The sequence below is a fragment of the Streptomyces sp. cg40 genome (assembly GCF_050320165.1).
Taxonomy (GTDB): Bacteria; Actinomycetota; Actinomycetes; order Streptomycetales; family Streptomycetaceae; genus Streptomyces; species Streptomyces hokutonensis.
Map to the genome: position 1 here is coordinate 5,177,501 of NZ_CP190128.1, position 57,671 is coordinate 5,235,171.

Genomic DNA, 57,671 nt, shown 5'->3' on the forward strand with positions numbered 1-57,671 from the left:
CCTGACTCCCAGTCAGAGTGGGCTGCCATCCCGGCCGTTGGGCCGTTCCGACGTCTCAAACCTTAGCCGATTCCCCCGGCGGAGTTCCAATCGAGGTCCAGTGACCTGATCGAACACAGCCGAGCCCAAATCGAATTGAATTCGGGCACGCCGAAATCAATCCCGTTGGGAGATCGTGCGGATGGTTTGGGTTGCCGCTGTCGCGGCGGAGGTGCCACCGGAGAACCGTTACGGCTCGGCGGCAACCCGAAGAACTTTACGGATCGGCGAGGGGTGTGTCAACTACCCCTGTCAAGATCTTTTCCTGGGCGAGTCGGAGGCAAGTCAGAGGCGGCCCGGAGACCACTCAGTCCAGGTCGCTCAGGCGCCCGCCCGCGTCTGGCTGGGCGTGCTCCACCCTACGCAGCAGCCGGGTGAGGACCTCACCGAGGACGGTGCGCTCGTCCGGCGACAGGTCCTGGAGCAGGTCCTCCTCGAAGACCGTCGCCATGCGCATCGCCTCCAGCCACTTGCCGCGGCCCTCGGGAGTCAGCTCCACGATCACGCGGACTCGGTTGGACTCGTCCCGCTCCCTGGTGACCAGCCCCTCGGAGACCATGCGGTCGATCCGGTGGGTCATCGCGGCCGGCGTGAGGCCGAGGCGCTTGGCGAGGTCGCTGGGGCCCATCCGATAGGGGTCGCCGGCGAGGACGAGGGCCTTGAGGACCTCCCAGTCGGCGCTGCTGATGCCGAGGTTCGCGGTCTGGCGGCCGTAGGCGACGTTCATGCGGCGGTTGAGGCGGCCCAGAGCCGAGACGATCTTCTCGACCTGGGGGTCGAGGTCCCGGAATTCGCGCTGGTAGGCGGCGATCTGTTCATCGAGCGTCGGCTCCGGGACGCCGCTGGTGTCGGCCATGCGCGCAGTATGGCACGGGCTTCCTTTGCCTTGAAGTCCTTGAGTATGTACTCTTTAGGTTCTAAGTCTTCAGATCTAACTAGTTGATTGAGGTGAACGTGACCAGGGCGATGGGCGCAGCGATGCGCCGGATCCACGTGGGCAACGCACTCAGCGCGTTCGGGCTCGGCTTCACGGTCCCGTACCTGTACGTCTATGTGGCGCAGGTGCGGGGCCTTGGAGGTATGACGGCGGGGCTCGTCCTCGCCGTCTTCGCCGTGGCCGCGTTGATCGTGCTGCCGTTCGCCGGGCGGGCCATCGTCCGGCGGGGCCCGCGGCCGGTTCTGCTCGTCGCCCTGGTCCTGGCCGCCGTAGGGGCGATGAGTCTGGGGCTGGCGGGTACGGCGACAGCGGTGCTGGTGTCGGCCGCTGCGCTCGGGGCCGGGCAGGCCGTGATGCAGCCGGCGCTTGCCACGATGATCGTGGAGTGTTCGACGGCCGAGACGCGGTCGCGGGCGTTCGCCATGCAGTTCTTTCTGCAGAACCTCGGGCTCGGTGTCGGTGGGCTCATCGGGGGTCATCTGGTCGACGCGACCAGTGCGTCGTCGTTCACGTTGCTGTTCGGGATCGAAGCGGCGATGTTCCTGGTGCTCGCCGGGGTGATGGCGAGCGTGCGGATGCCGCACTCGCCGGTCATCGGGGACGCTCCCTCGCAGTCGGCCAAGGGTGCGTGGAAGCGTCTGCTCGGGAATCGGGCCATGGTGCAGCTGGGTGTGCTCGGCTTCGTCATGTTCTTCGCCTGCTACGGGCAGTTCGAGTCCGGGCTGAGTGCGTACGGGGTGGAAGCCGCTGGCATTTCTACGTCCGCCCTTGGGACCGCGCTGGCCGCCAACACCGCGATGATCGTGGTCGCACAGTTCGCCGTGCTGAAGTTCGTCGAGCGGCGGCGACGGTCCAGGGTGATCGCCGGGGTCGGGCTGATCTGGGCGCTGGCGTGGGTCACCGCCGGGTATGCCGGGCTCGGGCACGGGAGTCAGGAGATGGCCACGGCCGCCTTCGTGTCGACGTACGCGCTGTTCGGGCTCGGTGAGGCGATGCTGTCGCCGACCGTCGCGCCGCTGGTCGCCGATCTGGCGCCGGAGGGGATGGCCGGGCAGTACAACTCGGCCTTCGCCCTGGTGAAGCAGCTCGCGCTGGCCGTGGGGCCCGCGGTGGGCGGGCCGCTGGGTGCCTCGCTGCCGGGGCCGTACGTCGTGATGTTCTTCGTGTTCTCGCTGGGGATCAGCGTGCTCGCCCTGCGCCTGGGGCGGCAGCTGACCGCCGTACAGGATCAGCCGTGGCGGGCCAAGGGGAGTCTGGTGGTGGCTCGGGGGGCTGCCGAGCCGGTGGGTGTGGACGCGTAGGTCATACCTGGGCCGTCTTGGGGAGTACGAACTCGCACCAGACGGCCTTGCCGCCGCCCGGAGTGCGGCGGGAGCCCCAGGTGGTGGCGATGGTCGCCACGATCGCGATGCCTCGGCCCGACTCGTCCGCCGGTTCCGCGCGGCGGCGGCGCGGGAGGTGGTCGTCGCCGTCCGTGACCTCGACGATCAGGCGGCGGTCGGTGCGGCGGAGCCGTAGGCGCATGGGTGGGGTGCCGTGCTGGAGGCTGTTGGCGACCAGCTCGCTGGCGGCCAGGACGCCCAGGTCGTGCAGTTCGGTGGGGAAGCGCCAGCTGGTGAGGACTCCGGAGGCGAAGGCACGCGCGCGTGGGGCTGCTTCTACCCCGCCGAGAAGCTCCAGGGCCGCGTTGCGGAAGAGGTCGCCGTCGTGGCCGGTGTGGGTCGGGTGCTGGACGACCAGGACGGCCACGTCGTCGTCGTGGTCGGCGGTGACGCCCATCGAGCGGACCAGGCGGTCGCAGACGACCTGGGGAGTGCCGGTGGCGCCGGCCAACGCACGTTCCAGGGAGGCGATTCCCTCGTCGAGGTCCTCGTCCCGGCGTTCCACCAGGCCGTCCGTGTAGAGGACCGCCGTGGAGCCGGGGCTGAGCGGGATCGAGCCCGAGGAGTGGATCCAGCCGCCGGTGCCGAGTGGGGGGCCGGTGGGTTCGTCGGCGCGCTGGACCGTGCCGGTCTCGTCGCGGACGAGGATCGGGAGGTGGCCGGCGGAGGCGTACACCAGGCGGCCCTCGTTCGGGTCGAAGATGGCGTACACGCAGGTGGCGATCTGGTTGGCGTCGATCTCCGTGGCGAGGCCGTCCAGGAGCTGGAGGATCTCGTGCGGGGGCAGGTCGAGGCGGGCGTACGCGCGGACGGCGGTGCGGAGTTGGCCCATGACGGCCGCCGCGCGGACGCCTCGGCCCATGACGTCGCCGATGACGAGGGCGGTGCGGCCGCCGCCGAGGGTGATGACGTCGTACCAGTCGCCGCCGACCGCGGCCTCGGTGCCGCCGGGCTGGTAGGTGGCGGCGATGCGCAGGTCGTCGGGCTCTTCAAGTTCCTGCGGGAGGAGCGAGCGCTGGAGGGTCACCGCCGTCTCGCGCTGGCGGCGCTCGCTCGTGCGCAGGCGCTCGGCGGCCTCGGCATGGTCGGTGACGTCGGTGGCGAAGATCAGGACGCCGCCTTCGCCGCCGTCGGCGCTCTTGGCGACCGGGGTGGAGGTGAACGTGTAGGACCGGCCGCCGGGGGCCTTGCGGGACTTGAGGGTGCGGGGTTTGCCGCTGCGCAGGACCTGGTCGAGGAGCGGGAGCAGGCCGAGTTCGTCGAGCTCGGGGAGGGCCTCGCGGGCCGGTGCGCCCAGGGGGCGGTCGCCGAAGGCGGCCACGTAGGCGTCGTTGACGTACGCGATGCGCTGGTCGGGGCCGTGCACCAGGGCGACGAGGGCCGGGACGCGGTCGAGGACCTCGCGGACGGGCAGGTCGTCGACGGCGGGGGTGGGCGGCGGCTCGTCGGTGAGCTGCTCGGCGCGGGCCGCGGGGACGGAGCCCTCGCCCCGGCGGTCCGGGGTGACCTGGTGGTCGGTCCGCGCTGCGGCGCGGCGCTGCGTTCCGGGGAGCCGGGCGCTCCAGCGCGTGAAGTTCACGAATCCTTGCCTCGTGTAGGTGTCGTCGGCCGGTTGCGGACCCTGCCGGGGGTCCGGGGGCCGCGCGGCGGGGGCCGCACATCGGTCGCCGGGGGATGCAGCACAGTGGGGAGAGCCTCTTGGGTGGGACGGGCGGGCGCGGGCCCGTCCGAAGTCGGGGACCAGTCTGGCAGTGTGGCGGACCGGGCCGATATTCGTCAGACGCCCCGGCCGCCGGTGGAGTTCCTCGGTCCGGTCAGTTCGACCCCTTCGGGTCGTGCGGAGGCTTCCCACCGGCCGCGAGTTCGAACTCGGCTCGCGGGTGTTCGAGTGAACCGAGAGAGACGATCTCCCGTTTGAAGAGCCCCGCCAGGGTCCATTCGGCGAGCACGCGGGCCTTGCGGTTGAAGGTGGGGACCCTGCTGAGGTGGTAGACGCGGTGCATGAACCAGGCAGGGTAGCCCTTCAGCTTCCGTCCGTAGACCTGCGCGACACCTTTGTGGAGTCCCAGGGAGGCGACCGAGCCGACGTACTTGTGGGCGTACGTCTGGAGGGGTTCGCCCCGCAGGGAGTGCGCGATGTTGTCGCCGAGGACCTTGGCCTGGCGGACCGCGTGCTGGGCGTTGGGGGCGGTGTCGGTGCCGGGCGCGTCGGCGGTCACGTCGGGGACGGCTGCCGCGTCTCCCGCTGCCCACGCGTGCGTGGCGCCCTCGATCGTCAGCTCGGCGGTGCATTCGAGGCGGCCGTGCGCGGTGAGCGGGAGGTCGGTGGCGGCGAGGACGGGGTGGGGTTTGACGCCGGCCGTCCACACGAGCGTGCGGGTGGGGAAGCGCTGGCCGTCGTCGAGTACGGCGACGCGGTCGGCGCAGGAGGCGAGGCGGGTCTCCAGGAGGACCTGGATGTTGCGTCTGCGGAGCTGGGTGACGGTGTAGGTGCCCATCTCCTCGCCGACCTCGGGGAGGATGCGGTTCGAGGCCTCCACGAGGATCCACTTCATGTCGTCGGCCTGGACGTTGTGGTAGTAGCGCACGGCGTAGCGGGCCATGTCCTCCAGTTCGCCGAGCGCCTCTACGCCGGCGTAACCGCCCCCTACGAAGACGAAGGTCAGGGCCGCGTCGCGGATCGCGGGGTCGCGGGTGGAGGAGGCGATGTCCAGTTGCTCGATGACGTGGTTGCGCAGGCCGATGGCCTCCTCGACGGTCTTGAAGCCGATGCCGTGCTCGGCGAGACCGGGGATGGGCAGGGTGCGGGAGATGGAGCCGGGGGCCAGGACGAGTTCGTCGTACGGCAGCTCTTCGGTGCCGGTGCCCTCCTCCTCGGTGGCGAGGGTGCTGAGGGTCGCGGTGCGCTTGCCGTGGTCGATGGCGGTGGCCTCGCCGATGACGACCCGGCACTTGTCGAGGACGCGGCGCAGCGGGACGACGACATGGCGGGGGGAGATCGAACCGGCGGCGGCCTCGGGGAGAAACGGCTGATACGTCATGTAAGGGTCGGGGGAGACGACGGTGATCTCGACCTGCCCGCGCCTGATTTCACGTTTCAACTTCTTCTGAAGGCGCAGGGCCGTGTACATCCCGACGTAGCCGCCACCGACAACGAGAATGCGCGCGCGTTCCTTCACCATCCCATGACGCACCCGGCGCTGGAGTTTGTCCACAGGCTCGACAAATTGTGTGACCGGCGGGGGAGGCCGCGCGCGGGCGCCGGAATTGCCGGAGTACGGGGCAGGTGCGCAGGTCAGTGGGGGTGATCGGGGTGACCTTGGGGGGCGCAATCGGGATGTATGCGACCCGTACTCCGATCGGGGGGCGCTCCGTGCGGAACCTGCCCCTTCTGAATTGACCCCCTCTCAACTATGTTCGTGTGTCGACGGGGTGAAGGGGGATGCGCTCAACGAGCCCGCGAGAAGCGTGGTTCGTGAACCGGGCTTGTCTCACGATGCTCCGGCTGCCAATGGCGGGGAGTCTCCGGGGGGAGACGTCATTAACCGGGGGAACGTGTATGCATATTCAGGACTCTCATTGGACATCCGCGTCTGCCGTCGCATCCGGCGCCGCGGTCGGTGCGACGGGAAACGGACGCGGGGACAGCTCGCGGACGACGCCGTTGCGCGTGGACGCACAGCGCAATCTTGAGCACGTGCTGCGGGCGGCGCGTGAGGTCTTCGGCGAGCTGGGCTACGGCGCGCCGATGGAGGACGTGGCGCGGCGCGCGCGGGTCGGTGTCGGCACGGTGTACCGGCGCTTCCCGAGCAAGGACGTCCTGGTGCGCCGGATAGCCGAGGAGGAGACCTCCCGGCTGACCGACCAGGCGCGTTCGGCGCTCGGCCAGGAGGACGAGCCGTGGTCGGCGCTGTCGCGCTTCCTGCGGACGTCGGTGGCCTCGGGTGCCGGGCGGCTGCTGCCGCCGCAGGTGCTGCGGGTGGGCGTCGCCGACGAGGGCGCCGAGGGCTCCCTGCTGGACGAGGCGCGGGTGCCGCAGCAGCGGACCCAGCCGGGCACGGGTGAGCTGCGGCTGGTGCCGGAGGAGTCGGCGGGGTCCCTGGGCTCGGTGGTCGACGACGCCGGGGCGGCGGCACTGCTGGAGGTCGTGGGGCAGCTCGTGGACCGGGCGCGGGCGGCGGGTCAGCTGCGGCCGGACGTCTCGGTGTCGGACGTGCTGCTGGTGATCGCCACGGCGGCGCCCTCGCTGCCGGACGCGGCACAGCAGGCGGCTGCGTCGGCGCGGTTGCTGGACATTCTGCTGGAGGGGCTGCGGTCGCGGCCCCTGTGAGGACGACCCTCCGGGGTCGGCTCTTCGGGGTCGGCTCTTCGGGGTCGGGAGGCCTGTTGGCGGGTGACTCGAATAGGTGACTGTGGTGCGTGGGCGCTGCGCGGCCCGCGCCCCGAGTGATGCCCGGGAGCGTTCCGGGCATTTCGGGCATCGATGCCAACTCCCTTTCCGGAGGCGAGAGTTGAGCCTTCCCCGAAGAGGTGAACGCTAGTACTGCGTTGCGGGAAGTCCCCACGGACGAGTGGAAGGTCCGTACGACGGGGTCCTGAACAAAAGCCAATATGGCTACGCTGACCCGGTGTTCTGGACTGGTTGGGCAGGCGGCGGGGGCTTTCCGCGATGAGCGTTGACGGGCGGGACGAGCCACTGGGTGACGGTGACCCGGAGGCCGGTGGGCTGACCTCACCACAGGTGCCGAGCCAGGGCGGGCCCAGTGGCGTCCCCCAGGACACCGATCCCGGCGAGGGCAGCGTCCCGCCGCAGCGCGAGGGCAGCGTCCTGCCGCCGCCGCTGGAGCGGCCCACGGCCGACGCCTCGCTGATCGAGCGGATGCGCGCCGGTGACGACACGGCGTACGAGGAGCTGTACCGGCGCCACGCGGACGCCGTGCGCCGCTACGCCCGCACCTGCTGCCGGGACGCCCACACCGCCGACGACCTGACCGCCGAGGTCTTCGCCCGCATGCTCCAGGCGGTGCGCGGCGGCTCCGGGCCCGAGCACGCCGTACGCGCCTATCTGCTGACCTCCGTCCGGCGCGTCGCCGCGAACTGGACGAAGTCGGCGAAGCGGGAGCAGCTCGTCGACGACTTCGCGGTGTTCGCCGCGCAGTCCGCGCGGGTGTCGGAAGTGTCGGACGACGACACACTGGACCTCGGCGCCGATGTACGGGCCATGCACGAGGCCGAGCAGTCCATGGCCATGCGGGCGTTCCGGTCGCTGCCCGAGCGGTGGCAGGCCGTGCTGTGGCACACCGAGGTCGAGGACGAGTCGCCGAGCGAGGTCGCCACGCTCTTCGGGCTCGACGCCAACGGCACGCGCGTGCTGGCCAGCCGGGCCCGTGAGGGCCTCAAGCAGGCATACCTCCAGGCCCATGTCAGCGCCACCCTCACCGACGACGAGGAGTGCGCGCGCTACGCCGACCAGCTCGGCACCTACGCCCGCCGCCGGCTGCGCACGCGTGCCGAGCGGGGGCTGCGCAAGCACCTGGAGGAGTGCACCAAGTGCCGGCTGGCCGCGCTGCAGATCGAGGAGGTCGCCAGCGGGATCCCGGCGGTCGTCCCGGTCGCGGTCATCGGCTGGTTCGGCGCCGCCGGGTACGCCAAGGCGGTCGCGCTCATCGCGGGCGGCGCGGGAGCGGGAGCGGCCGGTGCGGCGGGCGCCGCCGCGGCGGCGAGCGGGAGTTCGTCCGGCGGGGCGGGTGCCGCCGGTGCGTCCGCGGCGGCCGGCGGCAGCTCGTCGGGCGGGGCCGGTGCCGGTGGCGCGGCGGCCTCCGAGGGGCTCGGCGCGCCGGTGAAGGCGGGCATCGCGGCCGGTGTGGTCGCGGTGGGGGTGGTCGCGGCGGTGGCGTTCGCGCTGGCCAACCACGACAGTGCGACGAAGCCGCCCGAGGCCAAGCCGGCCCCCTCCTCCTCTCCCGTAGTCAAGCCCGAGCCGCCGACACCGACGCCTCCGAAGAAGCAACCCTCCCAGGAACCGGCGGTGTTGGCCCCCGAGCCGACCCCCACCCCGAGCCCGACGCCTACGCCCACCCCCAAGCCGACGCCGACCCCTAGGGCCACCCCGACTCCGACACCAACTCCTCGGCCCACGCCCACGCCTACACCGACGCACACCCCCACACCGACCCCGACGCCCCCACCCGCGCCGACGATCTTCCAGGTGAGCGAGCTCTCGTACAACGTCAACGGCGACGGCACCGCCCCGGAGATCCGGCTCGGCGACAGCAGTTGGGTGTGGCAGCGCTACGGCGTCTCGATCGGCGGCACGCGCTACACCCACGGGGTCACCGTGCACGGCCGCTCCTCCGTGACGATCGACCTCAACCGGCAGTGCGTCTCCTACGACGCGGAGGTCGGCGTCGACGACATGATGCTCGGGCTCGGCAAGGTCTACTTCTCGGTGTACGCGGACGGGGTCCGGCTGTGGAGCTCCGGGGAGATCGACGGCGGGGACCCGGCCGTGCCGGTCCATGTGGGTCTCGCCGGGCGCAAGACCGTACGGCTGGTGGTCGAGCCGCGCAGTTCCTTCGACGACCTGGCGCTCGCCGACTGGGCGGAGTCGAAGTTCACCTGCCAGTAGGGCCCGGATCCGGTTCCGGATACGGCAGTTCGGTCAGCACCTCGTCCACGGTGAGGGACTCGCCCCGGGCGCGCTCGGCGGCGTAGCGCTCGGCGCCCAGTGCGGCGCGGGCGGTCTCCTCGATGCGCTCGGTCCGGGCGCGCTCGGGCATGGGGCGCGGATGGCCGCCGCGCAACCGGTCGGCCGCCGCGAACAGCCTTACGGCGCCCGGGAGTTCACCGAGTTCGGCGAGGAGCGTCGCCGCGAAGTCCATCAGGGCCGCGGTGACCACCTCGGCGCAGCGCAGCTCCACCGCCTCGCGCAGGGCGCCGGCCATCGCCGCCAACCCGCGCGCGGGGCCGCGCTCGGCGGCCGTGACCAGGGCGTCGACCGCGCCCAGCGCCGCCCGGAACTGGGGCGGCGGTGTGCCGCGACCGCTCTCCTCACGGGCCTGTTCGCAGAGCGCGCGGGCGTGGGCCACGTCCCCGTCCTCCAGGGCGATGTGCGCGCGCAGCAGCTGGATGAACGCGTGGGCGTCCGCGACGCCGTGCCGGTCGGAGGCCTCGGTCGCCTCGTCCAGGCCCGCGATCGCGGCCTCGCGGTCACCCGCGCGGAAGGCCAGTTCGGCGAGCCGGGCGATGAGGAACGGCGTCTCGGTGTGGGCGCCGACCTCGTAGGCGAGCGCGAGCGCCTCCTCGTAGGCCCCCTTGGCCTCCTCGAACCGGCCGCGGCCCATGGCGGCCTCGCCGACCGCGCTGGACACCTGGGCCCGCACCCAGCGGTCGCCGACGCGTCGGCAGAGCGCGCGCAGTTCCGCCAGGTCGTCGTCGACGCCCGCCATCCCGCCCGGGGAGTCGACGACCATGTGCGTGCGGAACATCAGGATGACGGCGACCTCCCAATCCCCGCCGTGGGCACGGGCGTTGGCGACCGCCACGTCCATGACGTCCCGGATGTCCATCGTGTCGCGCAGGAAGTACGCGGTGAACGGCCACGCGAGCCCCGGCATCCGCGCCGCGGCCGGTCCGCCGCCGGCGAAGAATGCCTGCACCGACGAGACGTACCGCCGCAGCCGCTCGTCCCGCAGTCCGTTCGGCAGGTGGTCCAGGGCGCCGGACTCGGCCCCCAGGAAGAGGTGCAGCATCCGGAGGTTCATGCGCTGGGTGCGCAGGGGGTGGTCGGCGTCGGCGTCCGGGGCGGCGAGGTAGGCGCCGAACGGGTCGGGGGCAGCCGTGCCGGGATCCGGGGCGGCGGCGGTCGTGCCGGGGTCCGGCGACGGGATCAGGGCGAGGATGCGCTCGGTCCAGTCGACGCCCTCCCGGCGGTAGTTGCGCAGCCACCAGAACCAGCCGACGGCGAGGGCCAGGGCGCCCGCCTCTTCCTCGTCGCCTGCGGTGATCGTCCGGTCGAGGGCCGCGCGGAAGTTGTCGAGCTCGGTCTCCAGGCGGGCGATCCACGGGAGTTGCTCCCAGGAGCGGAGCAGGGGCTCGGCCTCCTCGACGAGGGCGCGTACCCAGGACCGGTGTCGGCGCTCGGCCGCCGTACGCAGGGCCGGGGTCTCGGCGGCGCGCTCGACGGCGTACTCGTGGATGGTCTCCAGCGTGCGGTAGCGCATGCCCTCGGGTGCCTCCCCCGGGGTGGCCACGATCAGGGACTTGTCGACGAGGGCGCCGATCAGGTCCGCCGCGGGGCCGGTGCACACGCTCTCCGCCGCCGCGAGGTCCCAGCCGCCGGCGAACACGGAGACCTCGCGCAGCAGGGTCCGCTCGTGCTCGTCGAGGAGGTCCCAGGACCAGTCGACGACGGCCCGCAGGGTCTGCTGGCGGGGCAGGACCGTACGGCTGCCGGAGGTGAGCAGACGGAAGCGGTCGTCCAGGCGGTCGGCGATCTGGCGGGGGGTGAGCAACCGCAGCCGGGCGGCGGCGAGTTCGATGGCCAGGGGCAGGCCGTCGAGGCGCCGGCAGATCTCCGTGACCGCTTCGGTGTCCTGGAGCACGGCCGCCGCGTCGGGGCGGACGGCGGCGGCGCGCTCCGCGAAGAGGCGGTGGGCCTGGTCGGGGACGAGGGGTTCGACCGGGCGCACCGACTCGCCGGGGACGCCCAGGGGTTCACGGCTGGTGGCGAGGATCGTGAGCCCCGGGCAGCGGGTCAGGAGGATCTCGGCGAGGTCGGCCGCCGTGCCGATGACATGTTCGCAGTTGTCAAGGATCAGGAGTCGGCTGCGCGCCGCGCAGTACTCGATCAGCAGGGCGACGGGGTCGTCCTGCGGGACCGCCAGCTCGGTGGTCATCAGTACGGTCTCGCGCAGACCGAGGGCACTGACCACCGCGCCCGGCACCGCCTCCGGCCGGTCGAGCCGGGCGAGCTCGACCAGCCACGCCTGCGGGAGCCCGGCGGCGGCTTCCTCGGCGAGACGGGTCTTTCCGGAGCCGCCCGGTCCGGTGAGCGTGACGAGGCGGGCCCTGTGCACTTCGGAACGGATGGCGGCGATCTCGGGTTCCCGCCCCACGAAGGAGGTAAGCCGCGGACGCAGGTTGCCGTCGCGTTCGGACTGCCGGACCGGCTGGGCCGACCGGGCCGGAGCCGGTGACTTGAGCAACTCGCCGTGCAGGGCCCGCAGTTCCGGCCCCGGGTCGGCGCCGAGGCCGTCGGCGAGCGCGCGCCGGGCGGCCTCGTAGGCGGCCAGCGCGTCGGCGCCCCGCCCCGAGTCGCGCAGGGCGCGGATGAGGAGGGCGTGCAGCGGTTCGTCGTACGGGTGCGCCGCGGTCAGTTCCTTCAACTCCGGTACGGCGTCGGCGGCGCGGCCCAGCAGCAGGTCGGCCTCGACCCGCGCGCGGGTGGCCTCCTCGCGCAGCGCGTCCGGGCGGGCGGCGGCGGAGCGGTCCGGGAGGTCGGCGAGGGCGGGCCCGCGCCACAGGGCGAGCGCCTCGCCGAGGTCGCTGGCGGCGGCGGTCGCCTCGCCGCGCTCCAGGGCGGCCGTGCCCTGGCGCACCAGCCGTTCGAAGACGTACAGGTCCACGTCGTCCCGGCTCGCCGCGAGCCGGTAGCCGCCGGGTTCGGAGACGATCGCGTCCTTGCCGACGGTACGGCGCAGCCGGCCGACGAGAGCCTGGAGGGCGGCCGGGGCGTCCTGGGGAGGCTCGTCGGCCCACACCTCGTCGATCAGCGTCCCGAAGGGGACGATCCGCCCCGGGTGCAGGGCGAGCGCGGCGAGCAGCGCGCGCAGCCGCGCACCGCCGAGCGCCACGACGGCGCCCCGCTCGTCCTCCGCCCGGGTACTGCCCAGGATTCCGTACCGCACCGGGCCATTGTCACCGGGCACAAGGGCCGAGGTCACGGCGTTTGTGGGCGGGGCCCGCGGTTGGGGCGGTTTGTGCGGGTGCGCTGCCCGAAGTCGTGGTGGCGGGACGCTCCGGCCGCTCCCACCTGGTGTGCCTCTCGGGCGACTCCCGTTGGCGACCCCCTCAGGCCACTCCCGCTCCCCCGCCCGAAGCCAACGCCCCCCGCTGCGGCCTGATCCCCGCCGGTACCGCACGCGCGCGTGCCGGTGTTCCCGTCCAGCAGGTGCCACGGCGGGCCAGCAGGCGGCCGAGCCACAGCTCCAGGGAGACCAGGTCCGCGAGGCCGTCCAGGGGGAGGGGTTCGCCCTGGGCCGCCGCGCGGAGCGCCTTGCGGACGACGCGGGCCTCGACCAGGCCGGCCTGTGCCAGCAGGGGTGTGTCGAAGAGGGCCATCAGGGAGTCCGCGGCCACCCGGAGTCCCGTGCGGGACGCGGCTGCCGCCGACGCGTGGGAGGGGGCGCCCCAGCCGGGCGGGAGGTCGCCGACACCGGCGCCCTCCAGGACCGTACGGAGGATGGCCGCGCGGGCCCCTGGCTGGACGCGTAGCGCCTCGGGGAGGGTCCGGCAGGCCCGGACGACCTGGTTGTCGAGAAAGGGCATGTGCAGGCGCTGGGAGCGGATCTCGGCGGCCTGTTCCAGGACGCGCAGGTCCCCCGCGTGTCTGGCGAGCGCGGCCCGCGCGCGGAAGTCGCCCGGGCGCTGTCCCGGGCCGACCCCCTGGCCCTGGCGGCTCGGCGCCCCTTGTAGGCGAACCGATACTTCAGCCAGGGCCTCACCGGTCAGCCAACGCGCGGCGGGCCCCGGTCTGGCCCAGGTGAGCGCGGCGAGTGAGGCCCCGACGGCACCGCCCGGCTCGTCGAAACGCTTCTGGAGGAGCCGGTCGGCGAGGACCTCGAGACCCGCGCCGTACGGGGTACGGGCCAGCCGGCGGGCCGCGCCGTACACGCGCCCGGGGACCATCACCGAACCGTCCGCCTTCGCCAACGCGGCCACCGGGCGCACCAGATGACGCCGTTTGCGGTCCATCAGCAGATCCGCGAGACGGGCGGGATGCGCGTCCAGGACCTGGCGGGCGCCGTAGCCGGTGAAGTGGTCGGCGCTGCCGGCGGCGAGCCGGGCGCGGTGGCGGGCGGCGGTGATCAGGGAGGGGCCGGGTTCGTCGGTGAGGGGGCCGTCGAGTTCGGCGTACGGGAGGACGTCCTCGCCGCCGGTGACCACTACGTGGTGCAGGCGCGGGTTGGCCGCGAGGGTGCCCGCGCGCTCCACCTCGGACTCGCGTCCGCGAACGGCGAGATCGTTGAACGTGACGGCCAGAAGCCGTTCGCCCGCGCCCGTGCCGTGTCCGAGGACCGTGCCGGGCGCGCCGGGCAGTCCGGCGGCGAGCAGGGCCAGCGTTCCGGAGGCGGGTCCCCCGGAGAGGTCGGCGCCGATGCCGGGGACGGGCATCCCGCGCGCGGCACGCCGTTCGGCGGGTCCCATGCCGGGCACCGGGCCCGGGTCGATGTCGGGAACGTGCCGGGGCGCGGACAGGCGCGCACGTACCGCGTCGACCAGTGCGTCCCGTACGGCGTCGACCGCACTGTCGGGGTCGACAGGCGCGGCGGCGACGGCGAGGGAGGCGACCGGCTCGTACCCGGCGATCTCACGCGCCCCGGCGCGCAGGATCAGCGCATGCCCCGGCGGAATGCGCCGCACGCCGTCGTACGGCGTGGAGTCGTGCAGCGCGGCGGGCACGTCCGGGGCGGCCAACAGGGCCGCCAGGTGCCCGAAGTCGAGGTTGGCCTCGATGAGGTCGGCCAGCGGGAGCGCGGCGGTCGAGTACGCCGTACCGCCGGCCCAGGGGGTGTAGAACACCGGCTTGGCGCCCGCGAGATCGCCGCAGACCATGGTGCGGCGGCCGACCTTGACGACCGCCGTGTAACTCCCCGACCAGGCCGTCAGATGCCGAAGTGCCCCTCCGCGCGCGGAGAACAGGCTCAGCCGCAGCTCCTCGTCGGAGGCGCCGCAGGTACCGAGGACCGCGATCCGGGTCTCCGCGTCGACCTTCACGACGCGCACCTCGTCGGGCCGCCAGTCGCCGACCGCCCACAGCGGATCCGGGTCTCCCCACAGGAGTTGGGACCCCACCGGATGCACCGTCTCACCGTCGAGTCCGGTCGCTCCCGCCGAACCGATCGCGGCGGCTCCAGCGGCGGTACTGCTCCATCCCACCAACCACCGCATCGACGCCTCCACAGGCTGTGGACAACCAGTGCACCGCACGAACTGGGCACCATGCTGCCATGAAGGACGCCTTCCGGAGGGCCGGAGAAGCCGCTTGAGATCGCGCGAAGACGCCCTGGACGAGGGACAACCGGACAACGACGACCCTACGTCCGCGACGTGAATGCGCCCCCGATACGCTCCCCCAAAACCCCTAACGCGCCCTCAACTCCCGTGGTAGGAGCGGTATTCGGCACCGAGAGGCGGGGGCGATTTTCGGCCAAATCGGTGTTACGAGCACAGGCTCGCGCACGCTCCGTACATGCCGTGCGCACCGCTTCGCACCGCGCACAGTCCGGGAGGCGGAGTACGCCTCCCGGACCGGTCCGCCGCCCGCGGGGATGTAGGCGGCGGTGTCCCCCAGCCCACTGGATCCAGTACAGCGGGCCGACCCACGCACGATCCATCGAAGCGCTCCCGCGATGGCCGGAGAAGAGCGCACGGACGGGCGCACGGCCACACGGCGGGGGCACGTCGCAACCCTCCGTGCAAACCCCGCACTCGCGTACGGACCACAATCCCGCCATCCGGAACAATGCCCCTTAACGCTTGGGATGCGGCGAACTACGCTGGGTTTACGAATGCCGCATGGTTATGCCAGCGCGGCAGCCGTCTGTGTCGAGGGGTGGCGCATGTCCAGGGAGCAACGCGGGCCGAACGAAAAACTCGGCACCGTTCTCGCCCTCGCGGGAATCAGCAACGCAGGACTCGCGCGTCGCGTCAACGATCTTGGCGCTCAACGCGGGTTGACACTTCGCTACGACAAGACGTCGGTGGCGCGCTGGGTGTCGAAGGGAATGGTGCCCCAGGGCGCCGCCCCGCACCTCATCGCGGCCGCCATCGGCCAGAAGCTCGGCCGCCCGGTGCCGCTCCACGAGATCGGCCTGGCGGACGCGGATCCCGCGCCGGAAGTGGGCCTCGCATTCCCCCGGGACGTCGGTCAAGCCGTGCGTTCCGCAACGGAGTTGTACCGCCTCGACCTCGCCGGCCGCCGGGCCGGCTCCGGCGGCATCTGGCAGTCCCTCGCAGGGTCGTTCGCAGTCAGCGCATACGCAACGCCCGCCTCACGGTGGCTGATAACCCCGGCCGACAGTTCGGTGGCACGCGAGGCCAACTCCGCGGAGGGCTCCGGGGCACCGCTGAAAGTCGGCCACAGCGATGTGCAGAAGCTGCGGGAGGCCGCGGAGGACGCCAGGCGGTGGGACTCCAAGTACGGGGGCGGCGACTGGCGTTCGTCCATGGTGCCGGAGTGCCTGCGGGTGGAGGCGGCACCGCTGCTGCTCGGCTCGTACTCCGACGAGGTCGGCAGAGCCCTGTTCGGCGCAAGCGCGGAACTCACCCGGCTCGCCGGGTGGATGGCCTTCGACACCGGGCAGCAGGAAGCTGCGCAGCGGTACTACATCCAGGCGCTGCGGCTCGCCCGCGCGGCGGCGGACGTGCCGCTGGGGGGCTATGTCCTGGCCTCGATGTCGCTCCAGGCGACCTACCGGGGCTTCGGCGACGAGGGTGTCGACCTCGCGCAGGCGGCACTTGAGCGCAACCGGGGGCTCGCCACCGCCCGCACCATGAGCTTCTTCCGGCTCGTCGAGGCGCGGTCCCACGCGAAGGCGGGGGACGCACAGGCGGCCGGGGCGGCGCTGAAGGCCGCCGAGGGGTGGCTGGAGCGGTCGCGGGAGGGTGACAACGATCCGTCCTGGCTGGGCTTCTACGGCTACGACCGCTTCGCCGCCGATGCGGCCGAGTGCTATCGGGATCTGAAGGCGCCCCGGCAGGTGCGGCGGTTCACCGAGCAGGCGTTGTCGAAGCCGACGGAGGAGTTCGTGCGCTCGCATGGTCTCCGGCTTGTTGTTTCCGCGGTCGCCGAGTTGGAGTCGGGGAATCTCGACGCGGCCTGTGAGCAGGGGGTGCGGGCGGTGGAGGTTGCCGGGCGCATCTCGTCTGCGCGGACGACGGAGTATGTGAAGGATCTTCTGCATCGGCTGGAGCCGTATGGGGATGAGCCTCGGGTTGTCGAGCTGCGGGAGCGGGCTCGGCCGTTGTTGATGGCGCCCGCCTAGGGATCTGCCTGGTTTGTGTTGTCTTGCGAGTGCGGGTGCACTGTGGCTGGTCGCGCCCGCGCGGCGGAGCCGCAAATGTCACAGCCTCGCGCCCCTAAGCGGGCTGCCCTTCCCCGGGTTTGAAGGCACTGTCAGTGGTGCAGTGCACTATCGGATGCGGGAGGTGGTGCGCGGTGGTCGGGTACGACTGTGATGTGCTCGTGGTCGGGGGTGGGATCGTCGGGCTGTCGGTCGCGTATGCGATCGGGCGGGCCGCGCCGGGGACGCGGGTGACCGTGCTGGAGAAGGAGGCGGGGCCCGCCCGCCACCAGACGGGCCGCAACAGCGGGGTGATCCACAGCGGGATCTACTACCGGCCCGGCTCGCTCAAGGCGCGGTACGCGGTGGGCGGGGCCGCCGAGATGGTCAAGTTCTGCGCGGAGTACGGCATTCCGCACGCCGTCACCGGCAAGCTGATCGTCGCCACGGAGCGCGCCGAGCTGCCCCGCCTGCACGCGCTCGTGCAGCGCGGCCGGGAGAACGGCATTCCGGTGCGGGAGCTCGGCGGGTCCCAGATCCCCGAGTACGAACCGGAGGTGCGGGGCCTGGCCGCCATAGAGGTCGCCACGACCGGGATCTGCGACTACGTCGCGGTCGCCCGGCACCTGGCCGAGGCCTCCGGCGCCGAGATCCGCTACGGCGCGCGCGTCGCGCATGTCGACCGGCGCCCGGAGCGCGGGGTCGCCGTCCGGACGACGGACGGTGCCGGGGGCGGAGACATCGTCCGCGCGCGCGTGCTGGTGAACTGCGCCGGGCTCCAGTGCGACGAGGTGGCCCGGCTGACCGGTGACGACCCCGGGATGCGGATCGTGCCGTTCCGCGGCGAGTACTACACGCTGACGCGGCCCGAGCTGGTGCGCGGCCTGGTGTATCCGGTGCCGGACCCGGCGTTCCCGTTCCTCGGTGTGCACCTCACGCGCGGCATCGACGGCAGCGTGCACGTGGGGCCGAACGCGGTGCCTGCGCTGGCCCGCGAGGGCTACGGCTGGGGTGTCGTACGCCCCCGCGAGATCGCGACCACGGCGGCCTGGCCCGGGGTGTGGCGGATGGCCCGGCAGCACTGGAAGTACGGGGCGGGGGAACTGCGCCGGTCACTCTCCAAGAGCGCGTTCACCAGTGCCGTACAGCGGCTGCTCCCCGCAGTGACGCCCGACGACCTCACGCCCTCGTCGGCCGGGGTGCGGGCGCAGGCCGTTCTCCGGGACGGCACCCTCGTGGACGACTTCCTGATCAAGGAGGGCCCCCGCGCGGTGCACGTCCTCAACGCCCCGAGCCCGGCGGCCACGGCGTCGCTGCCGATCGGGAGAGAGGTGGCCCGGCGGGCACTGGCCGTGCTGGAGCAGGAGGACGGCGTCCGGCTCCCGGTGCGGCCGGCGGCTCCCCGTTCCCCGTAAAATCGACCCATTGTGTCTGACTCCCCCAACACCCCCAACGCCCCCGCCCAGCCCGCGCAGCGCACCCGCAGGGGCGAACCCCGTTTCCCCGACGGCCCCAAGCCCGATCCTGCGGGCTCCCACTACGAGCGCCGCATCCGGAGTTTCCAGCCGCGCCGCAGTCGCGTGACGACGGCGCAGGCCGATGCGCTGGAGCGGCTGTGGCCCAAGTGGGGGCTGGACATCGACGGGCGGCGGGTCATCGACTTCGGGGAGCTGTTCGGGAACGACAACCCCGTCGTGCTGGAGATCGGCTTCGGGATGGGCGAGGCGACCGCGCAGATGGCCGCCGCCGACCCGGCGACGAACATCCTCGCCGCCGACGTGCACACCCCGGGCCAGGGCAATCTGCTGGGCCTCGCCGACCACCACGGGCTCTCCAACATCCGGGTCGCCAACGGGGACGCGATCATCCTGCTGCGCGAGATGCTCGCCCCGGACTCGCTCGACGGGCTGCGGGTCTACTTCCCGGACCCCTGGCCGAAGAAGCGGCACCACAAACGGCGGCTGATCCAGGAGGAGTTCCTGACGCTGGCCGCGACCCGGCTCAGGCCCGGCGCGACCGTGCACTGCGCGACGGACTGGGAGCCGTACGCGGAGCAGATGCTCGAAGTGCTCGGCGCGCACCCGGACTTCGAGAACAGCCAACCCGACGGTGATTTCGCGCCTCGTCCGGACTTCCGGCCGCTGACCCGTTTCGAGGGGCAGGGACTGGACAAGGGTCATGTCGTGAACGATCTGCTGTTCCGTCGCGTACCCCACGACGACCAGCGCTGAAGCCAGGCTCCCTCGCGGGCCGTGCCCTTACCTCGTTAGGGTCGATGCCGTGGCCACGTACTCGCCGTACCCACCGCACCCCGGCCACCCGGCCGGTGGTGTGCCCGGGCACGTGCCGCGCGGGCGCTGGTGGCACCGGACGGGGGTCCGTTACGGCGCGCTGATCACGCTGCTCGCGCTCTCCGGGCTCGTCATCCTCGCCCTCGTTCGCCAACAGACCGGCACGGAAGGGTTCTTGGTGGGTCTCGGGCTCGCCGTGCTGCCCGTGCCGCTGCTGGTCGCCGCGTTCCGCTGGCTGGACCGGGTCGATCCCGGCCCCTGGCGGAATCTCCTGTTCTCCTTCGCCTGGGGCGCCTGCGCCGCCGCGCTGATAGCGATCGTCGCGAACAGTTTCGCCACGAGATGGATAGCCACGGCGACCGCCGACCCCACCGGCGCGGACACGCTCGGCGCGACGGTGATAGCCCCGATCGTGGAGGAGTCGGCGAAGGCGGCGGCCGTCCTGCTCGTCTTCCTGTTCCGCAGACGGGACTTCACCGGGATCGTCGACGGGGTGGTGATAGCCGGGGTCACCGCCACCGGCTTCGCGTTCACCGAGAACATCCTCTACCTCGGCACCGCCTTCGGCACCGACCAGCTCACCGGTGACCGCGGTTTCACCTCAGTGACGGCGGCGACCTTCTTCGTGCGCATCGTCATGTCCCCGTTCGCGCACCCCCTGTTCACCGTCCTCACCGGCATCGGCTTCGGCATCGCCGCGCTCTCCCCCGACCGCCGGCCCGTCCGCCGCGTCCTGGTCCCGCTGACCGGCCTGCTCCTCGCGATGGGCATGCACGCGGTCTGGAACGGCTCCTCGACCTTCGGCCAGTACGGCTTCTTCGAGGTCTACGGCCTGTTCATGGTGCCCGCGTTCGGCCTGCTGACCTGGCTCGCGGTCTGGACCCGGCAACGCGAACTGCGCGCCGTGCGCGAGGAGTTGCCGGTGTATGTCCTGGCGGGCTGGCTGACGCCCGTCGAACCGTTCGTGCTCGGCTCGATGAGGGCCCGCAGCCTGGCCCGCGACTACGCCGGCCACCACCTCGGCCGTCCCGGGGCCCGCTCGGTGACCCGCTACGAGGCCTGCGCGACCTCCCTGGCGTTCCTGCGCCACCGGGCCGCGCGGGGCCGCGCCGGCGCCGACTTCGCCGTACGGGAAAGGGAGTTGCTGCACGAGCTGTGGCAGCGGCGGGAGGTGGCGCGGCCCGCGCTGGAGTACGCGGCGCGGCGGATCGCGCCGCCGGTGCCGGTGGTGGTGCCGCCGTGGCCGGTGTACGGGTTGTACGGGAACACGGCGGCGCCGTATCCCTCGTACAACCCGTACCGGTCCTGACGACCCTCAGGCCGATGCCTGGGTCAGCTGCTCGATCTCGGCGTCCGTGAGGGACAGTTCGGCCGCGGCGAGCAGGTGGGGGAGCTGCTCGACGCTCCGGGCGGAGGCGATCGGGGCGGCGACCGTGGGCTGGGCGGCGAGCCAGGCGAGGGCGACCGTCGCGACGGAGGCGTCGTGGGCTCCCGCGACCTCGTCCAGGGCGGTCAGGACCTGCTGGCCGCGCTCGGACGCGAGGTAGCCTGCGGCCCGTCCGGCGCGCGGGCTGTCCACGGTCGTGCCGGGCCGGTACTTGCCGGTGAGGAAACCGGCCGCGAGGGCGAAGTACGGGAGGGCCGCGAGGCCGTTGCGCTCGGCCACGTCCCGGAGTTCGCCCTCGTAGGTGTCGCGCGAGACCAGGTTGTAGTGGGGCTGGATCGCGACATAGCGGGCCAGGCCCTCGCGGTCGGAGAAGTCGAGGGAGGCCTGGAGGCGCTCGGGCGTGATGTTGGAGGCGGCGATGTACCGGACCTTGCCCGCCTTCACCAGCTCGTCCAGCGCGCCGACGATCTCCTCGACCGGCACGTCGACCTGGTCGAAGTGGGTGTAGTAGAGGTCGATGTGGTCGGTGTCGAGGCGGCGCAGGGAGGCCTCTGCGGCGGCCTTGATGTTGGCCGCGGACAGGCCCGGGAAGTCGGGGTGCTGGCTGACCTTGGTGGCGATGACGACGTCGGAGCGGTTGCCGCGGGCCTTGACCCACTTGCCGATGACGGTCTCGGACTCGCCGCCCTGGTTGCCCGGGGCGAACGCCGAGTAGGAGTCGGCCGTGTCGACGAAGTTGCCGCCCGCGGCGGCGTAGGCGTCGAGCACGGCGAAGGAGGTCGCCTCGTCGGCGGTCCAGCCGAACACGTTGCCGCCGAGGTTGAGCGGGAAGATCTCCAGGTCGGACCGGCCCAGCTTGCGAAGAGAAGTCATGCCTCACTTCAACCGCCGGACCGGAACCGGATATTCCAGACCCTTGAGCCAAGCCCCTTAAGACCCTTAGGGGTTGAGGCCCTTGCTGCGCAGCCAGGGCGCCGGGTCGCTCGCGGTGGCGGCGCCGTTGATGTGGACCTCGAGGTGCAGGTGCGGCCCGGTCACGTTGCCGGTCGCGCCCACGCGGCCGATGACGTCACCGGTGGCGACCTTCTGGCCGACGCTGACGTTGATCGAGGACTGGTGGCAGAACCACAGCTCGGTGCCGTCGTCGAGGGTGAGGATCGTGCGGTAGCCGTAGGACCCGGCCCAGCCCGCCTCGGTGACCGTGCCGCTGTGGATGGCCTTGATCAGCGTGCCGGTGGGGGCGGCGAAGTCGAGGCCCGTGTGGTACCCGGAGGACCACATGGAGCCGGCCTGGCCGAAGGTGCCGGTGATCGTGTACGAGACGACCGGCAGCGTGTACTGCTTCGCCAGCGCGGCGAGCTTCACGGCCTCGGCCTTCTTCTTGGCGGCGGCCTCCGCGGCCTTCTTCGCGTCGGCGGCCTTCTTCGCGGCGTCCTGCTCGGCCTTCGCGGCGGCGGCGTCGACCTGCTTGGCGACGGCGGCCTCGGCGGCGGCCTGGGACTTGCCGTCGACCTGGAGCTGCTGGAGCTCGGCCTGTTCCATGATCCGGTTGCGCAGCAGCTCACCGGCGTCCGAGGTGCCCTTGGCGGTCTCGGTGGTGGTCACGCCGACGCTGCTGAGAGCGGTCGCGGAACCCTTGGGAGTGCTGGGGGAGTCGTCGAGCAGGTGACCCACGCTGGGCAGGTCCGGCATGGAGATCGAGACCGGCGGCTTGCCCGTGTTGGCGCTGGCCATCCCGCCGGCGCTGACGGCGGCTATGACACCGACGCCCAGGACGGTGGAGCTGCGGGCGAATCCTCCGCCACCACGCTGCTTGGCGACACGGTGCTTGCCGCGGTTGGGAGGAACGGTCTCCGCGCTGGGGTTCCACTCCTCCCAGGGTCCCTCGTCGGGGCGGTAACCGCCGTAGACGAACGGGGCTTCTGGGGCAGCCTGGTTGGACGCCACGTGGGCGTGCTCCTTTCCTTCCTTCTCGCCTACCGGGTTAGCTGACGGGTTCGGAGCAGGAAGGTCTCCTACGCGCGTAAACCGGTCGTGTTCCCACGACTGTCGACGTGCGATTCACCCCAAGTGGTGGTTCCCCGGTTCCCTTGCGGAATTCGGCGCGTGCGCACGGAGCTGTCTCTTGTGACGGCTGGGACGACCGTGCTGCGTTATCGAACGTTAATAGACACGGGCGTCCGTTTCCAAGCCCGTTCGCTTGATCATTAACCTTTCCTTGCTGGACGAAGGGCCCACGACCGGCGAAAAACGGGTGAGTTGACCAGTCGTCGACCCGGTCATGGATGGCGTACGGCGATCATCGCCATGTCGTCCGTCATCCCGCCCCCGGCATAGCGGCGCACCTCCTTGGCGAGGAGACCGAGCAGCGCCTCCGGGCTGCGGAAGGTCCGCCCGGTCAGCCGCTCCCCGGGGTCGTAGAACACGCCATGGCCGTCGCGGGCCTCGGACAGGCCGTCGGTGTAGAGGAGCAGGGTGGCGCCGCCGGGGAACGCGAACTCCTCCGCCCGGTCGGGCCAGAAGCCCAACTCGCCCATTCCCAGCGGCAGTGCGGGCTCCTTGACGAGCAGGGTGTCCACGGTGCCGTCCGCGTGCAGGAGCAGCGGCGGCGGGTGGCCCCGGTCGACGATCCTCAAGACGCCGTCGCCGTGCGGGAGTTCGGCGAGGACGGCCGTGGTGAACCCCTCGAACGCGTCGAGCCCGTCGCGCCGGGTGCCCTCGCGCGCCAGGGCCCGCTCCAGCCGCTGCGCGACCGCCTCCAGCGTGCTCTCCTGCTCGGCGGCCTCCCGGAACGCCCCGATCACCACGGCCACGGCGGCGACCGCGCCCATGCCCTTCCCGCGTACGTCGCCGACGACGAGCCGTACGCCGTGCGGGGTGTCCTGCACCGCGTACAGGTCGCCGCCGATGAACGCGCCCTCCTGCGCGGCCTCGTAGCGCGCCGCGATCTCGAACCCGCCGATCCGCTCGGCCGGTTCGGGCAGTACGGCGCGCTGGGCGGCCTCGGCGATCTCGCGTACGGAGGCGAGTTGTTCGCGGCTGCGGCGGACCAGGAGGTTGATCAGGACCGCGAGGACGGCGACCGTCGCCACGGTGACCGCCTCCGTGACCGCGTCCATGTGGAAGACGATGCCGAGCCTGAGGTGGACCACGAGGCCGACGAGGAACGCGGCCAGACCGGTGAGCACGGTGCCGCGCCGCGAGTACAGCGGGGCCGCGACGAGCGGGGCGGCGGTGAAGAACGGGGCCGCCGTGAAGTTCTGCGGGGTGAAGTAGTCGTAGCAGACGCCGACGATCAGCAGCAGCGGGGGCAGGCGGCGGACGAAGGCGAGAGCGCGCCCGCCGGCTCGCACATACGTACCCTCCTCCACGCGTCCAGTTTTTCCTGGCGGGGGGAGGACTGCGAGCGGGGTGGGCCGACCGGGGTGGAGAAAACTGCGGGAATACACCGAGGGCCGGAACCCATTTCTGGATTCCGGCCCTCGGCCTTAGTAGCGGGGACAGGATTTGAACCTGCGACCTCTGGGTTATGAGCCCAGCGAGCTACCGAGCTGCTCCACCCCGCGCCGTTGTGTTCCCAACTATACGCCATTCGCGGGGCCCGATGTCACACACGTTTCAGTCGGCGGGGTTACCGGCGTGCGTGAGGGTCTCCCAGGAGACGAAGAGGTCGTCGCTGCCGGCCGGCCGGGTGGTCTCGGCGAGCTTGTGCGCGGCGGGCAGCTTCATGCCGAGCCGGTCCTCCAGGTGGTTGAGCGGAACCTCCAGGTCGGGCCCCATGTTCCGGTCGACCTTGCCGCCGCACAACCAGGCCGGCGCGGCCTCGCCCAGCTGGTAGCGGGCGTGGAGGTCGAGGGCGGCGGCGAGCCGGTCCTTGACGTCCTTGTAGAGGTCGACGCCCTGGTGCCAGGCGGTCTCGGCGATGTGCCCGGTGGCGGCCAGCGAGTATCCGACGTGCTTGAAGTTGCGGCAGGTCTCCTGGGCGATGCCGTCCTTGAAGGTGGTCTGCTTGAACCAGTACGTCGTGAGCTTCTGCGGGGTGGTGACGGTGGAGCGGGCCGGGGTGAGCGGCACCTTGCCGTCCTTCTCCAGGTAGAAGTAGGCGGGCACGCGGTCGCGGAAGCGGGCGACGGCCGCGTCGAAGGCCTTGTGGTCGTCGAGGAAGACGGCGATACCGATCGCCGCGTCGGTCATCGCGAGGTCCCAGTTGCCGTTGTAGTCCGGCAGGTCCTTCGTCACCTCGGGCTGATAGGCGGTGCGCAGCATGGTCGCGAACCGCTGCACCCGGTCGTCCGGCCATCCGGCCCCCGGCGTGTACCGCACGATCTCCGCCGCCCGCGCCCAGGTCGACCCGGCCCACGCGGTCTGGAGCCCGGCGTCCTCGGAGGTGTGCTCCTTCATCTTCGCCGACCAGTCGTCCATGATCTCCCGCGCCTTGAGCGCGTGGTGCTCCTTGCCCGTGATGCTGAACAGCAGCGCCTGCGTGTACGCGGCGATCGCGTCCTCGCGCTCCTCGACACACCCGTGCGCGGCCTTGCCGTTCCAGGGGCAGTCGACGTCGGCGTAGGGCTTCGCCGTGTACTTGTACGACCCGTACTTGCTGTCCCGCATCCCGAAGTACGCCTTCAGCCAGGGCTGCTTCCCGGCCGTCACGTTCTTCCGTACGGCGTCCAGCTGCGCCTTGCTGACCAGCACTCCGGGGTGCGTGAACGCCGCGCCGGCGGGCAGCGCCCGTGCCATGGTCCGCGTACCGGTGTCCGCCGCCCCGCACGAGGCGAGAAGCCCTACGGCCACGGACGCGCCCAGCACCGCCACTGCCCTCATGTGTCCTACCTCCACCTTGTCCGCACCGGTTCACTGCGAGCGTGACCCGGTGGGCGGTGGGCCGCAGGATCTGATGGGCCGGTCGTGCGTCCACAGGGTGTGGATCAGCCGGGCAGATGGCGGTTCGGCGCCTTCGCCCGGTCCTCGTACTCCGGGAGTACGACCACGGAGACGCCCCGCGCGGCCAGCGCCCCGCTTCCGTCGGCCGCCGTCACGAACGTGTCCGGCTCGCGCCAGGCCGTCACGACGCGTCGTACGCCCGCGTCGAGGATCAGGCGGGCGCAGGGCTTGGGGCGGGAGGCGCGGTGGGTGCAGGGTTCGAGGCTCGCGTAGACCGTGGCGGTGGCGAGGCGGGGGTCCGCCGGGTCCAGCTTGGCGAGGGCCGCCTCCTCCGCGTGGACCACCGGGTCGCCGGCCTCGCGGGAGTGGCCCCGGGCCAGTTCCGTGCCGTCCTCGGCCACGACCACCGCGCCGACGCTGAACGCCGTCTCCGAGGGCGGGCAGTCGGCGGCCAGGTCGCAGGCGAGGGCGAGCCAGTGGTGGTCGGCGGCGGAGGGGAGGTCGCCGGTGCCGGGGGCGGTGGGTTCGTAGCGCATGAGGACGACGTCCTCGATGGGGCGGGTCTCGAGGAGGCGGAGGCGGCCTGCCTGGTACGTGCCCGGGCCGAAGAGGCGGGGGGCGTCCGGGGTGCCCACGAAGAGGGGGGACAGGACGAGTTGGAGTTCGTCGGCCAGGCCCTGCTGGAGGAGCTGGGTGTGCACGGTGCCACCGCCCTCGACCATCAGGCGGTCAACTCCCCTGGCTGAGTGGAGGTGTTCGAGCAGTCGGCGCCAGTCGAGTTCGGGGCCGAGGTCGAACACGTCGGCGGCGAGGCCGAGTTGGCGTACCCGCTCCGCGCCCTTGTCCGTCGTGAAGACGAGTTTGCCGCCGCCCGTGTGCCAGAAGTTGGCGCTCGGGTCCAGGTCGCCGGAGCCGCTGACCGTGACCTTGAGGGGGTACTCCGGCTTGCCCGCGGCGAGGCGGGCCGCGCGGCGCTCCGGGGAGTTCACGAGCAGGCGCGGGTTGTCCGCGCGGATGGTGCCGGCGCCGACGAGGATCGCGTCGACGGACGCGCGGACCTCGTCGACGCGGTCGAAGTCGGCGGGGCTGGAGAGAAGCAGCCGGTCGGGGCCGGTGTCGTCGAGGTAGCCGTCGAGGGAGACGGCGGCGGACAGCAGGACGTACGGGTGGGGCATCGACGGGCTCCCGGCTCGGTGGAATGACGGGGCTTGTTGGAACGGCGGGGCTTGGTGAAATGACGGGGCTTGGTTCAAGTTTGAAACAAACCTACACTGGGGGCATGACGACTCGCTGGCTCACCGCCGAGGAGCAGCGCGCCTGGCGCGCCTACATCGCCGCGACGCACCTCCTGGAGGACGCGATCGACCGGCAGCTCCAGCAGGAGGCCGGCATGCCCCACCTCTACTACTCCATCCTCGCCAACCTCTCCGACGTACCGGACCACCGGCTGCGGATGACCGACCTCGCCGAGAAGTCGAAGATCACCCGGAGCCGGCTGACGTACGCCGTGACCAGGCTGGAGAAGGACGGGCTGGTGCGGCGGGAGGGCTGCCCGTCGGACAAGCGGGGCAGTACGGCGGTGCTGACCGACGAGGGGATGGACGTGCTGGTGCGTACGGCGCCGAGGCATGTCGAGACCGTCCGGGCCGCGATCTTCGACCACCTCACCCCGGAGCAGGTGGGGCAGCTGGAGGAGATCAGCACGGGCATCGCGCGGGCGCTGGAGACGCCGGAGGACGTGCCGTGGCGCCGCCGCTCCACGCCTCCGTGTTCGTGAGCCGTCTTCGTGAGCCGTCGCACAAATCTGTTGCTTCAAATTTCAAGCATGAGGTAGGGTCCGTGATCGTGGATGTGCTTCAGTTTTGAAACATATAGCGCATCCACTACGCCACCCTTCGGACTCGGAGACCCGCATGCCCGACTTCCCCGCCGCCACTCCGCGTGCCCGCGTCCGGGTACCGCTGCGCTTCCACGACGGCTACAGCGTCGACACCGAACTCGTCACCTTCCACGGCCTGACCGACGGCCTGGAACACCTCGCCGTCGTGCTCGGCGATCCGGCGCCCGGCACCACCCCGCTGGTCCGGCTGCACTCCGAGTGCCTGACCGGAGACGTCTTCGGCTCCGCCCGCTGCGACTGCGGACCCCAGTTGCGCGAGGCCGTCGAGCGCATAGCCGAGCGCGGCGGTGTGCTGCTCTACCTCCGCCAGGAGGGCCGGGGCATCGGCCTCTACAACAAGCTCGACGCGTACGCTCTCCAGGACCAGGGCCTCGACACCTACGCCGCCAACACCGCGCTGGGCCTCCCCGAGGACGCCCGCGACTACACGGCCGCCGCGCAGATGCTCAACGCACTCGGGATCACCTCCCTGGACCTGCTCTCCAACAACCCCGACAAGGCCGACCAGTTGCGCGGCCTGGGCATCGACGTGCACGACCGGGTCCCGACCGGGGTGTTCACCACGCCCCACAACGTCCGGTATCTACGCGCGAAGGTCCTGCAGACCCACCACACGCTGCCGCTGGGCCGGCTGACCGAGCTCAACGTGGGCTGAGGGGCCGGGCGATGGTGTAGCGGGCTACACCATCCATTCGGGAGGGCACTCCCTCGTGACCGAGGGCCGTCGGCGGAAGGGTTGAGACCACGATCTCGACCGACCGCCGACGTGGAGGCCTTCCCCAGCCATGGCTACTCTCCTTTATCACTTGGGCCGTGTGGCCTTCCGGTGGCGCTGGTTCGTCACCCTCCTGTGGGTGGCGGTCCTCGGCGCCGTCGGATTCGCCGCCACCAAGGCCCCCGCCGCCCCCGACGACGGCTTCACGATGCCGGGCATCGAGTCGCAGAAGGCCTTCGACCTGCTGGAGCAGCGCTTCCCGGGCACGGCGGCGGACGGCGCGAGCGCGCGGATCGTCTTCGTCGCCCCGAACGGCGAGAAGGTCACCGCGACGGAGAACAGGGCGGCGATCGAGAAGCTGGTGACGGAGGCCGCCGACGGTTCCCAAGTCGCCTCCGCCGTCGACCCGTTCGCGGCGAAGGCGGTGAGCAAGGACGCTTCCACGGCGTACTCCACCGTCACCTTCAAGGTGAAGGCCGACGACCTCACCGGCGCCGCCAAGACCCATCTGGAGCGGGCCATCGACACGGCCCGGGACGCGGGCCTGACCGTCGAGGTCGGCGGCGACGCGCTCGCCACCCAGCCCGCGGCGGGCGGCAGCGCCGAGGCGATCGGCATCGCGATAGCGGCCGTGGTCCTGCTCATCACCTTCGGTTCACTGGCCGCGGCCGGCCTGCCCCTCCTCACCGCGATCATCGGTGTCGCCATCAGCATGTCCGGGGTCCTCGCCCTGGGCAGCACCTTCGGCCTCTCGGAGACCACCGGCACCCTCGCCACGATGCTCGGCCTGGCCTGCGGCATCGACTACGCGCTCTTCGTCGTATCGCGCTACCGGGAGGAACGGGCCAAGGGCCACGCCCCTCGCGAAGCGGCCGGACTCGCGGCCGGAACGGCAGGTTCGGCAGTTGTGTTCGCCGGCCTAACCGTTGTCATCGCGCTAGCCGGTTTGTCGGTGGTCGGCATCCCGATGCTGACGAAGATGGGCCTGGCGGCGGCCGGCGCGGTCCTCCTCGCGGTCCTGATCTGCCTCACCCTGGTCCCCGCGGTCCTCGGCTTCTGGCCGAACGCCGTCCTCTCCCGCCGCGAGCGCAAGAAGAAGACCAAGGAGGCGAAGGCCAAGCGCGGCAACGGCGAGAACGGCGGCAGCCGTTGGGCCCGGATCGTCGTCCGCCGCCCGATCCCCGTCCTGCTGCTCGGCGTCGTGGGCCTCGGCGCGATGGCCCTGCCCGCCCTCAACCTCCAGCTCGGCATGCCCGGCGACGAGGCCAAGTCCACCGCCACCACCGAACGCCGCGCCTACGACGACCTCGCCGAAGGCTTCGGCCCCGGCTTCAACGGCCCGCTGACCATCGTCGTGGACGCGAAGAAGGCGGGCGACGCGAAGAGCGCCGTAGCGACGATCTCGAAGGAGATAGCCGCCACGGACGGAGTGGTCTCCGTCTCACCGGCCCGCTTCAACTCGGCGGGCGACACAGCGGTGTTCTCCGCGACCCCCGCCACCAGCCCCACCGACGAGAAGACCAAGCAGCTCGTCCAGACGATCCGCGACGAACGGTCGGGCATCGAGTCCCAGTCCTCCGGCGCGAGCTTCGAGGTCACCGGGACGACCGCGCTGAACATCGACGTGGCGCAGAAGGTCCAGGACGCACTGATCCCGTACCTGGCGCTGGTGGTGGGCCTGGCGATCGTGCTGCTGCTCCTGGTCTTCCGCTCGCTGCTCGTGCCCCTGAAGGCGGCCCTCGGCTTCCTCCTCTCGGTCCTCGCGGCGCTCGGCGCGGTCGTCGCGGTCTTCCAGGAAGGCCACCTGGCCTCCTGGCTCGGCGTCGACCAGACCGGCCCGATCATGAGCCTGATGCCGATCTTCCTGGTGGGCATCGTCTTCGGACTCGCCATGGACTACGAGGTGTTCCTGGTCTCCCGGATGCGCGAGGCGTACGTCCACGGAGACGGCCCCGGCCAGGCGGTGGTGTCGGGATTCCGGCACAGCGCCCGGGTGGTCGTGGCCGCCGCGCTGATCATGATGGCGGTGTTCTCGGGCTTCATCGGGGCCGGCGAGTCGATGATCAAGATGATCGGCTTCGGGCTGGCCATCGCGGTCCTGTTCGACGCGTTCGTGGTCCGGATGGCGATCGTGCCGGCGGTCCTGTCCCTGCTGGGCCACAAGGCCTGGTACCTCCCCCGCTGGCTCGACCGGGTCCTCCCCCGCATGGACGTCGAGGGCGAAACCCTGAGCCGCAAGGTCCCTGCGCCGGTCGCCTCCGAGACTCCGACCGCTCATCTCACCCCGGTCCCTTAGGGGACCCCACCGACCGGGGCCGCCAAGAGCGGAGGCGGCCCCGCGGCGCCCGGATCCCGTGGGGACGGGGACCCGGCGCAAGTCCCGGGCCCGGCGACGGGGCACTCCCCCCGCCCGTCGCCGGGCCCGCGGACGTCCACAACTCACCAGCCAGAGACGGCAAGAGAGGGCACTTCGATGAAAACCTCAGTGCAGGCCGGGGTGGCCGGGCTCCTCGCCTGCGGCACGCTGCTCACGGTGGTCCTGGTCACCCGCGACGGCGACGACAACCACGCCGGCGTCACCTACTCGGCCCCGTCCGAGGGCCCGTACGTGGCCCTCGGCGACTCCTACACGGCGGGCCCCGGCATCACCGACCCCACCGGCACCCCCGCCGGCTGCGACCGCTCCGCCGGCAACTACCCGGCCCTCGTGGCCGCCGAACTCGGCCTGAAGGGCGGCAAGTTCCGCGACGTGAGCTGCAGCGGCGCCACGACGTCCGACCTCACCGCATCCCAGCACACCGACAACGGCACCAACCCGCCCCAGCTCAGGGCACTTTCGTCGGACACCCGCCTGGTGACGGTCGGCATCGGCGGCAACGACATCGGCTTCAGCAAGCTGATCAAGCGCTGCCTAGCCATGGGCGCCCTGTACCAACTCACCGGCAGCGGCAAGTACTTCACGGAGGACGCGCCCTGCGCACGCCAGGCCAACTCCGGCTCCGCCTCCGACGCCGTAGAAAAGAAGATCACCACGGCGGGCAACCGGCTCACCCGGATCCTGACCGAGGTGAAACGCCGCGCCCCCGAAGCCCGCGTCTACATCGTCTCCTACCCCGCGATCCTCCCGGCCGACAGCGCCGACTGCGGCCGCGAAATGTCCCTCGCCCCGGGCGACGTGACCTTCCTCCGCGAGAAGGAACAAGACCTCAACACCGCACTGCGCCAACGGGCTTCGGAGGCGGGGGTCAGCTACGTCGACACGTACGCCCCGTCCACCGACCACAACGCCTGCACGGCGAAGAACACCCGCTGGATCGAACCACTCGTCACGGAGAATCCGGCGGCACCGGTGCATCCGAATGCGCGGGGGGAACGGGGGATGGCGGATGCGGTGCTGCGCGCGGTGAAGTAGGCGCTGTAGAGGGGGCGTTCACGATCCGGTCGGCGGGGCGGGGCAGCGCTGGGCGGGGTGGGGTGGCTTGGCGGGCGTCCGAATCGGGCGGGGTGGCCTGCCGGTACGTCCGACCCCGGGCGCGTACGGCCCGCCACCACGACCGACCAGGGCAGGAGCGCCCTGCCCGTGCATCCGACCCCGGGCGGGTACGGCCCACCGATGCGTCCGGCCCCGGGCGGGAGAACTGCCGCCGCGATCGACCCGGACGGGGAGTGGCCTGCCGGTACGACCGACCCCGAGCGGGAGCAGCCCGCCACCACGACCGCCCCGAGCAGGAACGCCCTGCCCGTGCGACCGACCCCGGGCGTGTACGGCCCGCCACCACGACCGGGTGCCGGATGGGCCGACGTCGGGCCTCAGGCGTCCCGGTGGCGAGTAGGCCCGCATCTGACGGCGGGCGTCCGATGTCGGATGTGCTGGCGCCAGACGCCCGTGCTGGCTATTCGGCATCGGGCATCGGGCGTCCCAGTGACGAGTACGCCCGCGTCGGACAAGCTGGCGCCCGGTGTCAGACCTGCCGGGATCAGACATCTGGCATCGGACATCGGGCATTGGGCTCCCCGCCGCCCGGTCAGCCGTGGGCCCGTGCCGTGAGATAAGGGTCCCGGCGGAGGACCTCGCGGCTGCCGAAGAGGGTGCCGACGGCCAGGCCGGCGACGGGCAGGAGCAGCGCCGCGGCGGCCCAAGTCGGCCCGGGCAGAGCGTCAGTGGAGGAGATGGGCAGGCCGAGTACGTCACTCGACGGACCGGCCAGCGCCGCTGACGCGACCGTGCCGACGACCGCGCCCACCACCCCCGCCACCCCGCCCGACAGCACGGCCTCGCCCAGCAGGATCCGGCGAAGTTCGGGCCGTCCGGAGCCGAGGATCCGCAGGATCGCGAACTGGCCGATCCGGGCCCGCGCGCTGTCCGCCGCCCGGACCGCACCGAGCGCAAGGGCGCCGAGCGCCAGGACCAGCACCCCGACGCGCATCGCGAGATCCGCCGCACCGAACAAACCGGGCAGGTCCCTGACCCGGTCGGACACGGCGGCAGCCGAAAACCCCTTGTTCTGAAGGGACTTGGCGACCGCGGCCACCTGCCGCTGGTGCTCGACGACCACGACGGCGGACTGCGCACCCTCCCTGTCCTGGAAGGCCCCCGACGCCTGACCGGCGCGCGCCGCGGCCAGCAACGCGGCGGTGTCCTGCGAGAGATACGCGACGCCGGGCCCGTCGGCCTGCCAACTCGGGTCGTACAGTGCGACGATCTTCAGCCTCACGACCGCACTGGTACCGGAAGCGGCCCCGGTCGCCCTGGTGTACCCGAAGGCGACGGACCGGCCGAGGAACGACGTGAAGTCGGTCCCCTGCGTGACGGCGGGCAGCACGACCTCGTCCGGACCGAGCGGCGCACCCAACTCTCCCTTGGTGAGCGGCAGTTGGTCCCCCGGAGTCAGGGTGTGCGTGGTCAAGTCATACGTCCCGCTCCCCTCCGCGTACAGCACGGCGGAGTAGTCGGCGACGACCTGCCGGACACCTGGTACGCGCGCGGCCTCCCGCAGAGCGGAGTTGGTGAGCGGGCGGACCGATACATCGCCCTCGAAGGAGGAGAGCTCGATCTGCGTGAGCCCACCGGAGCTCAGTACATCCCGCTCCACGGCACGGGCGGCACCGGCCGCGACCCCGGCCGACGTGGTCAGCAGCGCGGCGAGAACCGTGAGAGTGGGCAGCACCCGGCGCAGCAAACGCCGGTCACGGGTCCAGGTGTAAACACTCCAGCGGCTCATCCGCGCGTCTCCTCACGAACCCCCGACAGCACACCTTCGTCGAGCACATACCGCTGATCGCAGACCTCGGCGACCGCGGAGTCATGCGTCACGAGCAGCACGGCCGCGCCCCGCTCGGCACACGAACGCAGCGCACCCATAACGGAGTTGGCGTTCTTCGGGTCAAGCCCCGAGGTCGGCTCGTCGGCGAGGACGAGCGCCGGTCCCTTCACGGCCGCCCGGGCCACGGCGATGCGCTGCCGCTGCCCGCCGGAGAGTTCGGTGACGGGCGACTCCGCGAGGTGCTCCATGCCCAACTCCCCCAGCAGAGCACGGGCCGCCGCACGGTGCCGGGACAGCCGCGGCCCGAAGGCGGCGGCGACGTTCTCCCAGGCGTTGAGGAACGAGAGCAGCCCGAGGTCCTGCAACACGATCCCGATCGAGCGCAGCCGCAACGCGTCCCGCTCGGCCGCCGACAACGCCCCGGTGTCCGTCCCGGCGATGCGCAGCGAGCCCGCACTCGGCGAAAGAATGAGCCCCAGAACAGCCAGCAGAGTGCTCTTGCCCGATCCGGACGGCCCCTCGACGGCCGCCATGGTCCCCGCCCGCAGCGTGAGATCCGCCCGCCGCAACCCACCACCACCGGCCGCGTATCCGAAGGTCAGGCCTTCACCTTGCACCACATTCACCGCGTTCGCCCCCTGGCCGTCCCAACTGGGCGTCGAACTGTATATGTTGCGGGAATATCCGGATGTGACCGAATCACGCCACCCGTCGGGTCCGAGACGCCCGGCCCCACAGCACGAGACACCGCCCGACGCCACGAACCCGGTGTCCGTACGGGGCCCCGAAGACCTGATTCAGCCACGCGAGAGACAGCCGGGTTCACACCGGAGAGCTAACGCGGGGCTCCGCCTACTCCCAGCCGTACGGCGACACCTGCGGTTCGACGCCGTCCAGGTACTGCCGTAGGGCCTGCCCGTTCCCCCGTACGAACTCCGCGGGTACGGCGTCGACTTGGACCCATCGGACCTGCGCGTGCTTGGCGGGTTCGCGGTTCTCGGGCTCGCCGGACCACTTGTCGGCGACGAAGACGACGGTGAGGAAGCCGTGCGGTGCGTCCACTCCGCGGGCGGCGTGGACGAGGTGGACGACCTTCAGGGACTCCGGCGCCACGACGAGCCCGGTCTCCTCGTACAGCTCGCGCACGGCGGTCCCGGTGACGGGCTCGCCGGGTTCGTTCTTGCCGACGGGGAGGTCCCACATGCCGCGGGCGAACTTGGCCTGCTCACCCCGCTGGATGAGGACGACCCGGCCCTCGGCCCGGTCGTGGACGATGACGGCGGCGACGAGAAGGGTCATACGGCGATTCCGAGTTCGGCCAGCAGACCGCGCACCCGCCGCTCGATCTCCTCCCGGATGGGCCGTACCGCCTCCACGCCCTGGCCCGCCGGATCGTCGAGCTGCCAGTCCAGGTACCGCTTGCCCGGGAAGACGGGGCAGGCGTCCCCGCAGCCCATCGTGATCACGACGTCCGAGGACCGTACGGCCTCGACGGTGAGCACCTTCGGTGTCTCGGCCGATACGTCGATCCCCACCTCCGCCATGGCCGCCACCACCGCCGGGTTGACCGCGTCGGCGGGCACCGAGCCCGCCGACCGGACCTCGACCCGGTCACCGGCGAGGTGGGTGAGGAAGGCGGCGCCCATCTGGGAACGGCCGGCGTTGTGGACGCAGACGAACAGGACTGACGGGCGCGGGGCGGCGGAACTCGGGGTCATGGGGGGGTCCTTGCGGTCAGGAGGCGGCGAGTTCGGGTTCAGGTTCGGAGCCGGGTTCAGGTTCGGAGCCGGGTTCAGGTTCGGAGCCGGGTTCGGGTTCCGGCTCGGGCTCGGGTTCGCTGTGCGGGACCACCGCGTCCGTCGTACGGACAGGACGCTCCCATACGACGGCCACGGCGGCCAACCCGACTACGGCGCCCAGTAGTTGGGCCACGACGAACGGTGCGACCGACCCCGGCGCGATCCCGGCGAAGGTGTCGGTGAAGGCGCGGCCGACGGTGACGGCGGGGTTCGCGAAGGAGGTCGAGGAGGTGAACCAGTAGGCGGCGCCGATGTAGGAGGCCACGGCCGCCGGGGCGAGGGAGACGCGGCCGACCCGTTCCAGTCCTAGGACGAGAAGGATCAGCCCGGCCGTGGCGACGACCTCCCCCAGCCACAGATGACCGGCGAACCGGTCGTGACCGGAGAACCGCACCAACGGCTCGGCGAACATGGCGTCCGCCAGCACCGCCCCCGCGATCGCCCCGCCGACCTGCGCCGGAACGTACGCGGCGACCTCGCGCAGCCCCGGCCCGGTGCCGTCACGACGGCCGGCGAACCAGGCGGCCAGGGTGACGACGGGGTTGAAGTGCGCGCCGGAGACCGGCCCGAGCAGCGTGATCAGTACGCCCAGACCGAAGACGGTGGCGAGCGAGTTGGCGAGTAGCTGTACGCCGACGTCGTGCGAGAGTTCCGTCGCCTGGATGCCGGAGCCCACGACGACCGTCACCAGCAGACCGGTCCCGATCGCCTCGGCGGCGGCACGACGGCCGAGGGACGCGGTCACGCCTGCGTGACTTCCGCGGTCCGCGCCGTCGTCAGGAACGCGGCGAGCCGGTCCAGGGCGCCGGGCAGTGCCCAGTAGTACACCCACGTCCCACGGCGTTCGCAGTCGATGAGGCCGGCCTGGCGCAGGAGCTTGAGGTGGTGGGAGATCGTCGGCTGCGACAGATCGAAGGCCGGTGTCATCTCGCACACGCAGACCTCGCCGCCCTCGCGCGAGGCGATCATCGACAGCAGCCGCAGGCGCACGGGATCGCCAAGCGCCTTGAAGACCCTGGCCAGTTCCGCGGCGCGCTCGTCGTCCAGCGGCGCGGCGGCCAGACCCGGGCAGCACCCGGCGTCCTGACCGATCACTCCACCGGTCACGTCAAGGACCCCGAGCTCTTGTTTCGACATGCCTCTATGTTGACGTCTTTCAATACAAGGCGCAAGCTTGCATCAACGAACATCAATACAAGCTGGCCCACCCCACCTCACCTCACCTCACCCTGGAGCGACTCGATGAGCGACGCACACTCCACCGACCTGCGCGAAACCGTCCGCAAGCGGTACGCGGCCTCGGCCCTCAAGGTCACCGAGGGCGGCACGGCCTGCTGCGGCCCCGCCCCCGTCGAGATCGACGACAACTTTGGCTCGGCCCTCTACCCCACCGCCGACCGCGACGCCCTCCCCGCCGAAGCGGTCGCCGCCTCCCTCGGCTGCGGCAACCCCACCGCCGTGGCCGAACTCCGCGAGGGCGAACGCGTGTTGGACCTCGGTTCCGGCGGCGGCATCGACGTCCTGCTCTCCGCCCGCCGCGTCGGCCCGACCGGCAAGGCGTACGGCCTGGACATGACGGAGGAGATGCTCGCCCTCGCGATCGGCAACGCAGAGCGGACCGGCGCCACCAACGTCGAATTCCTCAAGGGCACCATCGAGGCCGTCCCCCTGCCCGCGAACACGATCGACGTGGTCATCTCCAACTGCGTGATCAACCTCTCCGTCGACAAGCCCGCCGTCTTCGCCGAGACCTTCCGCGTCCTGCGCCCCGGCGGCCGTGTCGGCGTCTCGGACGTCGTCGCCGACGACACCCTCACCCCCGCCCAGCGCGCGGAACGCGGCGACTACGTCGGCTGCATCGCGGGCGCGCTGTCCTTCACCGAGTACCGCACCGGCCTCGAAGCCGCCGGCTTCACCGACGTCGACATCACCCCGACCCACCCCGTCGCGGACGGCATGCACTCGGCGATCGTCCGGGCGACGAAGCCCGCGGGGAAGTGACCTGGGGACCCACAGGCCGTCCAGGATCCGGTTGGTCAGCCCTCGGGTCGCAGCAGGCCGCGTTCGTACGCCTTGGCCAGTCGCTGGGGGACCAGGTACGGGACGCCGTCGATGGTGATCGGGACGAGGGTCGGCGTGGTCGCCTTCCACTGGGCGCGGCGGTGGCGGGTGTTGCTGCGGGACATCTTCCGTTTGGGGACGGCCATGGGGGATTCTCCTGCTCGGCTGTTCGCGGGTCTCGGGTCTCGGGTCTCGGATCACTGGAAACGCTACATGAAAATGGATGTCATTACTAATGCGAGCTGGACCGGCATCGCGGGCAGAGCCCGGTCAGTTCGACGGTGTGCTCGACCTCCGCGAAACCGGAGGCCTCGGCCACCCGCTCGGCCCAGCTCTCGACCGTCTCGGAGTCGACCGGGGAGCTCAACCCGCAGGCACGGCACAGCAGATAGTGCTGGTGCTCGGGGAACGGCCGGTGCCGGAAGAGCCGTTCACCACCCCGGTCCCGTACGACGTCGGCGCGGCCCGCGCCCACCAGCGCGGCCAGGGTGCGGTAGACGGTGTTGAGGCCCACGCGCGCGCCGTGGGCCTCCAGGATGCCGTGCAGGGCGCGGGCGCCGACGAAGCCGCCGTGGTCGATCAACGCCCTTACGACACCGGCACGTTGGGCGGTATGGCGTCCGATGAGGTCCAGGTCGTCGGTCGGGCCGACCATCACGCCGCCACGAAGCCGGCACGGGTGCGGGGCCGCCGTACGACGGCTACGGCCGCCGCGTAGACGGCCGTGGCGACGGCCATGATGCAGAAGCTGGGCGGCAGTTGGGGGACGTAGTAGCTCAGGGCGAGGCCCGCCCACATCTCCGCCACCGCAAGGCCCGCCGACAGGGCGAGGGCGTGATACGGCCGGTCGGTGAGCCGCTGGGCCGCGCCCGCGGGGGCGGCCAGCAGGCCGAGCAGCAGCAGTGAGCCGACCGCCTGGGTGGCCTCGGCCGCGCAGGCGCCGACCAGGACCAGGAAGGCGAGGCCGAGCAGCCGTACCGGCACCCGGCGGGCCGTCGCCACCGCCTCGTCCACGGAGGCGAAGAGCAGCGGACGGGCGAGCGCGAGCACGGTGAGGCAGATGACGGCCGCGACGACGGCCGCCAACTGCGCCTGTCCGGTGGAGAGTCCGAAGATCGAGCCGAAGAGGACGGTGACGCCGGCGGTGCCGTTCCCGGTGTTGCGGGACGTGGTGTAGAGGGTGAGGAAGAAGACGCCGAGGCCCAGGATCCAGGAGAAGAGGCTGCCGATGACGATGTCGTCGGCGCGGCTGCGGCGGCCCAGCGCGCCGAGCACCACGGCGAGCAGCACGGTCGCCGCGAACAGCCCGAGCCGCAGGTCGTAGCCGAGCGCGAGGGCTGCGAGCGCCCCGGTGAACGCGACGTGGCTGAGCGCGTCGCCGGTGAACACCTGGGCGCGCAGCACCAGGAAGTAGCCGACGAGCCCGGCCGCCAGGGCGATCGCGGTGCCGGCCAGCAGGGCGTGCGTGAAGTACGGGTGCGTGAAGGCGCTCATGCGACGGCACCCGCTCCCGGCATCCGCTTGGTGAGAGCGCGGCCCGTGCGGGCCAGGACGTAGACCGCGAAGGCGAAGGTCGTCACGTAGAAACCGATCGGGTACGGCGAGTAGTAGGCGGTGATCAGCCCGGTCCAGGTCACCGCGATCGCGATCACCACCGAGAGCGCCAGGCTCGACGCGGGCCGGGCGGTGAGCTGTTGGGCGGTCGCGGCGGGCATCACCAGCAGGGCGAACACCAGCAGCGTGCCGGTGATCTGGCTGGCCTCGGCGGTCGCCGCTCCGAGCAGGACGAGGAAGGCCAAGGACAGGGCGCGTACCGGCACCCCGCGTCCGGCGGCGACGTCCTCGTCGACGGAGGCGAACAGCAGCGGTCGCCCGATGACCGCCAGCACGCCGAGCGCGAGGGCCGCCACGACCGTCAGCACGGCCACCTGGACGGTGGTGATGCCCAGAAAGCTGCCGAACAGAAGGGAGTTGATCCCGCCGAGGAACCCCTTGTAGAGGGCGACGAAGAGAAATCCGCAGGCCAGCAGGAACGCCTGGACGGTGCCGGTGAGCGCCGACTCCTGCCCTCCGCCACCCTCCCCGGCACGCGGGATGGCCGCGATCACCAGGGCCCCGCCGACACAGAACGCGAAGTAGCCGAAGCCCGCGCAGATGCCCAGCAGGGTCGCGCAGGCCGCGCCGGGAAAGCTGACCACGGCCAGGGTGTGTCCGGCGAAGCTCTGCCGGCGCAGCACCATGAACCAGCCCATCACGGCGGCCAGTACGGCCACGACCGTACCCGCCCGGAAGGCGTTGACCATGAACGGGAACGCCCAGATCTGCTGAAGGTCGACGACCGGATTCCACGACCAACCGGCGCCCGTGTCACCCCAGTTCACGGCGGCCTCCCCCGGCGTGCCGGTCGGTGTGCCGGGCGGGCGCCTCGGGCTGGCCGACGACCACCAGCCGTCCGTCGCCGGTCCGCAGCACCTCCACCGGCACGCCGTACAGCCGCGACAGCGTCCCCGTGGTGATCACGTCCTCGGGCCGTCCGGCGACCGCACCGCCCTCGGCGATGTACACCACCCGGTCCAGCCACGGCAGGATCGGGTTGACGTCGTGCGCGACCATGACGACACCGACGCCCGCCTCCCGGCAGATCCGCCCGATCAGCGCGGCGACCGCGCCCTGATGGGACAGGTCGAGACTGTCCAACGGCTCGTCCAGGAGCAGCAGTTCGGGACCGCGGACGAGCGCCTGGGCGATCAGCAGCCGCTGCTGCTCGCCACCGGAGCACTCGCCGATCGGCCGGTGCGCGTACGCGCTCGCCCCGACCAACTCGACGACCTCCGCGACACGGTCCCGGGCCGCCCGCCGCCGGGCACCGAACCGGCCGGGCAACGGCAGCGGTACGCCCCAGCGGTCGCCGTCGAGGCCGAGCCGCACGATGTCGGTGCCACGGATGCGCAGGCTCGCGTCGAAGCTGCGCCGCTGCGGCAGATAGCCGATGCGGTGCCCCGCCCGGCCGGGCGCCTCCCCGAGGACGCTCACCTCACCGGCGGCCGGAGGCAGGACGCCGAGCAGCATCTTGACCAGGGTCGACTTCCCGACCCCGTTGGGACCGAGGACGGCCACGAACTCCCCGGCGCCGACGTCCAGTTCGACACCGGACCACAGGGTCCGGCCGCCGACGCGCACGGCGGCGCCGCGCAACGACACGACGGGAGAAGGGGGTTCGGCGGCGGCCGGCTGCGCGGGGACGCGGTGCCGGGAGGCGGCCGGATTCACGGTGCTCACCGCCCCGTCGCCTGCCCCAGGGCCTTCTCGATGCCCTCCAACTGCCGTACCTGCCAGGCCTGGAAGGACGCCCCGGCCGGCGTGAGGGTCTCGGTCACGGTCGCGACCGGAATGCCCTTCGCCTTCGCGGCCTTGACCTGGGCCTGCACGTCCGGGGTGGCGTTCTGGCTGTTGTACACGTACACCTTGATCAGCTTCTCGCCGATCTGCCGGTCGATGGTCTGCTTGTCCTTGGCCGTCGGGTCGGTGCCCTCGCTGATGGCGTCGAGGAAGGACTCGGGCGTGAGCATCTTCAGTCCCAGGCCCTCGGCGAGCGGGGTCACGATGGACTCCGAGGCGCCGATGGGGGTGTTGGCGTACTTGGCCTTGATGTCGGCGATCAACTTGTCGTACGGCGCGAGGGTCTTGGTCTCGAAGGCCGTCTTCCGCGCGTCGAAGTAGGCGGCGTCGGCCGGGTCGAGCTTCTTGTAGTCGGCGGTGATCCTCTCGATCACCTGGTGGACGTTGTCGGGCGAGTACCAGCGGTGGGGGTTGCCGCCGGGCTTGATGCCGACCAGGTCACCGACCTTCAGATCGGTACGGCCGCTCTCGGGGTTGGCGGACAGCAGCTTGTCCGCCCAGGCGTCGTAGCCGATGCCGTTGACGATCGTGTACTGGGCGCCGGCCACGAGTCGGCCGTCCGCGGCGGTCGGCTCGTAGTCGTGCGGGTCGGCGTTCGGGTTGTCGATGATGCTCTTGACCTGCACGTGGGCGCCGCCGAGTTGGGTGGCGATGCTGCCCCAGAAGTTCTCCGCCGCTACGACTTTGATGGTCTTGCCCGCCGTCGTCGAACCGGCGTCGGCGGTGTCGGAAGCGTCGGAGGAGGCGGTGGAGCAGCCGCTGGTGACGGCCAGGACGACGCCGATGGCCAGGGTGGCGGTGATCAGGCGGGGGGTGGTGCGCACGACTCGGTCTCCTTGAGGGGCTGGGGCTCACAGGGGGACTGGGTCCTGTGGAGCGGGGGCACCTCGACCGTAGATGGAAATGATTGTCACTACTAGAGAGTGAGTTATCTCTAATGAAAATCATTATTGAAACTTGACTCGGGCAGTGGCCGTCGTGGGGCTCCGGGGAGCGCGGGAGGGGCCGTGAGCGAGGGCAACCGGCCCTGGTGACCGCACCCGCTGCGGCTCACTACACTCCGGCGATGGACAACATACGGTGCACCCAATGCGGTGCGGTGGGGCTGGAGCCGGGCTTCGTCGAAGACTCCGGACAAGGCGCTCGCGGGTTCGCGCGGTGGATCGCGGGCCCCCTTCAGCGGGGCCCGCTCGGCAACGCCAGGAAGATGGGCCGACCGCGGTGGCAGATCGACGCCTATCGCTGCCCCACCTGCGCGCACCTGGAACTGTTCGCGGCCCAGCCGGACTGACCACGGGTTTTCGGGTTCACCAGCCCGGTGTGCCGGACACCAGGCCGACGCGGTAGGCGAGGACGACTGCCTGGACCCGGTCGCGCAGGGCGAGCTTGGCCAGGATCCGGGAGACGTAGGTCTTGACCGTCTCGGGGGTGATGTACAGCTCGGCCGCTATCTCCGCGTTCGACAGCCCCTCGGCCAGCTGCCGGAGCACCTCCAGTTCGCGGGGCGTCAGCGCGCGTACGACGTCCTCTCTGGCCGGCCGGGAGGACTCGGCCGGGCGCAGGTGCTCGGCGTAGTGGCCGATGAGGTGGCGGGTGACCGCGGGCGACAGCAGGGCCTCGCCCCGGGCGACGGTCCTGATGCCGTTCACCAGCTCCGCGGGCGGCGCGTCCTTGAGGAGGAACCCGCTGGCTCCGGCGCGCAGCGCGTCGTAGACATGGGCGTCGACGTTGAACGTGGTGACGACCAGCACCTTCGGCGGTTCCCCGGCGCCGGGGCCGGCCAGTTGCCGGGTCGCCTGGATGCCGTCGAGGAGGGGCATCCGGATGTCCATCACGACCACGTCGGGCCGCAGCCGCCGCGCGGCTTCCAGCGCCGCGTGCCCGTTCTCCGCCTCGCCGACGACCTCCATGTCGGGCTGGGCCGAGAAGATGGTGACGTAGCCGGTCCGCACCAGTTCCTGGTCGTCGCAGACGAGCACACGGATCGGTGGCGGCGCGTCGCTCACGGGGTCACTCCTGAACGGGCTCGGGATGGGGATCGGGCTCGGGATGGGGACGGGGATGGGGATCGGGCTGGGGCTGGGGCTGGGGCTGGGACGGAATCGTGGCACGGACCTCGAAGCCGCCCCCGGGGCGGGGTCCGGCCTCCAGTTCACCATCGAGCATCCGCACCCGGACACGCAGCCCGGTCAGCCCCCGCCCGCCCTCGGGGCCCGGCGCGGTGGTCGGCGCGGGTGCCGGGGTGGTGACGGGGACAGGGCTGGGGCCGGGGCCGGGGCCGGGGCCGGGGCCGTCGGTGGTCACCTCGATCTCGACGCGCTCCTCGCCGTGCCGGACCAGGACCCGTGTCGGCTGCCCGGTCGCGTACTTCATCGCGTTGGTGAGCGCTTCCTGTACGACCCGGTACGCGGCCAGCTCCACGTCCACGCTCCGTGGCCGCCGCTCGCCCCGCTCGCTGAACTCCACCGGCTGACCCGACCTGCGGGCCTGCTCGACGAGGTCTCCCACCCGGCCGAGAGCGGGGCCCCGGCTTCCGTGCGCGGAGCCCCCAGGGGTGGCGGCGGCAGTCGCGGACCCGGAGGCCGTGGACTCGCCGGTGGCCTCCAACACCCCGAGCAGATAACGGAGTTCGGTCAGAGCCCGGCGGCCGGTGTCGCTGACGGAGGCCATTCCCGTGGTGGCCCGTTCCGGCGCGGACGTGATCAGGAACTGGGCCGCGTCCGCCTGCACCACCATGGCCGTCACATGGTGGGTGACCACGTCGTGCAGTTCCCGGGCGATCCTCGCCCGCTCGGCAGCCGTGGCCAACTCGGCGGCCAGCCGCCGCCGTTCAGCCTCTTCGCCGCGCCGCCTGCGCACGCCACCGCCCACCAGCCAAACCCCGGCCAGCACCAGATAGAAGGCGAGATAGTCCGTCGGGTCCTGCGGCGAGCCGAGCCGGTGCAGGACGACGGCCAGCACCACATACCCCGCACTCGCCACGCCCGCCAGACCCAGGCGGAAGCGGACCTGGTGGGCGCCGGCCGAGTACAGCGCCAGATACAGCCCCATGCTGCCGAACGTCGTCGCGAAACCCAGCGCCTGGTGTACGGCGAACGCGGCGGCGACGACCACCAGACAGCCCGCGGGCCAGCGGCGGCGGGCCGCGAGCGGCAGGGTCTGGGCCAGGACCAGTCCGAGGCCCAGCGCGTTCGCCGGCCGCTCGGGCAGATCGCCGATCTGCGCCCCGATGGCCGACAGGGTCGGCACGAAGGCCAGCAGGGTGAGCGCCAGGGCGAGGACACCGTCTTTGAGGAAGGCGTCCCGCTCTTTCCACCGCTCCAGCGGCACCCGCAACCACGGTGTCCTCAACCACGGTGTCCGCAAAAGGCCCTGATGGAACATCACTTGCCTCTTCCTCCGATCAACCGGTGTCACGTGAGGGCAGCCTGCGTCAGCGCCGGCCGGGACGCCGGGGCAGCAGTCCGCCGCTCCGGCGGGCGAGGACGACCATCCGGACGGTGAGCAGCACACCGATGAGGACGGGCACGATCGACGCCTCCAGACCGAAGGTGCCGCCGCTGAGCAGGGCGGAGCCGTGGGTGTCGACCGTGAACAGGGCCTTGGGGGTGTGTCCGGAGACCGGGATGCCGAGCAGTTGCTCGGCGAAGTTCCAGGCGAAGTGCAGGCCCGCGACGAACCAGATGCTACGCCGCCACAGGAACGCGACGCCGAGCATCACACCTGCCTCCAGGGCGATGGCGAGCGCGCTCCACGCACTGGCTCCCGGAGCACCCAGGTGGGCGACGCCGAAGAACAGTCCGGTGATCACGATGGCGGCCCGGCTGCCCCACAGCTGTTCCAGAGCCTGAAGGGCGAGACCGCGGAACATCAGCTCCTCGGTGACCGCGGCGCCGGCCTGCACCATCGCGGCGGACCAGACGACGGAGAAGAAGCCGTTGCCCGCCCAGGAGAAGTCGTAGCCCCCGAACACCGTGATCAGGAGGGCGGAGACCAGGACGAAGCCCAGGCCGACCGCACCGCCGCGCAGCGCCTCCCGGCCGGCCCCCCGCCGGGCGATCTCCGGGGTGGAACGTCCCGCGACCCGGCGCATCACCACCCAGTACACGGCGACCGCCAGGGCCGCGCCCAGCACCGGCACCGGACCGGGGCCGGTCGCGGTCAGCCCCGAGACCAGGCCGACACCCACGATGCCCGTCAGCATCCAGCCGAGCGGAGCCCGGACGATCCGGCCGAGACGACCGCCCCGGCCGCCCCGGCCGCCACCGTCCTCGTCCGGACGGGACCCTGCGTCGTCGTGTGCGGCGGACGGCGTGCTCATCGTGACCTCCCTGCGGCGACGGCCACTCCGACGGCGACCGACCTGACGACCACGCTAGAAATCCGCCGGATCCCGCGAATCACCCGCGCAGGGACGGTCCGGGTAGCTCTCACGGGGGATGCGCCGCCGCTCAAGTCGCCGATGAGGGCGGCCGGTTGGTGACCGGCGAGCCGTAAGTACGATGCCGGGCTCGTCACTTTCGCACGGGGCCGGACACAGCGGTGCCCCGGCCGTCCGACGACGACCGGGGCACCGTAAATCTTCAGGTCAAAACCCTCCGGAGAGGAACGACCTCGTAGGCCCTGTGGGACTCGAACCCACAACCAATGGATTAAAAGTCCACTGCTCTGCCAATTGAGCTAAGGGCCCAGGCGATGTTGCCTCCCCGAGCATAGCGGGACGTGGCCGTGTCTCCGATCGGGTATCGGGGACACGGCCGTGCCGGATGAGGGGAAGGCGGCCGGGCGGGTCCGGAGTGTTACGGATCTACCGGTTCGGGCAAGCAGAACCGCACCGTCACAGATCCACAGGCCCGGGCGCCCCCGCCCGCGCCGCCTCCCGCGCCTTCGTGCGGGCGTGTTCCGGGTTCAGGAACCAGTGGCGGGCCGAAGCCGTCCACCAGGCCGCCGCGAAGCCGAGCACCGCCAGTACGGCGACCGGGGCGTAGTTGAAGGACTCCCAGGTGACCGGGGAGACCTGGGGGAGCATGAAGAGGATCGTGATCACGGCCACCCAGATCACCGACACCAGACCGATCGGGCGGGACCAGCGGCCCAGGTGCCACGGGCCGCGCTGGAAGTCGTCGCCCTTGGCGAGCCGGAGCAGTGTCGGGATGACGTACGCGATGTAGAGGCCGATGACGGCGACGGACGTCACCGCCGCGTAGGCCGTGTAGTTGATGAGGTACGGCAGGCCCATGAGCAGGGCGCCCGCCGCCGCGAGCCAGACGGCCGCGACGGGCGTCCGGGTGCGCGGGCTCACCGTGTGCCAGACGCGGGAGAACGGCAGCGCGCCGTCGCGCGAGAAGGCGTAGATCATGCGGCTGTTGGCCGTCACCGAGGCCATTCCGCAGAAGAGCTGGGCGCCGATCACCACCAGGAGCAGGAGCTTGCCCGTCGTCGCTCCGAGCGCGTCGAGGAGGATCTGGGCGGGCGGCGCCCCCGTCGGCGAAGTGCGCTCCGCGTCGTAGGACTGGATCGCGTACGTGAAGCCCAGCAGGAGGATGAAGCCTGCTATCCACGACGTCCAGATGGAGCGGACGATGCCCTTCGGGCCGGCCGTCGACGCGTCGTGGGTCTCCTCCGTCATGTGGGCGGAGGCGTCGTAGCCGGTGAAGGTGTACTGCGCCATCAGCAGGCCCAGCAGCACCACGTACAGACCGCTGCCCCAGCCCGTGTGGTTGACGAACTTCGTGAAGACGAAGGTCGTGGACTGGTGGTGGTCGGGGACGAAGGTCAGCGCGCCGACGATCACGCCGACGCCGATCACGTGCCACCACACGCTCACGCTGTTGAGGAGGGCGACGATACGGACGCCGAACGTGTTCAGCAGGCCGTGCAGCACCAGGATCCCGGCGAACAGGAGGATCGTGCGGCCCGGGGTGACCTTGAAGTCGAACTGGAGGTTCAGGTACGCGCCCAGGAAGGACGCGGCGCCGAAGTCGATGCCCGCGGTCACCGCGACCTGGCCGAGCACGTTGAACCAGCCGGTGAACCACGCCCAGGCCGCGGCCGAACGCGGTGGTGCCAGGCGGTGGGCCCAGAAGTACAGGCCCGCCGACGTCGGGTAGGCCGAACAGATCTCGGCCATCGACAGGCCGACGAACAGCGTCATCAGGCCTACGGCGACCCAGCCCCAGGTGATGACCGCCGGACCGCCCGTGATCATGCCGAAGAGGTAGAGGGTCAGGCAGCCGGACAGGACCGAGATGATCGTGAAGGAGACCGCGTAGTTGGAGAACGCCGACATGCGGCGGGCGAGAACCTGCGTATAGCCGAGCTGGGCAAGCCGTTCCTCGTCGGAGAGACCGGAGTCACCGGGAGCGTCTCCCTTTGACAGCCCACTCGCTATGGCGTCATCTGTCATGCCCCCAGCGATTCCCTCGCCGGGGACGTGACATGCGCCACTTAAGGAATCGATAAGGACTCGATGTGGCTAAAAAATGCCCTTGTAGCTCTGCCAGCCGGCCGAGATCTTCGTCCGCGCCCCGAACGACCCCTTCCCGTCACCGCTGTTGCGGTACAGCACCCCGGCCGAGTCCCGCTCGACCAGATCCGCCTTCCCGTCCCCGGTGATGTCCCCGACCCCGACGACCGTGTCGTACGAGCCGCCCCATGCCGTGAACAGCTTGGCGCGGGCGCCGAACGTGCCGTGGCCCGTGCCGTAGTAGCGGTACACGTTGTTCGACCTGTCCTGTGCCAGCAGGTCGCCGATGCCGTCGCCGTTCAGGTCACCTACGCCGACGACCTTCTTGTACGTCTTCCAGTCGGCGTACAGCTTCACACGCGCCGACAGCTTGCCCGCGCTCGTGCCCTTGTACAGGTACACCGTGCCCGTCGAGGCGTTGCGCGCGATCAGGTCCGGGCGGCCGTCGCCGCTGATGTCGCCGGGTGAGGTAAGGACGTCGTACTGGTTCCAGCCGGAGGTGCCCAGGGACGTGTAGGGCGTCGACGGCTTCAACACCCCACCGCAGTCCGGCTTGTACGCGCGCAGCGCCCCGCTCGTCAGCCGCACCAGGACGTCGTTGCAGCGGTCACCGCTCAGGTCGCCGAAGGGGACCGCCTTGTTGGTCGTCGTCCAGCCGGTACTGGTGCCGACCGGCCCGGAGAACGTGCCCTTGCCTGAGCCCTGCCGGAAGCCCAGCGTGCCCGAGGAGCTGAGGGTGGCCAGGTCGCCGAAGGAGTCGCCACCTCCGATGTAGTCGTGACGGGCCGGTGCCGCGTCGAACAGCCGGACCGTGCCGCTCGCCGTGACCGGGGCGCCGACCCCGTCGGCCGGCGTGACGGACAGCGTCCAGTCGTACGACCCGTTCGTCAGGAACGCGCCCTTCGCGTCCGTACCGAACCAGCCCACCTTCACCTCGCCGCGTGTCTCACCGCCGTCCCGCGTGTCCACGACCTTGCCCGTGGCGTGGCTGCGCACCGTCAGCCGCCAGCCCGCGGCCGGCTTCGACAGCAGCAGGGTGGTGAGGGTGGACGGCGTCGTGTCGATCTCCTGGGCGATGAGGGTGGACGCCGAGTCGACCGGGGCGAGCAGGCGCAGCGGCTGCTGGGTGACGCCGGTCGGTACGAGGTGGACGCGCTCCTGGTCGTCGACGTAGGCCACGTTCCCGGTCGACTCGTCGACCGTCCAGCGCACGTCGCGCTGGGAGACGCCGGTGTCGGGCAGCGCGCCGATCACCCGGCTCACGGGGGTGCCGTCCGCGAATGTCGTGAGGACCAGTTGCCCGGCCTGCTTGTCGTGCGTGACGACGAATCCGTCGCCCAGCTCCGCTTCGCCGGACGGGACCTGCACCGACCTCTTCGCCGTACGGTCGTGGACGCCGGCCGTTCCGTCGGCGCAACTCCAGTACAGCCAACGGCCGTTGGCCCGCAGTTCGGTGGGTGCGCAGCCCGCGTCGGTGGTCAGGGTCTCCGTGGTCCGTCCGGTGGTGAGGTTGTACGCCGTGAGGGTCCCGGGGGTGGTGCCCGGGGTCCACAGGGTGTCGCCGGAGAGGGCGGCGGCGCCGGGGGTGCGGGTGAGGGCCGGGGTGCCGTAGCCGATGCGGTAGACGGTCTGCGCGGTCGCCGTGGTGTGGATCAGGTAGCGGCCGGAGACGTCGGTGATCCGGCCGCCGGCGGGCACCGACTGCCCCCAGTAGTCGTACGGGCCGGACCCGCTGACGGTGAGACGGTCGTAGCCGGCCGAGTTCTTCGACAGCCAGACCGCGCGATTGTCGTCCGTGCCGTGGAGCTGCGAGCAGCCGACCTCCGTGTCCGGGCAGTCACCGACGAGCAGATCGGTCCCGTCGTACGAGGACCGCTCACCGAACGTGGGCGTACCGGTCGCGGCGACGGTCCGTACGTAGTCGTCGCGGTACCCGGCCCAGCTGGCGTCCGCGACGACCAGCCGCCCCTGCTCCAGGGCGATTCCCTGGATCTTGTACGGCGGTTTCGGCAGCGGCTTGACGAGAGTGGCGGTCGGCTTGCCGTCCGGGCCGGCCTGGATGTGCTGGATGCCCCAGTCGTCGGCGCCGGTCCGGCCGATGACGACGGCGGAGCCGTCCGGCGCGGTGGAGATGCCGGCCGACGAGGAGGCGAGCAGGGTGATCGGGTCACCGCCGGCGATCGGCACGGCCGTCACCGTCCCCCCGCTACCGGGACGGTGGACGATCCAGTCACCGACCACGGCGAGGCTGACGGACTGGCCGCCACCGGAACGGTCGACGTCCAGGGGGACCTCGACCGGGGCGGCCGACAGGTCGGCGCGCGAGAACACCAGCGCCGTCGTGCTGGACGTGCCGCGATACACAAGGAGGTGTTCGGGCGAGAGCTTGGTCACCGAGTAGCCGGTGGGCAGCTCGGGCGTCCAGCTCACGACCCGGGCGGTGTCGGGATCGACCATGACCCTGCGCAGGGTGCCGTCCAGTGTGGCGGAGAAGACCAGGCCCCCGGCGTCCCCACGCACCGGGCCCGCGAGCGTCATGCCGGACGGGATGCCCCCGACCGTCACGTCACGCGTGGTCCCGTCCGGCCCGGCGGTCAGCAGGTGCTTGACCTTGGTGACGGTCCCGTCGTCGGCGGTGACGTCCTGGGTGGTGACGGCCGTGCTGCCGAAGACGCCGTACGCGGTCTGGCCTGCGGGAACACGGAGCGTGGTGGTCGTGCCGTCGACCGCGTTCCACAGGTCGATCGTGCCGTCGGTGCGCGTGTAGGAGAGCACGTCGCCGCTCGTCCCCTTGGTGAGCACTCCGACCGGGGCCGACGGCGCGTCGAAGGACCGGCCGTCCGAGTAGCGCGTCCACACCAGCCCCGCGTGACCCTCCAGACGGTGGAAGACGCCCTGGGTACCCGCGCCGGACCCGCCGTTCAGGGCGTCCGCGGTGAAGAGCGAGGCCGTCGTGTACGTACTGCGCAACGTGGCCGGTACGACCGTCTCCTGCGCCGCTCCCACCGCCACCGCGGGCGTCGGCGACAGCGGGCCCGGCCCGGCGGCGAGCACGGCCGAAGTGGCGACCGCGGCGAAAGCATGGCGAATCAAGGAGTCCTCCCCCGGAAAAGAGAGGGATGCATGGCGTTCCTGCTGCCCCCGGCCCCCAGCCGTCACATCCCCCGCAGAAGTCGGCTGATCCTACAGGCATCACACAGACAAGAACGCGCAAAAATGGCCCCCACCCGGTCACGGGCAGGGGCCATCTCAGTGCTGCGCTACGTCACTCGACGTCAGCCGTTGCGCTTCCAGCGCGGCTTGTCGTCGCGGCGGCCGAAGGTGCCGGTGCCGGTACCCGTGCCGGTCGTGCCGCGGTGGCCGGACGGACGGTCGTGGCCGCCGGCGCGGAAGCCCGGGCGGTCGCCCTGGCGGTCGCGGTTGAACGGGCGGTCGCTGCCCCGGTGACCGGTCGCGGGACGGTCGTCGCGACGGAAGCCGCCACGGTCACCGCCCGACGGACGGTCGTCCCGGCGGAAGCCACCGGACGGGCGGTCGTCACGACGGTCGAAAGAACGGCCACCGCGGTCGCCGCCCGAGGGACGGTCGTCCCGGCGGAAGCCACCCGAGGGGCGGTCGTCACGACGGTCGAAGGAACGCCCGCCGCGGTCGCCACCGCGGTCACCGCCCGACGGACGGTCGTCCCGGCGGAAACCGCCCGAGGGACGGTCGTCACGACGGTCGAAAGAACGGCCACCGCGGTCGTCACGTCGGTCGTCGCGGCGGAAGCCACCGGAAGGACGGTCGTCACGACGGTCGAAAGAACGGCCACCGCGGTCGCCGCCACGGTCGTTGCCGCCACGGTCGTCGCGGCGGAAACCGCCCGACGGACGGTCGTCGCGACGGTCACGGCGCTCGTAGTTGCCCCGCTCGTCGCGCTGCTGGCGCGGACGGTCGTACGACGACTCCTCGCGCGCCGGCGCCGCGGCGACCGGCTCGGCGGCCGCCGCCTCGACGACGGCAGCGGCGGCCTCGGCCACCGCGACCTCCGGGTCCTCGCCCCGCTCGCGCGCGGCACGGGCGACCAACCGGTCGGACTCCTCGCGGAGTTCGGCGGCACGGCGGGTGGCCCGCTCCAGCTCCTTGGTGAGCTGGACGACCTCGCGCTCGGCCTGCTGCGCGGCGTCGCCGGCCGACTGCGCCTGGACCTCGGTCATCGAACGGGCGCCGGTGATCTCGGCGACCTCGGGCTCGAAGGCCGTACCGGAGTTGATGATGTGACGCCCGGCGTCGACGCCCGCGTCCTCCATCAGCCGGAAGATCTGACGGCGCTGGTGCGGGAGGGAGAGGGACACGACAGTGCCCGTACGGCCGGCACGGGCCGTACGGCCGGCGCGGTGCAGGTAGTCCTTGTGGTCGCCGGCCGGGTCCACGTTCAGGACCAGGTCGATGCCGTCGACGTGGATGCCACGGGCGGCGACGTCGGTCGCGACGAGCGCGTTGACGTAGCCCTCCTTGAAATCCGCCAGCGTCCGCGTACGGGCGCCCTGCGTCATGCCGCCGTGCAGCGCGTCGGCCTTCACACCGGCGTCGCGCAGCTGCTCGGCGATGCGGTCGGCGCCCAGCTGGGTGCGGACGAAGATGATCGTGCGGCCCTTGCGGGAGGCGATCGCGGCGGTGACCGGCGCCTTGTCCTTGGGCTTCACGATGAGGATGTGGTGGGACATCGTCGTGACGTTGCCCTGCGCGCTGTCGACCTCGTGCGTGACCTCGTCGGTCAGGTAGCGCTTGACCAGCGTGGAGATCTCGTTCTCCATCGTCGCCGAGAACAGCATGCGCTGGCCGCCGGCCGGGATCTGGTCGAGCAGCTCGGTGACCTCGGGCAGGAAGCCCAGGTCGGACATCTGGTCGGCCTCGTCGAGGACGGCGATCCGCACGTCTTCGAGGGAGCAGGCGCCGCGGTTGATGATGTCGCGGAGGCGGCCGGGCGTGGCCACCAGCACATCCACGCCCCGCTCGAGGGCGTAGATCTGGTTGCCCATCGACGTACCGCCGCAGACGACCTTCATCTTCAGGCCGAGGACGTCGCCGTAGGGCTGGAGGGCGTCGGCGACCTGCATCGCCAGCTCGCGGGTCGGGGTGAGGATGATGCCGCGGGGCTTCTTCTTCTCGGTGCGGCCGCCGGACAGCGTCGCGAGCAGCGGCAGGCCGAACGAGAGGGTCTTGCCGGAGCCGGTGCGGCCACGGCCGAGGATGTCCTTGCCGGCCAGGGCGTCCGGGATGGTCGCCGCCTGGATCGGGAAGGGGGTGGTCACGCCGTTCTGCGCGAGCTTGCGCACGACGCCCTCGGGGAGACCGAGGTCCGCGAAGGTGACTTCGGGGGTCTCCACGGTGGTGTCTACGGCCGTCTCGGTGCCCTCGTTCTCGGGCATGACGACGTGATCAGTACTGGAAATGGACATGCGAATGCGAAACCTTCCGGAGTCTCCGTCGGCACGCGCCCGTCAACTCCGTGATTCGCTATCGACCGCCTCAATGCGGTCCGCCACGGCAAGGGAGAGTACGCGCCACACGGCGCGCTCTGCAGTGGCGCCGGGCAATGGGATCAAACGATCTACCACCATACGCACCCACCACCCCCGGAGGCAAACCGACCTCGGTTGACGTGCGTCACACCCGCCCCTACGCCGGTGAGCCGGCCGCCGGTGCCGGCTCGCGGTCCACCAGCTGCGGGACCGGGTCCTCGTGGGCCGAGGACGAGGGTTCCGCGACGGTCGGGTCCGGGGACGGCGGCTGCTGGCTCGGCGTCGGGTCCGGGGGCGGCGGCGTCCGCGACGGGGTCGGCTGCGGCGCGGCGGTGGTGGGCGCGCCCGGCTTCGCGCTCGTCCCCGGTCTGGGCGCCGTGGAGGCGGACGGACTAGCCGCGCCCCCCGCCGAGGACGGCGAAGCCGACCCCGACGCGGACTCACCCGGCCTGGGCTTCCCGTGCCCGTGCTTCCCGTCCCCCGCCGACCCGCCGTACCCGAGCCCGCCGCCCGGCGCCCCCGAACCGCCGTCGGGCACCTCACCGGCGTGCCGCCCGGCCGAGTGCGAGGGCTTGGCACCGCCGCCCGCGTCGTCGCCCACGCTCATACAGCCGGCGGCAGCGGCGACGACGGCGACCGCTGCGGCCAGACGGACGGGTACGTACATGGGGCGCACGGGGCCACCTCCGAGGGCGGAAAAAGGAGTCGCCCTCTCAACTCCCACCGCCCACCGGAAGACACGCGCCCGGCACCCGCCACGCATTTCTGGCCGGGACTTGCCCCGCGCTCGTGGCCCACTCCCGGCCGGGACTTGTCCCGCGCCCGTCGCCCACTACTGGCCGGGACTTGCGCCGCCTCAGTCGTCCATTCCTGGCCAAGACTTGCGCCCGCACCCGTCACCCGTTCCCGACCGAGACCGGCGCCGCCCAAGTCGCCCACTCCTGGCCGAGACCGGCGCCGCCTCAGCCGCCGATCCCCGGCCGAGACTTGCCCCTCTCCCGTCACCCACTCCTTGCCGGGAATTGCCCCCCGTCCGCGCCCGCAGCACGATCGGCTCCGCACCGACCGCACCGACCGCACCGACCGCAGCGCCCGAAGGAGCCACCGATGACCGGAACGACCGACCCCCAACGCCTCGCCGCCCGCTACATCGCCCAGTGGACGGAGCCGGACCCCGTCCGCCGCCGGGCGGTGATCGAGAGTCTCTGGGCCGAGGACGGCACCCACGTCCTCCAGCCGCCCGCCGAGATACGCGAACTCGCCGCCGGCCTCGGGTTCGACCACCCGGCCCTGCGGGCACAGGGCCACGACGCCATCGAGACCCGCGTCACGCGCAGCTACCAACGCTTCGTCGAGAAGGGCGAGTTCACGTTCCGGGCGCGTACCGACGCCGTACGGCTCGACGACCTGGTCCGGTTCCACTGGGAGACGGTCACCGTCGCGGACGGCGAAGTGGTCGCCGGCGGGCTGGAGTTGCTCACACTCGACAGCGACGGCCGCATCCGCACCGACTACATGTTCCCCGGCGCCTGATCCGCCGCCGCGGCGGCCAGCGCCTCCGCCGTCGCCGCGTCCGCCGGCAGGAACGCCTCCAACTTCAGCTCCGCGAGAGTCACATCCACGGCCGTCGCGAACGTCGTCACCGTCGTCATCAGCCGCAACTCCCCGTACGACGACCGCAGCCGCAACGGCACCGCGAACCCCAACTGCCCCTCCGACGACCCCAGTTCCGGCACATAACCGGCCAACTCGGCCCGCAACTCCGGCAACCCGCCCAGCCGCGCCACGATGTGCCGAGCCCACTCGGCCAGGTTGAGGATCCGCGGCGCCACCCCGTCCGGATGCAGCGCCAGCCGGTACACATTCGTCCCGGGCCCCACCAACTCCGCCGCAGCCCCCTCCGTGATCACCCCGAACGCACTGTTGGCGTCGACCAGTTGACCCTTCCGGTCCACCACCACCGCCGGATACGGCAGATGCCCCCGCAGGATGTGCCCGATCGCCGCCCGCACCGGCGCCAGCACCGGCCCCTCCAGCGAACTCTCCGCGTACACCGGCGCGAACCCGGCCGCCAACAACAGCTCGTTCCGCTCCCGCAACGGCAGTTCGAGCGACTCGGCGAGCCGCACGACCATGTTCCGCCCCGGCACCGACCGCCCCGACTCGATGAAACTGAGATGCCGCTGAGTCGTCCCGGCCCGCGAGGCCACCTCCAGCTGACTCAGCCGACGATCCGTACGACGCTCACGCAGCACCCGAGGAAAATCCACACCCCAGTTCTACGACGCCCCACCCCAACCGGCCATTCCGCGCAGGGAATTGAGGCCATACCCGCCGCCCACGACCATCAGGTCCATGAACACCGCCGACCCCGCCGACCCCGGCGTACCGCAACGGAACCCCCGAGCCACTAGGCGCACACCTCCACCCACCACCCCCATCCACCTCGGCGTACTCCTCCCCACCGGAATCGCCCAATGGGCCAAGACCGACGACCCCCGCGACCTGATCACCCTCGGCCGCACCGCCGAACGCCTCGGTTTCACCTCCCTCTTCGTCAACGACTCCCTCATCACCCCCCGCATCGAAGCCCTCACGATGCTCGCCGCCCTCGCCGTCACCACCGAGACGGCCACCCTCGGCACCGGCGCCCTGCTGCCCTTCCTGCGCCGCCCCGTCCAGACCGCCCAGGCCCTCGCCTCCATCGACCTGCTCTCCGACGGCCGACTCACCCTCGCCGTCGGTGCCGGGTTCCCCGGCCGGTTCGGGCGGCCGTTCTACGACCTCTCCGAAGTCCCCTGGCCCCGCCGCTTCGCCCGCCTCGACGAGACGGTCCGGCTCTGGCGGGCCCTCTGGCGGGGCGCCGACACCTTCCACGGCGAGTTCCACCACTTCACCGGCCTACCGCCCGCCCTGCGCCCCACCCGCCCCACCGGCCCACCCGTCTGGCTCGCCGGCGCCACCCCGACCGCCCTGGCCCGCACCGGCCGCCTCTACGACGGCTGGCTCCCCTACCCGCCCGACCCCGCCGACTACACGACCGGTCTGCACGAGATCCACGAGGCGGCGAGCACGGCGGGCCGCAGCCCCGAGGCCATCACCCCGGCGCTCTTCGTCACCGTACGAATCGACGACGACCCCCGGTCCGCCCGAGCCGCACTCGACGACTACGCCCGGGCCACCTACGGCATGCCCCTCCCCGAGCTGGAGAAGATCCAGGCCGTCGCCGCGGGCACCGCGGAGCAGGTGGCCCAACTCCTCGACCTGTACGTCACCGCCGGCGCCCGCCACCTCGTCACCCGCCCCGCCGCCCTGAACCTGCGCGCCCAGCGCGAGCAGCTGGAACGCGTCGCCGCACTGATCCCCGGCCTGACGACCCCGTCATCGCCCCGAACCCGCGTTCGTCCCGGACAATAGGCATGTGCTGGAAATGACACGCGAGGCGTTCGAAGAGCTGGTGAGCGAGGCCCTGGACCGGATTCCGCCCGAACTGACGCGGGTCATGGACAACGTGGCCGTCTTCGTCGAGGACGAACCCGACCCGTCCGACCCCGAACTCCTCGGCCTCTACGAAGGCACACCCCTCACCGAACGCGGCGAGTGGTACGCCGGGGTCCTCCCCGACCGGATCTCGATCTACATGGGCCCGACCCTGCGCTACTGCGCGACCACCGAGGACGTCGTCCACGAGGTCGCCGTCACCGTCGTCCACGAAGTCGCCCACCACTTCGGCATCGACGACGACCGCCTCCACGAACTCGGCTGGGGCTAGGACCTGTCCGGACCCACTCCCACGCCCTGCCCCGCATAGACGCGCCCACTCCTGGGCATACGGGACCAATGGCCAGCGTCCCCGTCGCAGCCCTGAACCGCCTCCGCCGGGCCCAGCGCGCCCTGACCCACCGCTACCGCGCCCGCCGCCCCCGCCCCACGCTCGAACTCGTCCCCCAGCCCCACCCCTGGTCCCGCGCCCTCGGCCTCATCACGGTCGTCCTCGTCGGCGCCTGGCTCGGCCTGCTCGTCGTCGGCGACGTCCGCGCCCAGGTCGGCCCCATGAACACCACCATGACGCTGCGCCCCTCCCTCACCGGCGGCACCAAGATCAACATCTCCCCGCTGGGCGCCCTCTCCCTCGACAGCCACCACGCGCCCGTCCGCCTCGACGTCAACGTCGACCAGCTCGACCCCGAACGCTCCCAGGCCCTCGTCGACCACCCCGAGCGCATCTCCGGTCTCCAGGACGAGGTCGCCCACGACGTCGAGCACGGCACCCTCGACCTCGCCGTACGCTCCTGCACCGCCGTCGTCCTCGGCGCCACCACCCTCGGCCTCGCCGTCTACCGCCGCCCCCGCCGCGCCCTCACCGCCGGCGGCCTCGCCCTCACCCTCCTCGCCGCGTCCGGAGCGACCGCCTACGCGACCTGGAACCCCAAGTCCATCCTGGAACCCAAGTTCTCCGGACTGCTCTCCTCCGCCCCCTCCGTGGTCGGCAACGCGCGCAGCATCGTCACCGAATTCGACGTCTACCAGCAGGAGTTGGCCCGCCTGGTCACCAACGTGACCAAGCTCTACGACGTCACGTCCACGCTCCCCGCGTACCAACCGGACCCGACGACGATCCGCGTGCTCCACGTCTCGGACATCCACCTGAACCCCGCGAGCTGGAAGATCATCGCGTCGCTGGTGCAGCAGTACGAGGTGAACGTCATCGTCGACACCGGCGACACCATGGACCACGGCACGGCCGCCGAGAACGGCTTCCTGGACCCCATCGCCGACCTCGGCGTCCCCTACGTCTGGGTCAGGGGCAACCACGACTCCCTCGTCACCCAGCGCTATCTCCAGCGCATGAAGAACGTGCACGTCCTGGACGAGGGCCGGGCGGAGACGGTCGCGGGCGTGCGCTTCGCCGGCATCGGCGACCCCCAGTTCACCCCCGACCGCTCGGTCGCCCCCGGCGGCAACGCGGCCGAGGAACTGGCCGGCGACCAGCTCGCCTCCTCACTCCGCGACCAGCGGGCCGCCAGCACCCCCGTCGACATCGCCCTGGTCCACGAACCGTCGGCGGCACGCCAGACGGACGGCGAGGTCCCGCTCGTCCTCGCCGGCCACCTCCACCACGAGGGCACCGAGGTCATGAAGCACGGCACCCGCCTCCGCATCGAGGGCTCGACCGGCGGCAGCGGCCTGCGCGCGGTGGAGGGCAAGTACCCCGACCCCATCGAGGCGTCGATCCTCTACATCGACCGCGACACCCGCCGCCTCCAGGCCTGGGACGAGATCAGACTCGGCGGCCTGGGCCTGACGACGGCCGAGGTGAGCCGCCACCTCCCGAAGGAGAACCTGCCGGGCGCGCCC

Annotated in this window: 47 protein-coding genes, 2 tRNA genes and 1 riboswitch (1 of these 50 cut by a window edge); of the genes, 17 read left to right on the plus strand and 32 right to left on the minus strand. The window is 71.7% G+C overall.

What is annotated here, in order from left to right; translation table 11 throughout:
- Positions 1-346 precede the first annotated feature (346 nt).
- Positions 347-895 carry a MarR family winged helix-turn-helix transcriptional regulator gene (locus ACQHII_RS22910; RefSeq protein ID WP_093628169.1) on the minus strand — a complete coding sequence of 183 codons (549 nt, stop codon included), beginning with the start codon at positions 893-895 and terminating at the stop codon, positions 347-349.
- A gap of 98 nt (positions 896-993) precedes the next feature.
- Here ACQHII_RS22910 and ACQHII_RS22915 point away from each other — a divergent pair, with 98 nt between their 5' ends.
- Positions 994-2,277 (plus strand): MFS transporter, encoded by a 1,284-nt coding sequence (locus ACQHII_RS22915; RefSeq protein WP_427921062.1) that lies wholly within the window; start codon positions 994-996, stop codon positions 2,275-2,277.
- Between the two features lies 1 nt (position 2,278).
- Here the strand turns inward: ACQHII_RS22915 and ACQHII_RS22920 are convergent, their stop codons facing one another.
- Together ACQHII_RS22920 and ACQHII_RS22925 are read right to left on the minus strand one after the other, a co-directional pair.
- Positions 2,279-3,937, minus strand: coding sequence for an ATP-binding SpoIIE family protein phosphatase (locus ACQHII_RS22920; protein ID WP_427921063.1), 1,659 nt, complete (start codon positions 3,935-3,937; stop codon positions 2,279-2,281).
- 235 nt (positions 3,938-4,172) lie between these two features.
- The gene (locus tag ACQHII_RS22925; protein WP_427921064.1) at positions 4,173-5,540 is read right to left on the minus strand and encodes an NAD(P)/FAD-dependent oxidoreductase; all 1,368 of its coding nucleotides are present in this window, start codon (positions 5,538-5,540) and stop codon (positions 4,173-4,175) included.
- Between the two features lie 377 nt (positions 5,541-5,917).
- Here ACQHII_RS22925 and ACQHII_RS22930 point away from each other — a divergent pair, with 377 nt between their 5' ends.
- Positions 5,918-6,688: a TetR/AcrR family transcriptional regulator gene (locus ACQHII_RS22930; protein ID WP_427921065.1), complete on the plus strand. Its 771-nt coding sequence runs from the start codon at positions 5,918-5,920 to the stop codon at positions 6,686-6,688.
- Between the two features lie 339 nt (positions 6,689-7,027).
- On the plus strand, positions 7,028-8,986 hold the full coding sequence (locus ACQHII_RS22935) for a sigma-70 family RNA polymerase sigma factor (protein WP_427921066.1): 1,959 nt from the start codon (positions 7,028-7,030) through the stop codon (positions 8,984-8,986).
- Here the strand turns inward: ACQHII_RS22935 and ACQHII_RS22940 are convergent.
- The gene (locus ACQHII_RS22940) at positions 8,973-12,266 is read right to left on the minus strand and encodes a BTAD domain-containing putative transcriptional regulator (RefSeq protein ID WP_427921067.1); all 3,294 of its coding nucleotides are present in this window, start codon (positions 12,264-12,266) and stop codon (positions 8,973-8,975) included. The genes ACQHII_RS22935 and ACQHII_RS22940 overlap by 14 nt on opposite strands.
- 163 nt (positions 12,267-12,429) lie before the next feature.
- Positions 12,430-14,529 (minus strand): asparagine synthase-related protein, encoded by a 2,100-nt coding sequence (locus tag ACQHII_RS22945; RefSeq protein ID WP_019073891.1) that lies wholly within the window; start codon positions 14,527-14,529, stop codon positions 12,430-12,432.
- Positions 14,530-15,200: 671 nt separating this feature from the next.
- Between ACQHII_RS22945 and ACQHII_RS22950 the strand changes: the two genes are divergently transcribed.
- From ACQHII_RS22950 to ACQHII_RS22965, 4 genes are all read left to right on the plus strand, one after another.
- Positions 15,201-16,625 (plus strand): MFS transporter, encoded by a 1,425-nt coding sequence (locus ACQHII_RS22950; protein ID WP_200715240.1) that lies wholly within the window; start codon positions 15,201-15,203, stop codon positions 16,623-16,625.
- A gap of 173 nt (positions 16,626-16,798) precedes the next feature.
- On the plus strand, positions 16,799-18,058 hold the full coding sequence (gene lhgO / locus ACQHII_RS22955; RefSeq protein ID WP_427921068.1) for an L-2-hydroxyglutarate oxidase: 1,260 nt from the start codon (positions 16,799-16,801) through the stop codon (positions 18,056-18,058).
- Positions 18,059-18,070: 12 nt separating this feature from the next.
- Complete coding sequence (gene trmB, locus ACQHII_RS22960) at positions 18,071-18,874, plus strand: tRNA (guanosine(46)-N7)-methyltransferase TrmB (protein WP_427921069.1); 804 nt, start codon at positions 18,071-18,073, stop codon at positions 18,872-18,874.
- Between the two features lie 49 nt (positions 18,875-18,923).
- A complete protein-coding gene (locus ACQHII_RS22965) occupies positions 18,924-20,243 on the plus strand; it encodes a PrsW family glutamic-type intramembrane protease (protein ID WP_427921070.1) in 1,320 nt (439 codons plus the stop codon).
- A gap of 6 nt (positions 20,244-20,249) precedes the next feature.
- Here the strand turns inward: ACQHII_RS22965 and ACQHII_RS22970 are convergent, their stop codons facing one another.
- The 6 genes from ACQHII_RS22970 to ACQHII_RS22995 all read right to left on the minus strand — a co-directional run bounded on the left by ACQHII_RS22970 (position 20,250) and on the right by ACQHII_RS22995 (position 26,380).
- On the minus strand, positions 20,250-21,194 hold the full coding sequence (locus ACQHII_RS22970; protein WP_427921071.1) for an aldo/keto reductase: 945 nt from the start codon (positions 21,192-21,194) through the stop codon (positions 20,250-20,252).
- Positions 21,195-21,260: 66 nt separating this feature from the next.
- A complete protein-coding gene (locus ACQHII_RS22975; protein ID WP_427921072.1) occupies positions 21,261-22,268 on the minus strand; it encodes a M23 family metallopeptidase in 1,008 nt (335 codons plus the stop codon).
- Positions 22,269-22,279: 11 nt separating this feature from the next.
- Positions 22,280-22,436: riboswitch (cyclic di-AMP (ydaO/yuaA leader) on the minus strand.
- Between the two features lie 164 nt (positions 22,437-22,600).
- A complete protein-coding gene (locus ACQHII_RS22980; RefSeq protein ID WP_427921073.1) occupies positions 22,601-23,692 on the minus strand; it encodes a PP2C family protein-serine/threonine phosphatase in 1,092 nt (363 codons plus the stop codon).
- Positions 23,693-23,813: 121 nt separating this feature from the next.
- Positions 23,814-23,887: transfer RNA gene (locus ACQHII_RS22985), tRNA-Met, on the minus strand.
- 52 nt (positions 23,888-23,939) lie between these two features.
- Positions 23,940-25,145 carry an alginate lyase family protein gene (locus ACQHII_RS22990; protein ID WP_427921074.1) on the minus strand — a complete coding sequence of 402 codons (1,206 nt, stop codon included), beginning with the start codon at positions 25,143-25,145 and terminating at the stop codon, positions 23,940-23,942.
- 104 nt (positions 25,146-25,249) lie between these two features.
- A complete protein-coding gene (locus ACQHII_RS22995) occupies positions 25,250-26,380 on the minus strand; it encodes a dihydrofolate reductase family protein (RefSeq protein WP_427921075.1) in 1,131 nt (376 codons plus the stop codon).
- A 104-nt stretch (positions 26,381-26,484) separates the two neighbouring features.
- Here ACQHII_RS22995 and ACQHII_RS23000 point away from each other — a divergent pair, with 104 nt between their 5' ends.
- The 4 genes from ACQHII_RS23000 (at position 26,485) to ACQHII_RS23015 (ending at position 31,232) form a co-directional block, all read left to right on the plus strand.
- Positions 26,485-26,982, plus strand: coding sequence for a MarR family winged helix-turn-helix transcriptional regulator (locus ACQHII_RS23000; RefSeq protein ID WP_427921076.1), 498 nt, complete (start codon positions 26,485-26,487; stop codon positions 26,980-26,982).
- Between the two features lie 136 nt (positions 26,983-27,118).
- Entirely contained in the window at positions 27,119-27,760 is a 642-nt protein-coding gene (locus ACQHII_RS23005; RefSeq protein WP_427921077.1) for a GTP cyclohydrolase II, read from the plus strand.
- A 130-nt stretch (positions 27,761-27,890) separates the two neighbouring features.
- The gene (locus tag ACQHII_RS23010; RefSeq protein WP_427921078.1) at positions 27,891-30,116 is read left to right on the plus strand and encodes an MMPL family transporter; all 2,226 of its coding nucleotides are present in this window, start codon (positions 27,891-27,893) and stop codon (positions 30,114-30,116) included.
- Between the two features lie 177 nt (positions 30,117-30,293).
- The gene (locus tag ACQHII_RS23015; RefSeq protein WP_427921079.1) at positions 30,294-31,232 is read left to right on the plus strand and encodes an SGNH/GDSL hydrolase family protein; all 939 of its coding nucleotides are present in this window, start codon (positions 30,294-30,296) and stop codon (positions 31,230-31,232) included.
- Between the two features lie 613 nt (positions 31,233-31,845).
- On the opposite strand, the gene ACQHII_RS23020 is transcribed toward ACQHII_RS23015, so the two are convergent.
- The 6 genes from ACQHII_RS23020 to ACQHII_RS23045 form a co-directional block, all read right to left on the minus strand.
- The gene (locus ACQHII_RS23020; protein ID WP_427921080.1) at positions 31,846-33,042 is read right to left on the minus strand and encodes an FtsX-like permease family protein; all 1,197 of its coding nucleotides are present in this window, start codon (positions 33,040-33,042) and stop codon (positions 31,846-31,848) included.
- Complete coding sequence (locus tag ACQHII_RS23025; protein WP_427921081.1) at positions 33,039-33,710, minus strand: ABC transporter ATP-binding protein; 672 nt, start codon at positions 33,708-33,710, stop codon at positions 33,039-33,041. The genes ACQHII_RS23020 and ACQHII_RS23025 overlap by 4 nt, the downstream gene beginning before the upstream one ends.
- A 226-nt stretch (positions 33,711-33,936) precedes the next feature.
- Positions 33,937-34,383 (minus strand): NUDIX domain-containing protein, encoded by a 447-nt coding sequence (locus ACQHII_RS23030; RefSeq protein ID WP_427921082.1) that lies wholly within the window; start codon positions 34,381-34,383, stop codon positions 33,937-33,939.
- Positions 34,380-34,802, minus strand: a complete 423-nt coding sequence (locus ACQHII_RS23035; protein ID WP_427921083.1) for an arsenate reductase ArsC — start codon at positions 34,800-34,802, stop codon at positions 34,380-34,382. The genes ACQHII_RS23030 and ACQHII_RS23035 overlap by 4 nt, the downstream gene beginning before the upstream one ends.
- 16 nt (positions 34,803-34,818) lie before the next feature.
- Positions 34,819-35,628: an aquaporin gene (locus ACQHII_RS23040; RefSeq protein WP_427921084.1), complete on the minus strand. Its 810-nt coding sequence runs from the start codon at positions 35,626-35,628 to the stop codon at positions 34,819-34,821.
- Positions 35,625-36,020 carry an ArsR/SmtB family transcription factor gene (locus ACQHII_RS23045; RefSeq protein WP_427921085.1) on the minus strand — a complete coding sequence of 132 codons (396 nt, stop codon included), beginning with the start codon at positions 36,018-36,020 and terminating at the stop codon, positions 35,625-35,627. The genes ACQHII_RS23040 and ACQHII_RS23045 overlap by 4 nt, the downstream gene beginning before the upstream one ends.
- A 105-nt stretch (positions 36,021-36,125) precedes the next feature.
- Here ACQHII_RS23045 and arsM point away from each other — a divergent pair, with 105 nt between their 5' ends.
- Positions 36,126-36,884 (plus strand): arsenite methyltransferase, encoded by a 759-nt coding sequence (gene arsM, locus ACQHII_RS23050; RefSeq protein ID WP_427921086.1) that lies wholly within the window; start codon positions 36,126-36,128, stop codon positions 36,882-36,884.
- Positions 36,885-36,919: 35 nt separating this feature from the next.
- Here the strand turns inward: arsM and rpmF are convergent, their stop codons facing one another.
- The 6 genes from rpmF to ACQHII_RS23080 form a co-directional block, all read right to left on the minus strand.
- A complete protein-coding gene (gene rpmF / locus ACQHII_RS23055; protein WP_093628134.1) occupies positions 36,920-37,090 on the minus strand; it encodes a 50S ribosomal protein L32 in 171 nt (56 codons plus the stop codon).
- Positions 37,091-37,176: 86 nt separating this feature from the next.
- Entirely contained in the window at positions 37,177-37,599 is a 423-nt protein-coding gene (locus tag ACQHII_RS23060; protein WP_427925391.1) for a Fur family transcriptional regulator, read from the minus strand.
- A complete protein-coding gene (locus ACQHII_RS23065; RefSeq protein WP_427921087.1) occupies positions 37,599-38,438 on the minus strand; it encodes a metal ABC transporter permease in 840 nt (279 codons plus the stop codon). Before ACQHII_RS23065 ends, ACQHII_RS23060 begins: the two co-directional genes overlap by 1 nt.
- Positions 38,435-39,325: a metal ABC transporter permease gene (locus ACQHII_RS23070; RefSeq protein ID WP_427921088.1), complete on the minus strand. Its 891-nt coding sequence runs from the start codon at positions 39,323-39,325 to the stop codon at positions 38,435-38,437. The genes ACQHII_RS23065 and ACQHII_RS23070 overlap by 4 nt, the downstream gene beginning before the upstream one ends.
- Complete coding sequence (locus ACQHII_RS23075; protein ID WP_427921089.1) at positions 39,312-40,223, minus strand: metal ABC transporter ATP-binding protein; 912 nt, start codon at positions 40,221-40,223, stop codon at positions 39,312-39,314. The genes ACQHII_RS23070 and ACQHII_RS23075 overlap by 14 nt, the downstream gene beginning before the upstream one ends.
- On the minus strand, positions 40,220-41,167 hold the full coding sequence (locus ACQHII_RS23080) for a metal ABC transporter solute-binding protein, Zn/Mn family (protein ID WP_427921090.1): 948 nt from the start codon (positions 41,165-41,167) through the stop codon (positions 40,220-40,222). The genes ACQHII_RS23075 and ACQHII_RS23080 overlap by 4 nt, the downstream gene beginning before the upstream one ends.
- A gap of 275 nt (positions 41,168-41,442) precedes the next feature.
- On the opposite strand from ACQHII_RS23080, the gene ACQHII_RS23085 reads away from it, so the two are divergent.
- Positions 41,443-41,634 (plus strand): hypothetical protein, encoded by a 192-nt coding sequence (locus ACQHII_RS23085; RefSeq protein WP_388113209.1) that lies wholly within the window; start codon positions 41,443-41,445, stop codon positions 41,632-41,634.
- Positions 41,635-41,650: 16 nt separating this feature from the next.
- On the opposite strand, the gene ACQHII_RS23090 is transcribed toward ACQHII_RS23085, so the two are convergent.
- The 8 genes from ACQHII_RS23090 to ACQHII_RS23125 all read right to left on the minus strand — a co-directional run bounded on the left by ACQHII_RS23090 (position 41,651) and on the right by ACQHII_RS23125 (position 52,980).
- Complete coding sequence (locus tag ACQHII_RS23090; protein WP_427921091.1) at positions 41,651-42,349, minus strand: response regulator; 699 nt, start codon at positions 42,347-42,349, stop codon at positions 41,651-41,653.
- A gap of 4 nt (positions 42,350-42,353) precedes the next feature.
- The gene (locus ACQHII_RS23095; protein ID WP_427925392.1) at positions 42,354-43,727 is read right to left on the minus strand and encodes a sensor histidine kinase; all 1,374 of its coding nucleotides are present in this window, start codon (positions 43,725-43,727) and stop codon (positions 42,354-42,356) included.
- Positions 43,728-43,776: 49 nt separating this feature from the next.
- Complete coding sequence (locus ACQHII_RS23100) at positions 43,777-44,664, minus strand: CPBP family glutamic-type intramembrane protease (RefSeq protein WP_427921092.1); 888 nt, start codon at positions 44,662-44,664, stop codon at positions 43,777-43,779.
- A gap of 296 nt (positions 44,665-44,960) precedes the next feature.
- A tRNA-Lys gene (locus tag ACQHII_RS23105) sits at positions 44,961-45,033 on the minus strand.
- Between the two features lie 147 nt (positions 45,034-45,180).
- Positions 45,181-46,749: an amino acid permease gene (locus ACQHII_RS23110; RefSeq protein ID WP_427921093.1), complete on the minus strand. Its 1,569-nt coding sequence runs from the start codon at positions 46,747-46,749 to the stop codon at positions 45,181-45,183.
- A 69-nt stretch (positions 46,750-46,818) separates the two neighbouring features.
- Positions 46,819-49,902, minus strand: a complete 3,084-nt coding sequence (locus ACQHII_RS23115) for an FG-GAP repeat domain-containing protein (RefSeq protein WP_427921094.1) — start codon at positions 49,900-49,902, stop codon at positions 46,819-46,821.
- A 182-nt stretch (positions 49,903-50,084) separates the two neighbouring features.
- Positions 50,085-52,250, minus strand: coding sequence for a DEAD/DEAH box helicase (locus ACQHII_RS23120; RefSeq protein ID WP_427921095.1), 2,166 nt, complete (start codon positions 52,248-52,250; stop codon positions 50,085-50,087).
- 220 nt (positions 52,251-52,470) lie between these two features.
- Complete coding sequence (locus tag ACQHII_RS23125) at positions 52,471-52,980, minus strand: hypothetical protein (protein WP_427921096.1); 510 nt, start codon at positions 52,978-52,980, stop codon at positions 52,471-52,473.
- Positions 52,981-53,420: 440 nt separating this feature from the next.
- Between ACQHII_RS23125 and ACQHII_RS23130 the strand changes: the two genes are divergently transcribed.
- A complete protein-coding gene (locus tag ACQHII_RS23130) occupies positions 53,421-53,846 on the plus strand; it encodes a hypothetical protein (protein ID WP_427921097.1) in 426 nt (141 codons plus the stop codon).
- Here ACQHII_RS23130 and ACQHII_RS23135 read toward each other — a convergent pair.
- Complete coding sequence (locus ACQHII_RS23135) at positions 53,825-54,583, minus strand: helix-turn-helix domain-containing protein (protein WP_427921098.1); 759 nt, start codon at positions 54,581-54,583, stop codon at positions 53,825-53,827. The two genes, ACQHII_RS23130 and ACQHII_RS23135, sit on opposite strands and share 22 nt — an antisense overlap.
- A gap of 85 nt (positions 54,584-54,668) precedes the next feature.
- On the opposite strand from ACQHII_RS23135, the gene ACQHII_RS23140 reads away from it, so the two are divergent.
- The 3 genes from ACQHII_RS23140 to ACQHII_RS23150 form a co-directional block, all read left to right on the plus strand.
- Positions 54,669-55,730 (plus strand): LLM class flavin-dependent oxidoreductase, encoded by a 1,062-nt coding sequence (locus ACQHII_RS23140; protein WP_427921099.1) that lies wholly within the window; start codon positions 54,669-54,671, stop codon positions 55,728-55,730.
- A 4-nt stretch (positions 55,731-55,734) separates the two neighbouring features.
- Positions 55,735-56,085: a metallopeptidase family protein gene (locus tag ACQHII_RS23145; protein ID WP_427921100.1), complete on the plus strand. Its 351-nt coding sequence runs from the start codon at positions 55,735-55,737 to the stop codon at positions 56,083-56,085.
- Positions 56,086-56,153: 68 nt separating this feature from the next.
- A protein-coding gene (locus ACQHII_RS23150; protein WP_427921101.1) for a metallophosphoesterase family protein crosses the window boundary here: on the plus strand, positions 56,154-57,671 show its 5' portion. It continues 105 nt past the right edge of the window; 1,518 of the gene's 1,623 nt are visible here — the first part of the coding sequence; the start codon lies at positions 56,154-56,156; the stop codon falls past the right edge of the window.

Excerpts from the sequence above, each read along its gene's own strand:
- rpmF (WP_093628134.1), bottom strand. The coding sequence starts at position 37,090 with ATGGCCGTCCCCAAACGGAAGATGTCCCGCAGCAACACCCGCCACCGC.
- ACQHII_RS23100 (WP_427921092.1), bottom strand. The coding sequence starts at position 44,664 with ATGAGCACGCCGTCCGCCGCACACGACGACGCAGGGTCCCGTCCGGAC.
- ACQHII_RS23120 (WP_427921095.1), bottom strand. The coding sequence starts at position 52,250 with ATGTCCATTTCCAGTACTGATCACGTCGTCATGCCCGAGAACGAGGGC.
- ACQHII_RS22990 (WP_427921074.1), bottom strand. The coding sequence starts at position 25,145 with ATGAGGGCAGTGGCGGTGCTGGGCGCGTCCGTGGCCGTAGGGCTTCTC.
- ACQHII_RS22925 (WP_427921064.1), bottom strand. The coding sequence starts at position 5,540 with ATGGTGAAGGAACGCGCGCGCATTCTCGTTGTCGGTGGCGGCTACGTC.
- ACQHII_RS23020 (WP_427921080.1), bottom strand. The coding sequence starts at position 33,042 with ATGAGCCGCTGGAGTGTTTACACCTGGACCCGTGACCGGCGTTTGCTG.
- ACQHII_RS23035 (WP_427921083.1), bottom strand. The coding sequence starts at position 34,802 with ATGACCCCGAGTTCCGCCGCCCCGCGCCCGTCAGTCCTGTTCGTCTGC.
- ACQHII_RS22950 (WP_200715240.1), top strand. The coding sequence starts at position 15,201 with ATGTCCAGGGAGCAACGCGGGCCGAACGAAAAACTCGGCACCGTTCTC.
- ACQHII_RS23095 (WP_427925392.1), bottom strand. The coding sequence starts at position 43,727 with ATGTTCCATCAGGGCCTTTTGCGGACACCGTGGTTGAGGACACCGTGG.
- ACQHII_RS23140 (WP_427921099.1), top strand. The coding sequence starts at position 54,669 with ATGAACACCGCCGACCCCGCCGACCCCGGCGTACCGCAACGGAACCCC.
- ACQHII_RS23065 (WP_427921087.1), bottom strand. The coding sequence starts at position 38,438 with ATGAGCGCCTTCACGCACCCGTACTTCACGCACGCCCTGCTGGCCGGC.
- ACQHII_RS23045 (WP_427921085.1), bottom strand. The coding sequence starts at position 36,020 with ATGTCGAAACAAGAGCTCGGGGTCCTTGACGTGACCGGTGGAGTGATC.
- ACQHII_RS22935 (WP_427921066.1), top strand. The coding sequence starts at position 7,028 with ATGAGCGTTGACGGGCGGGACGAGCCACTGGGTGACGGTGACCCGGAG.
- ACQHII_RS23130 (WP_427921097.1), top strand. The coding sequence starts at position 53,421 with ATGACCGGAACGACCGACCCCCAACGCCTCGCCGCCCGCTACATCGCC.
- ACQHII_RS23005 (WP_427921077.1), top strand. The coding sequence starts at position 27,119 with ATGCCCGACTTCCCCGCCGCCACTCCGCGTGCCCGCGTCCGGGTACCG.
- ACQHII_RS23125 (WP_427921096.1), bottom strand. The coding sequence starts at position 52,980 with ATGTACGTACCCGTCCGTCTGGCCGCAGCGGTCGCCGTCGTCGCCGCT.
- ACQHII_RS23110 (WP_427921093.1), bottom strand. The coding sequence starts at position 46,749 with ATGACAGATGACGCCATAGCGAGTGGGCTGTCAAAGGGAGACGCTCCC.
- ACQHII_RS22970 (WP_427921071.1), bottom strand. The coding sequence starts at position 21,194 with ATGACTTCTCTTCGCAAGCTGGGCCGGTCCGACCTGGAGATCTTCCCG.
- ACQHII_RS23010 (WP_427921078.1), top strand. The coding sequence starts at position 27,891 with ATGGCTACTCTCCTTTATCACTTGGGCCGTGTGGCCTTCCGGTGGCGC.
- arsM (WP_427921086.1), top strand. The coding sequence starts at position 36,126 with ATGAGCGACGCACACTCCACCGACCTGCGCGAAACCGTCCGCAAGCGG.
- ACQHII_RS23015 (WP_427921079.1), top strand. The coding sequence starts at position 30,294 with ATGAAAACCTCAGTGCAGGCCGGGGTGGCCGGGCTCCTCGCCTGCGGC.
- ACQHII_RS23000 (WP_427921076.1), top strand. The coding sequence starts at position 26,485 with ATGACGACTCGCTGGCTCACCGCCGAGGAGCAGCGCGCCTGGCGCGCC.
- ACQHII_RS23060 (WP_427925391.1), bottom strand. The coding sequence starts at position 37,599 with ATGGTCGGCCCGACCGACGACCTGGACCTCATCGGACGCCATACCGCC.
- ACQHII_RS22930 (WP_427921065.1), top strand. The coding sequence starts at position 5,918 with ATGCATATTCAGGACTCTCATTGGACATCCGCGTCTGCCGTCGCATCC.
- ACQHII_RS23030 (WP_427921082.1), bottom strand. The coding sequence starts at position 34,383 with ATGACCCTTCTCGTCGCCGCCGTCATCGTCCACGACCGGGCCGAGGGC.
- ACQHII_RS22910 (WP_093628169.1), bottom strand. The coding sequence starts at position 895 with ATGGCCGACACCAGCGGCGTCCCGGAGCCGACGCTCGATGAACAGATC.
- ACQHII_RS22945 (WP_019073891.1), bottom strand. The coding sequence starts at position 14,529 with ATGCGGTGGTTGGTGGGATGGAGCAGTACCGCCGCTGGAGCCGCCGCG.
- ACQHII_RS22995 (WP_427921075.1), bottom strand. The coding sequence starts at position 26,380 with ATGCCCCACCCGTACGTCCTGCTGTCCGCCGCCGTCTCCCTCGACGGC.